The sequence below is a fragment of the Streptomyces sp. NPDC030862 genome, from assembly GCF_055571835.1.
In genome coordinates, this window is record NZ_JBVIEN010000001.1 from 1 (window position 1) to 55830 (window position 55830).

Consider the following 55830-nt stretch of genomic DNA (forward strand, 5'->3'; position numbering starts at 1 on the left):
CCCGCGGCGCGGGTACCACAGCGCTGCGCGCTGTGCAAGCGAACACCCCTGCTTCGCAGGGGTGTTGCGCTCCCGCTCCGCGGGAGCGCTGGCGGGAGCGCAGCGTCCCGCCAGCCCCCGGTGCTGCGCACCGGGGGTGACGCTCCGTTCGCTGCGCTCTCGGAGCTGTGGGGCCTTCGGCCCGCATTCCGGGCTTACGCTTCGCTTCAGCCCGGGCCGGCGGGTCCGCTGCGCTCCCCCGCCTCAACGGTCCTTCCGGCTGCGCCTCCAGAACCGCCTGGGCTCGCTGGTGCGGGACGGGCTGGCTACGAGGGTGGGGGTCGCTCGTTCGTGTCGGGTTCCAGTGTAGCGCGTGCATCAGTTTGATGCAGCATGTACCGTTGGCGGAAATACGGGACACCCCCCAACCACCCTGACCGGGCCAAGGCTCGGTGATAGAAAAGGGAAATCATGTGGAGTGCTCAGGATGTGGCGCGGGATCAGGTTAGGCGCCAGGCAAACGGCCTCGATATGACCGCCATTGCGGAGAAGGTTGCGGAGGCGGCTGTCCGCGAGCATGAGACAGCGGAGCAGTTGAGGCGAGGCGGTCCCTTCTCCGAGTTCGGGACGGACCCGGAACGGCTGGCTGCCCCCTGGGCGGCAAAGCATGTGGAGTGGCAGCGTGTCAGAGGCCTGATGGCTCAGACCGGTTGGGGCGCGTACGAGCCGGAGCAGGACACCCAAGGCTCCAAGTGGGCTCAGGGGCGCAGAGAGCGGCGTGACGGTGCTTTCGCAGCCCGGGCCGCCTTCGAAGCGCGGCGGCGGGAGGAGGCGGATGAGGTGCGGGCGGATTTGTGACTGTCGGCGGCGCCCAGCCGGCTGATCCGGGAGGCGGCCGATCGGGCCGGGCTCATGCCCGGCCAGGTCCTGGCGCAGCTCGCCGAGCGGGTCGTGGTCGCGGTCAGGAAACAAGTTAGGGGAGGATATCTAAATGCCGGGTCTTCAGCTCAAGGAACACCAGGTCGACCAGAAGGCGGCTTTCCGCAAGTGGGTGGGATTTCCTGCAAGGTCATCTGTGCCCCCGCAGGGGGCGCGGGCCACGATCGTGTCAGCGACCGGGTCGGGCAAGACGATCATGGCGGCGGCGTGCGCGCTGGAGTGCTTCCGGGACGGGCGGATCCTCGTGACCGTGCCGACCCTGGACCTGCTCGTGCAGACCGCCCAGGCGTGGCGCCTGGTAGGTCACCGGGCCCCGATGGTCGCGGTGTGCTCCCTGGAAAACGACGCGCTGCTGGGCTCGCTGAGGGTGCGCACCACTACCAACCCGATCCAGCTCGCGCTGTGGGCCGGGTCCGGGCCGGTCGTCGTGTTCGCCACGTACGCCTCCCTGGTGGACCGCGAGGACCCGACGGGTCAGCGGAAGGTTCGCGGGCCGCTGGAGGCCGCTCTGGCGGGCAGAGAGCGGCTCTACGGGCAGCGGATGGCGGGCTTCGACCTCGCCATCCTGGACGAGGCACATGGAACCGCTGGTGATCTTGGTCGGCCGTGGGCGGCGATCCACGACAACACCCGGATCCCGGCCGACTTCCGCCTGTACCTGACCGCGACCCCGCGCATCCTGGCCGCGCCCCGGCCGCAGAAGGGCGCTGACGGCCAGGAGCTGATGCTGGCGTCGATGGGCCAGGACTCCGAGACGTACGGGCCGTGGCTGGCCGAGCTGGGGCTTTCGGAGGCGATCGAGCGGGGCATCCTCGCGGGGTTCGAGATCGACGTGCTGGAGATCCGCGACTCCTCCCCCATCTTCGGGGAGTCTGACGAGGCGCTGCGGGGCCGGCGCATGGCGCTGCTGCAGACGGCGCTGCTGGAGCACGCCGCAAGGTGGAACCTGCGCACCGTGATGACGTTCCACCAGCGGGTGGAGGAGGCGGCCGCCTTCGCTGAGAAGCTGCCGGAGACGGCGGCCGAGCTGTACGTCAACGACGTCTCCGACGAGGATCTGGCGAAGGCCGAGGCCCTGCCGAAGTCGTCGATCGACGCGGAGTTCTACGAGCTGGAGGCCGGCCGCCACGTGCCCCCGGACCGGGTGTGGGCGGCGTGGCTGTGCGGCGACCACCTCGTCTCCGAGCGGCGCGAGGTGCTGCGCCAGTTCGCGAACGGCATCGACGCGAACAACCGGCGCGTGCACCGGGCGTTCCTGGCGAGCGTTCGCGTGCTCGGGGAGGGCGTGGACATCACCGGCGAGCGCGGGGTGGAGGCGATCTGCTTCGCCGACACCCGCGGATCGCAGGTAGAGATCGTGCAGAACATCGGCCGGGCGCTCAGGTTGAACCGCGACGGCTCCACCAAGGTGGCCAGGATCATCGTGCCGGTCTTTCTCCAGCCCGGCGAGGACCCGACCGACATGGTCGCCAGCGCCAGCTTCCGCCCCCTCGTAGCCGTACTCCAGGGCCTGCGCTCGCACGATGAGCGCCTGGTCGAGCAGCTCGCCTCTCGTGCCCTCACGAGCGGCAAGCGCAAGGTCCACGTCCGACGCGATGCGGACGGGCGGATCATCGGGGCCGGCGGTGAGGGCGGCAGCGAGGACCAGGACGACACCGACGCCGCTGCCGAGTCCGCTCTGCTCCACTTCTCCACGCCCCGGGACGCCGCGACCATCGCGGCCTTCCTGCGTACGCGCGTGTACCGGCCGGAGTCGCTGGCGTGGCTGGAGGGCTACCAGGCCCTGCTGCGCTGGCGGAAGGAAAACGAGATCACCGGCCTGCACGCCGTCCCGTACGACACCGAGGTCGAGGTCGGGGCGACGAAGGCGTTTCCGCTTGGGCGATGGGTGCACCAGCAGCGCAAGACACTGCGCGCCGGCGAACTTGACCCCCACCGCAAGGAACTGCTCGACGCGCCCGAGGCCGGGATGGTCTGGGAGCCCGGCGAGGAAGCCTGGGAAGCCAAGCTTGCCGCGCTCCGGTCCTACCGGCGCGCCACCGGCCACCTCGCACCCCGGCAGGACGCGGTCTGGGGCGAGGGCGAGGCCATGGTGCCCGTGGGGCAGCACATGGCGAACCTCCGGCGCAAGGGGGCGAAGAACGGCCTGGGCAAGGATCCGAAGCGGGCGGAGCAGCGTGCGGCGCAGCTGGCCGCGATCGACCCGGACTGGGACTGCCCGTGGCCGCTGGACTGGCAACGCCACTACCGCCACCTCGCCGACCTGGGCGAAGCCGACGGCAGCCTGCCCGACATCCAGCCCGGCGTGCTCATGGACGGCGACGACATCGGCACATGGCTCCAGCAGCAGAAGCAGCCGGCCGTCTGGGCGCGGCTCATGCCCGAGCAGCAGGAGCGGTTGTCCACGCTGGGCATCAAGCCGCTTGAGGCGCCGTCTCCCGCCCCGGCAGCCAGGCGCGCGGCGAAGGGCCCGAGCAAGGCGCAGCAGGCGTTCCAGCGGGGTCTGACCGCGCTCGCGCAGTGGGTGGAGCGGGAAGGCGCGGGCCGGCCGGTGCCGCGCGGCCACAGCGAGGAGATCGCAGTCGACGGGGAGGAGGAGCCGGTGGTCGTGAAGCTGGGGGTGTGGGTCTCGAACACCAAGAGCCGTCGCGACAAACTCACGGCGGAGCAGCTGGGCGCGCTGCGGGAGCTGGGCATGGAATGGGCATCCCACTAACCCGGCGGGGAAAGGCAGCATCCGGTGTGCTGTACGCCGCGGCCCGACGTGTAGCGCCTGGCGGAGCGGATGAGCGCGCGTCGCGACCAGTACGTTGGTCGCGGCGCGCGCTTGGCCATGTGCTAGCCAGCTGTTGGAGCCGCCCTGGGGAGCGAGAGGTTTCAGGCGGTGGTGCGGTTGCCCTGGCGTGCGGCAAGCGCGGCGTCGGCGCTGGGGTAGGCGGGCAGGAAGGTGTCCATCCCGGTGACGCTGAGCAGGCGGCTCAGCCGGTCGGGGATGGCCGACAGGGTCAGCGAGCCGTCGGCTTCCTTGGCGCAGCGCCAGATGCCGACGAGGGCGCCCAGCCCTGAGGAGTCGCAGAAGGTGACGCCCGCCAGGTCGGCGACCAAATGGGGGTGGCCGTTCGTGATGAGCTCGAGGGCGCGGGCCCGCACGGCGGGTGCGGTGGTGATGTCGAATTCACCGGACAGTGCGAGCACGGCCAGGGTGCCGTCGGTGTGCGGGACGTCGATGTGGAGTGCGTCGGTCATGGGCGTCGGTTCTCCTGCCCGACGGAGGCGTCGGCGGTCGGGGCGGCGCTGTGGGCGGTGGTGGTGATACCTGCGGGAGCGGCATCGGGTGGGGGGACGGACAGGGCCAGCAGCGCCACGTCGTCGCGTTCGGTGTCGGGGAGGGTGTCCAGGAGCGCGACGGTGTCGTCGATCAGGGAGCCGGCACTGACCGGCGCCGGTCGGCGGGCGAGGAAGTCCATCAGGCCCGTGTCGGCGAGCATGTGGCCATCGGCGGTGCGGGCCTCGGTCAGCCCGTCGGTGTAGAGCAGCAGGCCCTGGCCGGGCGCCAGGTGCAGGGTGCGTGAGGCGAAGGTGGCTTCGGCGATCGCGCCGACCAGCATGCCGCCCTTGGCGCGGACCGCTTCCACCCGTACACCGCCTTCCTCGGTGGGGCTCAGGTGGTAGGCGGGCGGATGGCCGCCGGTGGCCAGCGTGACTGTGAAACCGCCGTCCCGGTCCGGATCGAGCAGGCCGAAGATGGCAGTGCAGAAGCGGGTACCGACCGCCGCGTCCAGCAGCAGCGCCGTGTTCAAGGCCTTGAGTGCGGCCGTGGGGTCCGCGTCGACGAGGGCTGCGGCCCGCAGCGTGTAGCGGGTCAGTGAGGTGACCGAGGCTGCTTCGGCGCCCTTGCCGCACACGTCGCCCAGGAAGAACGCCCACCGGCCCCCGTCGACGGGGAAGACGTCGTAGAAGTCGCCGCCCACTTCCTGCGGGGAGGCGGTCTTGTAGTGGCAGGCCAGTTCCAGCCCGGGTACCGCGGGCAACGCGGGAGGCACCAGGGTGCGCTGCAGGGTGGAGGCGAACGCGGCGATGGCCGCCTTGTCCCGCTCCGCCCGCTGCCGGGCCTCTTCCTCCGCCTGGCGCTTGTCCTGCTCGACCTTGCGGCGCTCCTGCTCGGCGCGTACCACGCGCAACGCCGACAGCCGCAGCTCCAGCTGGTCACGCACCACCGCCGCCAGGTCCGCGAGCGTGGCCGAATCCGCCTCGCTGATCTCGCGGGGGCGGGTATCGAGGACGTTGACCGTGCCCAGCCGGTACCCGTCGGCGGTGATGATCGGAGCGGCGGCGTAGAACCGCACCCCCATCGGACCGGCGACCAGCGGGTTGGAACAGGCGACGGGGTCCAGCAGGGTGTCGGGGATGACAGTGGTGTCATCCGTCAGGACCGCCGAGGCGCACAGCCCCGGATCCCGGCCGATCTCGGTGACGCCTTCCAGCCCGTGCGTGGCCTTGAACCAGATCCGGTCCTCGTCCACGATCGTCACCGTCGCCACCGGAACCTCGAACAGACGCGCCGCCAGCGCCGCGACCCGGTCGTAGGCGCCGTCCGGAGGGGTGTCGAGAATGTCGTAACGGCGCACCGCCGCCAACCGTGCCGCCTCGGCCGACGCGGCCACAGGCCCGCTCGGTGCTATCGCAGGAGGACTCGCTTGCTCCGGCATAACCCTCGTCTCGCTCATCCCCCCAGGAAGGCGCCGACCAGGCAGTCAGCACCCAGGCACTGTACCCAAGCGCCTCAGCGCACCCGACCCGACGACGAGCTTCGCGGAAACAGCCGCAACTCGGCGCAGTGGTCACCGAAAGGCGAACGTGACGGCCTTCGCGGCCCGGCGGTTCGTCGACCGCAGCCTGCTGGTCGACCTGAGCGCGAACCCGGACAGGGACGCTGCACCACCCCGGCCAGGTCGACCAGGTCTGCCCCGTGAGGACCTGGCGGACCTGGTCGCCGCCGACACTCCGCTCGGGCCCGAGCAGGCCGCCGCCCGCCTTCGGGTTCGCCGTGCCGCCTTCGGCCACATGGTGATGCTCTCCTTTCCGCAGCGGACGCTTTGACGTGCGCCACGGGGATACCTCTGGCCAGGGCAGCGGAGAGGCGGCTGGCGTCAGTACGCCACCACCGGGACGAGTATGAGGACCCTCGAGCGTGCGTCGCCAGGGCAATGTCAGCTGGGGCGGATTTGTCCTCGCCGTGACCGCTTGTAACGCCGCACTCTAGTAGTTGCCCGAAGCGACGCCATCCCGGGCGGGTGACCACCCGCCTACGGCTGCGGGCCGGTCTTCCCCCCGGGGGGCCGGCCCGTTCGTTCGAGGTCAGGTCGTCGTGCAGCGCCCACCCCGCACCGGCCGGTCCCCTCCTGCGTCAGCGGTACCGGCTGAGGGGCTCAGCCACATACGTGCCGTCGGACAACACCGCATCGGTCAGCTCGAACCTCTCCCGGCGGCCGGTGGGAAGGGTGTGCTTGATGACAGTCCTCGCCAGCAGGGTGCTAACCGTCCGGACCGGGTTGCCGTCCGCCGCCATCGTGCCCGGCAGCGTGTACGTACGGGCCTGCGCACCGCCCGGGGCGTCGGGGGCGGACGAAGCAGCGCCCGTACGCGCGGCCGTACGGCTGGCGGCGTGAGCGCGGTGGACGCTGCGACCCTACGGCGACCGCGGCACGGAGCGCGCGACGGGACGGCGCCGTAGCCCCCGTACGCAACGGCGCGCGTACAGCTCCCGGCCGCTGCGGCGGCGGGCAGGGCGGGCAAGCAGTCCCGGAGAAGGCGGCGAACGCACGACAGGCGCGGTACGGCGGCCCGGCGGCGGACTGGTACAAGGCCGGCCCCAGGCGCTGCGGGTGGACTGCGGGGGCAGACAGACCGCGGCCCCGGCACGCGCGGCCGCAGCCGTACGACGTGCACCAGCTCGGCACCGGTACGGAGCGGCCCGGCCGTACGGCGGCGGAGCAACGCCCGAACGGCGCCTGGACGACACACGATGGCAGCGGGGCCGCCGGCGGCGCGATAACCCGGCGCGGAGCGGTATGGCGCAGCGCAGCAGTTCGGCGGCGCCGCGGAGCGGCGAACGGTCGGACCCGCACGGCGACGGCAGCGCGAAACGCTCGGCGGGAAGCAGCGTGGGAACGAGGCGTCGGCGCGGCGTGCGCTGTGGAGGTGGCGGGGCGGAGCGGCCACCGGCCCGAGCGCACGGCGACTTAGAAGGTGTGGGACAACACCGCGAGCGGCGCGGAGCGGACGTCGGCACTCGCGGCGGCGGGCAGCGGAGCGGCGACCGTACGACGGGCGCGGCGGCGCGGCTCCGTATGGAGCGGCAGGCGTACGGCAGGCGCGGGACAACGGCGAGGCGGAGCGGGGAGGCGGAGCGGGGAGGCCCTACGGTCGATGGTATGCGGCGGAGCGCGGGGGGAGCTGAGCGGCGCGGCGGATCCGGGTTCGCTGCGGGCAGAGCGTGGCGACCCCGGCGCGCGCGGCCGCGGCCGGCGCGGCACGGGCCGGCGCGGGTGGCCGGCGCACTTCGTCGCGTTCGATCTGCTGCGGCTGTCGGGAACGGACACGACCACGTGGCCGTACCGGCGGCGCAGGGCGGCGCTGGAGTCCCTGTTCGGCCCACGGCGGCTGTCGGCGCGGCGGGCGCTGTACCCGTCGACCACCGAGGCGGACACGGTGCGGGAGTGGCTGACGTGGGCGTCGGTCGGGATGGAGGGCGTGGTCTTCAAGCGGCTGGACGATCCGTACCGTCCGTCGGTGAGGGGCTGGCAGAAGTACAAGACGCGCGAGACGACCGGGCGGTGGTCGGCGCGGTCTCGGGTCCTGTGGCCGGGCCCCGGACGCTGCTGCTGGGCCGGTACGACCCGGAGGGCGCCTTCAGTACGTCGGCCGCAGCACCACCCTCGCCAAGACGGCCGGTACGACGGTCGCGGGGATACTCCACCGCGCCCGGCGCGGGCATCCGTGGACGGGCTGGTCGTTCTCCACCGGGTGGGCAGCAACCAGACGCTGGCGTCACGCTGGTGGAGCCCGAGCTGGTGGTGGAAGTCGGCGTCGACGTCGCCCGCGACGCCTCCGGCCGCTGGCGGCACGCTGGCACCGGGCGCGCCCCGACCTCTCCCCCGCCGACGCCCCCCGCTGGTCGCCAGCGAACTGACAGCGGCACGGGCGCTGAGTTCGACCGGGTTCGCCGTGGCTTCCGGACGGGTGATTTTCCCCTCGCGTACGCGTGCGCGGTTCTAGCCGTGCGGGTCTAACTAGCCCATTTTCAGCGGTTGCTGACGCTTTTCATGTGTTCTGTCATGTTCTATTCCGCCGTTTCGAGGCGAACGAGCGAGAGGTGATCTCATGCGACGAACCGAGTACGACGCGGGCCAGGCCGCCAAGCGCCTGAAGGTGCCCGCAGCCGCCTTCCGGTGGGCCCGCCACACCGGCCTCACCTCCGCCCCCGACGTGTCGTCGTCCCGGTGGTCCCGGGCCGCTGTGGAGGCGCTGGACGCCGACGCCGTCCGGGCCGCGATGCCCTCCCCGCCGATCTCCGGCGGCGCGGCGGCCGACCGGATCGCCGACGCGCTCGGCACCCCGACGTGATCAGCGAGAAGGCCAACGTGACGGCGTTCGTGGTGCGCCGGTTCGTCGACCGCGGCCTGCTGGTCGACCTGAGCGCGAACCCGGACAGGGACGCTGCACCACCCCGGCCAGGTCGAGGAGGTCTGCCCCGTGAGGACCTGGCGGACCTGGTGGCCGCCGACACTCCGCTCGGGCCCGAGCAGGCCGCCGCCCGGCTCCGGGTGCGACGTGCCGACTTCGACCACATGGTCCGGCTCGGATGGGTCCGCTCCCCGCAGTCGATCGAGGTCCGCTTCGGTACCAGCCGGGCCGGGGCCGTCGACGTCGCGCTTCTACACCATGGCGTCCGTCGACGCGGTCGTCCCCGCCCACCCCGAGGTCGACTGGGAGCAGCTGCGCGCGGTGGAGAAGGGCCGGCGCTCTCCGCGCGCGGCGCTGCGCCCGGAGCCGGCGCCCGTACCGGCGTAAGCCCTCCGGGGTGCTGCTCCCGCCCGCGCCCCGGGCTGCCCGGAAAGGCGGCCCGGGGCGCGGGCTTTCTTGCGAGCCGCTCACGCGTGCCCGGCCGGGTTCCGGGACACCGCGCACCGTGAACCCGTAAGCGCCGTCGCCACCGATGTTCACGGGCACCAGAGCGCCCTCGTCGGTGTACTCGACGAGGCTCTCGTCGCCGACGATCCGGTTCACCGAAACGGCACGAGGGCCGTCCACCCGGTGTTCCGGATGGACGGCCCTCGTTCTCAGCAGCACGCGACCGGGTTCAGTTCAGGGTCTCCAAGACCTCGGCGGGGGCCGGCGCGTGCTCCCGGGCCTCGCCGTCGACGGTCCACGAGCCGTTCCACTCGATCCGCCGGACCCGCCCGTGGCGGTTCTCGTACTCCACGAAGCTGCCGGGCGCGCCCTCCAGGAGCTCCAGCTCCCGGAGCAGCACGTCGGGGGTGGTGAAACCACGGAGGTCGCCTTCGCTTCCTCCGCCGGTGCGCGTGTTGTCGAACTTCATCCGGAGGAACGGCATGGCCCCACGGGTCATGTCCGCCGCGTTCAGCATCCGCTTGAAGCGGAAGAACGCCTCCTCCGGGGTCTCGTTCCCGGAGAACTCGCGGACGTACGCCGGGAAGACCCCGACCACGACCTCGTTGAGCTCCTCGTCCCGACCCACGTAGTAGCCGTGGATGTCGGGCTGGATCGCCACCAGGGCGTCGAAGTCGTACCCCGGGTGGGAGAACCCGGGAACGACCTCGAAGGGCCGGGGGTCCTCCCCGAGCCCGGCACGGTGCTCACGCGCGAACGTGAGCACCGACCGGGCCAGATCCTCGTCGAAGGAGTCTCGGGCGTTCACCTGATGGACGCGCGTCCCCTCCGCGTTCATCGCCAGCGAGAACACGAACCGGGACATGGGCGACCAGCGCCACGCGTGAGAGAGGCCAGGAAACTCCTCTACCCCGGGGATTTCCCGTACGGCCTGCTCCACATCACATGCCACCCTTAGCCTCCTTTTAATTCGAGTAGTTGGGACCCGGCAGGCTCACCCCTCGCCACTACGCCCTGCTCGATCCGGAGGTCACCGCGTGGCAGGACGTGCACCTCCTCGACGCCCATCATGACAGCGGCTATCCCCACGAGCACGGGCCGGCGTCCTTCGAGGAATGGGCGGATCCGGGAGAATTCTCTGTGCTTGCCCAAGGCCAAGTCGTGGTTGACGGACATGGCGTGGATTTGAGGGAGCGCCTCCGTCGTCAACGCCTGAAGGGCGATGCGCTGAGCCTCGCTCCGCACTTCCTTGGGCGCGGTCTCGGACGCAGGGACGCTGTCGGAGAAGAGCTGCAGCTGCATCCCTTCTATGGGCTCCGGACCACCGGAGGGTTCGCAGGCAGCCGTGTGCGTCAGGTCTATAAGCTTGCCGTACACCTGCTCGGCGATCGCATCGGCCGGCTGTTCCGGCGTGCAGACGATGTCGTTGGGGGTGACGGTGGGCAGCGGGCGCTCGCGGATGCGGATCACGATGTGCCCCGATGCCATGAGGGCAGGGACGCCTGCGCCCGGAAGGTGAAGTCCAGGGCGAGCAAGGGGGTCGCCTTGCGTCGCTCGGTCTCTTCGATCGGCTGGCCCAGGACGGTCGCCAGCCGGGCCGTCTCCGGGCCCACGCTGTCGTCCATGCGCTCGCGCTCGATCCGGTCGGCGTCCGGGTGCCGGAGCTGCCCGAAGACCAGCTCCATCTGTTGCTCGGTCGCCGTCTGCCCGGCGGTGAGTCCGAGCGCGGCCAGGCCGCGCCCCATCCACACCCCGGGCGGAAGCCCAGCCTCCTCCAGGGCGCCCTTCAACGACTGGCCGACCGGACGGCGACCGTCCCCGAAGGCGCCCCCCCGGCACGTAGTAGCGCCACGCATTTCGCCTCTGCACCTTCGCAACACTCAGCATCCCGGCAGCGAACACCGACCCTGACCTTCGGAAAAGCGCGATCCCGTGGGACGAGGGTTCACCGGAACTTCACGGCCGCCGGGCGCCGACGGCTGGACCAGGATGCCGGCGACGCGCAGCAGGTCGCCGGGCTGGATGCCGTGCAGCAGCCCGTCGGTGATGCAGGGGCCGGCGCTGGTGCAGGTGACGACCGTGTCGGGGGCGCCCTCATCCAGCGAGTAGATGTCGGCGGGCCGGACGACCAGGTCGAAGGTGGCGGTGCCACGCGGGCCGGGGGGCGGAACTCGTCTGGGCGGTACGCCACGAGGGCGCCCTCGACGAGGGCGACCTGCTCGACCGGCGCACCCGGAGCGGTGTGGTGCCGCACGACCGGGCGGCGGCGCTGGGCGCGGCCCGTGAGGCGCTGCGCCAGGAGGAGGGCGGGCCGGCTGGCTGCGCACGCCCCGTAGGACGGCGGGCGCCGGTCGCGGCGCCGACGGGTCGCAAGCCGGTCGGTCGCGGCGCTGGTGGGTGGCGGCGCTGGCCGTTGCCGCGCCGGTCCTTTGTCGTGCGGGGCAGTACTGTGCGCCGCTCAGTTGCTGCGCCGGGCGAGGTTGTAGAAGAGGATCAGCACGGCCACGGCCATCACCGTCACGTGCAGCCAGGCGGGTGCGGCCGAAGCGTCTTGCGAAGCGGTCACGAGGTGATTCACCAGTGCCTCCGATCCATGTCGTCGTTCGTGTGGTGGTGTTGTCGTGTCACGCTCCGCGCGTACCCGGGGCGGCGGGGCTGACGCGACGGCAGGGACCCCTTCACATCGCAGGAGCACCGTTCCGAGACGAATGTCGGTGCGGCCGCCTAGGCTTCACGACGAATGGCTCGTACGGGCCGCTTCGGGGGGGGAGGGCGGGGCATGTGGTTCGAGCAGGTCTTCACGTACACGTGGCCGCACACGACCGGGTGGCCACACCGGCCGGCGGAGCAGGGGCCGTCGGTGCTGTCGGTCGCATACGAGCCGCCGGAGGGGGACGGGCCCCGGCGCTGGCTGCTCCTCGCCGGGCTGCCCGTCTTCAGTGAACTGCTGGCCTTCGACGACGCGGCACACGCGCGGGAGTTCGCCCGCGCGGTGCTGGATCTGCCGACGGCACCCGTCCGCTACGAGCGCGAGCTCCACCTGATCGACAGCAGCACGCGCACGCTGGTCTCGGGGCCGGCCGAGGAGGAGCGCTTCGCGACGCTGAGCGTCGGGCGCGATCCCGACGACGGGATGCGCGCCTACTTCGCCTACCAGTCGTACGTCGACTTCCCCGGAACCCCGCACATGACGGCCCTCGGCCTGGAGGTCATCTGCGACGACGTCGACGTGGAGCGGGCGCACACCGAGGCCCGGGCCCTGCTGGCGGCGCTGGACGAAGACGGCTGATCGGCCCGGCCGGCCCCGTCACTCGCGAGCGCTCTCGGCCCGTGCCAGGGCGAACACGCCGACCACCACCAGGCCGCCACCGAGCACCTGCGGCACCAGCCACCAATGGCCGCGCAGGTGCTCCTCGTAGAGCAGCACGCCCAGCGCCAGGCTGACGGTCGCGTCGCCGAGGGTGAGGGCCGGCTGCGACGCCACCAGCGGCCCGCCCTGAAGAGCGTGTTCCAGCAGCAGCAGTGCGCAGATCCCGCACACGGCGAAGGCGTAGGTGTGCCAGGTGGTGAAGAAGGCGGTGACGCCCTCGTCGTCAAGGATGTGCATGGACGTCTTCATCAGGGAGGCGGTCAGCGCGTAGCAGACCGCGGTGGCCGCACCGAGGCATCCGGCGCGGGCCATGCCCGGGGGTCTGCGCAGCGCGGTGGCCGTCAGCAGGAGGACGACAGCGGCGCACACCGCCAGGGTGATCACCCACCGGTCCAGGGGCACGTGGGTGCGGTTGCCCTCGGGCGAGGCGGCGAGCATGGCGACGACGAGCCCGGTGACCACGGCGGCCACGGCCGCCCACTGGCGCGGCGGCAGCCGCTGACGGTCCGCCAGGGACCCGAACAGCAGGGCGAGCGGCAGCTCCAGGATGAACAGCGGCTGTACGAGGGCGAGTGGGCCGGTCGCCAGGGCGGCGGCCTGGCCCACGCCGGCGACGATCACGGCCAGGATGCCGGCCAGCCAGAGGGGCTTGCGGAGCAGGTCGATCAGCATGCCCGGGCGGAAGCCTTGCGTCTGGGGGACGGTCAGCGTGGCACGGCGCTGCAGGACGGTGGCGACCGCGTTGGCGGTCGCCGCGCACAGCGCGAAGAGGGTGGGAAGGAGGACGCCCATCCGCCGATCCTCGCCGCGCACACGGTGCGGACGGCGACAGCACGGCCGTGTCCGGCCGGTCGGGTGCCATCGTTACGGCCCGCCGAACGGGGGGGGCGGGGGCGCCCGGCGGGGCGCGGTACGAACCTGAGGGTGCGTCACATAGCGAACGGCTTGTATCCCAGGGCCCGGTCAACCACCTCCGCAGCGGTTGACTCCTGCCCGTCCTTGGGCCAGAAGATCAGATCGGAAACATAGCCAGTCGGGCAGGCCAGAGCTCTGTCGAGCTCGTCCAGGACCCCTGCCATCTCGTCCTCGTCGTACTCAACATCCATGACCTTCTGCACCAGCGTGATTGCCGTCTCGCGGGTCATCGGCAACTGCACCCACCCTTCACGAGCAGCAGCACCTTACTCAACGGCATGATCGGCCGGACAGCTCCTGGGCCGGCTCTCGGCGATGAGCCCGGCGGAGCAGCGCCCGACCGCCGGTCCCCAGGCCATGGGCCCACGGCGGGGTCCGGCGGCCGGGACCCGTGAAGGACCCGCGGGGCGGGGTCCGGTGTCAGGCGTCCTTAAGCTCGTCGACTACGTGGCGGACCACGTCCACCGAAGAGTGCAGTACCTCACGGGAGGCGGCGCGGGCCACGCGCATGCGCTTGGAGCCGTAGTGGACCAGGACGGAGGCGCCCGACGCGTAGACGACGGTGAGCGCGCCCGTGACCTTCTCGGGCGCCCAGACCCGTTCCAGTCCGCGCAGCAGCGTCGAGTGGGCCGACAGCAGGGCCAGCAGCCCGCACGCCCCGCCGGCCGCCAGCGCCACGACGCCGTGGCGCGCCTCCGACAGGCCGAGTGCCGCCTCGTCCCGCGCGGTGTCGATGTCCTCGCGGACCGTGGTGTCCTCCCGGACCATGGTGTGAACGTCCTCGGCCGACTGCCTCATGACGCGCTGGTACCCGGTGCGGGCCCGGGCACACCGCCGTTCGCGCCCGCCGCAGCGGTGCGGGACATCGGGTGCGGCGCACCGGCGCGTGCGAGTACCGGACATCGCCGGGCGGTGCGGCACACCGGGTGCGGTGGCGCACCGGAGCGGTGCGCGCACCACGGTGGCGTCCATCGTCACCCGGCGCACCGAAGTGGAGCCCACCGAGTGGAGCCCACCCGGTGGGCGGTGCCCAGCATCGTCACTACAGCCAGGGGGTGGAGTGCCGCACGCGGGACAGGGCGCGGGCATCGCGGCGCGCTGCCACGTTCCCGATCCAGCTCTGCCGGGAGCGAGGCCGGCGCGACTGCCCGGCGGCCGGCGCCAGGCCCGAGAGACTGGCCCCATGACGACTGCCAGGCTGATCCGGGATTCCGCCGACCCGCTCGCGCAGGCCCTCTGCACCGTTCAGGACCTCGGCGTCAGGGTGCCTCCCACGGACATGGTGATCGCGTACACCGGTCACGGCTGCGTGGTCCGGGTGGCCGACCGCAGCAGCGCTCACCGCGAGGTGGTCGAGCAGTGCTTCCGCGCCGCGTTCCCGGAGGCCGGCTGGGGGGTCGAGGTGCGTTACGGCGGCGGCCCGACGATGCAGCACCCGGCGGGGCTGACCCGGCTGTCGGCCGGGGAGGCCGACCGCTCGACACTCCCGGCTCCAACGGTTCCGGCGGAACCGTCGAATCGCTGACCCGCATGGCCGCGCCCCGCCCAGGAGGATCCGGGCAGGGCGCGAGACCGCCAGGCGGCTCGGGGTCAACTCTTCGTCCGCGAGGTCGGCGGACCGGCCAGCGCCGCGTCGTCGACCGGGACGTTGGGCACCTCCACCGGCGGACGCCTCCGTGCGCACCGACCGGTCTCCATCGTCGCGGGCCTTGACATACAGGGCCGGCCAGCGGGTCTCCGCTCCCGGCGGGCAGGCGGCCACCAGGGCCTCGCTGGTGTCGGCGACGACGCGCAGCGCGTGCTCGCTCCACACCCGGCCCGTCCGGTGCACGTCGCGCCGTACGACCGTCTGGCCCGCCTTGAAGCTGTTCACCGGCTCCTCCTTCGCCGCGGCCGGGTCTTGGCGCGCGGTCTCCAGCCCAGTGCCGCGGGCGCGGCCTGGGCAAGCCCCCGTTGGAGGGAGGCTTGCCCAGGGTCGCGCACGGCTTGCCCGGGTGTGGTGGTCTGCGCCCAACGCTGGTCGGTGAACTTCTCCCCGCACCGCTCGCACACCGGCCGCCGCGCCGCCCGCTCAGCGGCACGGCGCCGCTCGTCCTCCGCGTCTGCGCGGGCGGCCTGGACGCGGTAGAGGGCGTCAGCGTCGGGGTTGTCGAGCGCGTCCGTCAGCGTCTGCTCCCCGGTCCGTCCCAGGCGCCGCCACACCGCCGCATCGGCGCCGTGCTCCTGGAGCTTGTCCAGAGTGGTGACGACGACGGGCACCGCCTGGCCGTAGTCCCGCGCGGTGATCCCCCGGTGATAGGTCTCGTACCGGTGCGGCGCCCAGTAGCGGCGGCCGGCTTCCTCCAGCACGGCGACCGTGTTGGCGACCTTCGCCTCGGTGGTGTCCGCGAACACGAACGCGAGTGGCACCAGGCCCTCCCGGCCGGTGGGCGGGTAGACCCGGCGCCACAGCCGCTTGTCGTGGCCGACGTGCTCGATCGCGTCCGGCCGGGAGCGGACCAGGTCCACGGTGTGCTTCGGCGTCCTTCGGCAGCAGCCGGCCCCACTCCCAGTACCGGAGCAGCTTGGCGACCAGGTCGTGCGCGTCCTCGCTGCGGCGGTCGATCTCCAGCAGCAGCACCGGCACCCCGGCCGCCGGTGCCCGCACCACCAGGTCCGCCCGCTGCACGTACCCGTCGCCAAGCCGGTGCGGAATCTCGGTGGCGAAGCCGAGCCGGTGACCGATCCCGGCACGGTGGAGTTCGGCGGCCGTCGTGGTGACCGCTGCGGAGTGGTCGTCGTAGCTGGTGCCGAGCACCTGGCCGGTGTCCGGGTCGCACTTCTCCTCGCGCAGCGCCGAGATGCGTATGCCTTTCGGCTCCAGCAGCTTCTTCGCCTCACGGTGTCCTCGGGCGGTGCGCACCCACACCTGCCGCTGGTCCTCCCGTACCAACTCGATCCTCACCAGGTGGTGGTCCCCAGGTCCAGGAGGGTGTCCCGAGTGAGCTTGTCGTGCTGGTTGTCCGGACGGGTCAGCTTCCACAACTGGTCGGGCGTTGCCCTCTGGAAGATCCCCAGCGCTTGCAGCAGTTCCCTCCGCCTGGGCTCTGTCGAGTTCTTCCTGTGAGTAGGTCGCCTTGAGGCATGAGGGTTGTCGGACCTGCGGCGCCCCCCTGTCCGCCAGGGCTGACCTGCAAAAACGTCCGGCCCACGGTGACGGTGCGCGGAGGGGGTGATGGAGGGGTCCACGGAGGGGGCCTCTCCGGTCCGGTCAAGGGGCTGCTCGGGCTCGTCTGCGGTGCTCGCCACAGGGCGCTCCTGGAAGGTGAGGCGGGCCTATCCCGCCATTCACCTTCCACAGGTTCGGTTTTCGGCTCTCGTGTGACGCCGGCCTCGGAAAACCCCTCCGTCGTGACCGCATCGTGATCAACTCTGTCCTCCGGCATCGCACCTGGACCGTCTGCCATCGAAGTTGGACGACTGAACCGTTCGCGACATCGAAGTTGGATCGTTGATGGCGCTCCCTGAGACCCCGTCTCTCCCTCAAGAGGTTCCCGGCGTTCCGTGGGTTCCCTATCGCCTTGCTGAGTGGATCAACGGGAGCGAAGATGCCCGGGTTGTCGAAATCAGGGGAGACGCGGTGAGTCTGGGAACGGTGGCAGTAACGGGAGCGGCGGGCACCATCGGTTCCGTGGCGCGGAAGGCGCTGCGGGGCGAGGCGGAGCGGTTGATCCTGCTCGACCGCGTGCCGCTCCGCCCAGAGGCCGAGAACGAGGACGTGCACACCGTGGACCTGCGGGACGTCGCCGCTGTGGAGTCGGCCCTTGCGGGAGCCGACCGGGTGCTGCACCTGGGCGGCGTGCCCGACGAGGCGCCCCTCCCGGATCTGCTCGAGACCAATGTGCTCGGCACGCATCACGTCCTGGAGGCTGCGCGGCGCACAGGAATCGAGCGGGTGGTGCTGGCCAGCAGCAATCGTGTCACCGGCTTCTACCCCGCCGGGCACCTCACGAGTCCCCTGGAGCCGGTACGGCCCGACGGCCTCTACGGGGTGAGCAAAGCCGCCGTCGAAGCGCTGGGACAGCTGTATGCCGACAAGTTCGGCCTGTCCGTCGTCTGCCTGCGCATCGGCAGCTTCGAACATCTGCCCACTGAGCCCCGGCACCTGGCGACCTGGCTGAGCCCGCGCGACGCTGTCGGCTATCTGCGGGCCGCTCTGGTCGCACCGTCCTCCCTCCGCTTCACCACGGCATACGCGGTTTCCAACAACACCCGCCGTTTCTGGGCACTGCCCGACCCGGCGGAACTGGCCTACGCTCCCGTCGACGACGCCGAACTCCATGCCGCAGGCATTCCCGCGGCGGACTCCCCGGCCGACCCGGCCGCGCCCCAGGCCGGCCCCTACGCCCTACCGCAGTTCACCCTCAAGCACCTTCGGCCCTAACGCCCATATCCACCCTCGGAATGCGTACCGGCAGCAGTTCCGCTGTCGGTAGGCAGCGGTCCGACTTCGGTGGCAAGCGGTCGTGGCAAGCGGTCCAGTTTCAGTGTCACAGGACCAACCCGGAGAGGGGAGAGTTCTCCCCCCTCCGGCGGCCGGACTCTGTCCACAGGGCCGTAGATCGAGGGTGGCTTCGAGGTCGCCGCGATCAGCGGGGCGGCCCGGCCGTTGAGGAGCTGTCATGCCCGAGAACACCGTCACCGCGCCGCTCGCCCCGATGGAGCCGGAGGACATCGGACATCGCCGACGCCTTCGCCTACATCCGAGCGTGGCAGGCCGGGGACATCGACACCGCCGGCGCGGTCGCCGACAACACGGGACCGGAGCTTCACCGGCTGCTCCTGGACGTCGCCGCACGCGTCTTTCATCCCGGTCACCACCGGGACGACTGCGACGGGGAGCCGGGCGCGCACTCCTTCCCGGCGGCGGCGCTCGGGCGGCTCCTGCTGGAGATGCTGGGCCACGGCGTGTGCCTGGCCAATGCGCCGGGTGTCGCCGACACCATCGTCCAATTCAGCGAGAACATCCTCACCGAGACGCACGCCGACGTCGCCCACGTCCTGCGCCAGAGGCCGCGGGATGAAGCAGGCGATGGAAGCGCACCCGGTGCACCGGACCACCGCGTAGCCGCGCCTCCAGGACGGCGGTGGTGTGGCCGGCGCGCATCCCAGGCGCACCACCGCACCACCGCACCACCGTGGTGCGTTCCACCGCACCATCGAACCGCACCGCCGGACGCCGGCGGTGTGGCTCCCCGGCATCACCGCGCGCCCGCGGCCGGGCGGGTTCCTCTATCACACACCCCCTTGACCGCGACCTGATCGCAAGCCGAAACCGGCGATGTCAAGGGAAAGCGTCGCGGTAGCAGACCTGGACAAGGGGGTGTAGCGGAGCCGGACAAGGGGGCGTGCGCCTCCGGCCGCACCCGATGGAGGGGGCGGTCGGCGGTGCGGCGCACCGGGTGCGGTGGCGCACCGGTAGTGCGCGCACCACGGTGGCGTCCATCGTCACCCGGCGCACCGAAGTGGAGCCCACCCGGTGGGCGGTGCCCAGCATCGTCACTACAGCCAGGGGGTGGAGTGCCGCACGCGGGACAGGGCGCGGGCATCGCGGCGCGCTGCCGCGTTCCCGATCCAGCTCTGCCGGGAGCGAGGCCGGCGCGACTGCCCGGCGGCGAGGCGACGCTCGGCTTCCTGGGGTCGCGGGGTCCTCACCTGACTCCCCCTGTGCTTCGGCCCGGCGTGTGCTGGGTGCCGGGCTGCTGGGTGTGCGGCAGCGGGGCCGCCGCAGGCTGCGGTCGAGAGCCGCGGGCGAGGAGGGCACGCTCCCGGGCGCCTTCCAGGACTCTGGCGAGGGCGGCTTCAGCGAGCATCCGGCGGGTCTGATTCACCGTGTCGACGTCGGTCGTCTGCTCCGGGCGGCCGGCCGGTCGGCCCGTGCGACCCACGGCCTGGGCCCGTGCCCTGAGCGCGTCGGCGGCGAGGCGGGCCCGCTCGTACGGAGTCGCGGTCCGCTTGCGGGTCAGCAGGCGCAACACGGCCTGGTCCTCGGTATCGCGCGGATAGAGGGCGCACAGGTCGGCGGTCATCCTCCGCCGGCCGGCCGGGCGGGTGTAGTCGTCGACGACCGCCTGCACGATTCTCTCGTCCAGGCCCGCCTGGTGGGGCCAGCCGCGCAGGACGTAGAAGAGGTGGCGGCGGGCTTCGCCGAGCAGGTGGCGGCGCGCGAAGGCGCCGCGCATCACGTACACCACGGCGACGACATCGACGGCCGCCAGCGCGAGGTCGACCACCGGCCGCACCCGCGCCCACACCGCCGCGGCCGCCGCCCACGCCCGCTCGGCGAGCCGGTAGACGGTGCAGGCGCCGAACGCCCGGATCGCCGAGGTGCGCCACCGCTTGCGCAGCTCGGTCAGCGACCACAGCTCCGTGCGCTTCGGCGAGCGCGTCTGGTCGGCGGCCTGGCAGGCCAGCGCGTAGGCGGCCCGCTCCCCCGGCGCATGCCCCTGCCGCTCCTCGTACCGGGCGGTCAGGACGGGCAGCGCGTCCTCGATCCGCTGGCGGCGGGTCGACTGCCAGCCGATCAGCCGCCGGTCGATCCCGGCCGATGCCCATCACGGGCCGGCGGCCGGGCGTCACCTCGCGCGGCCCCCACACCCACCCGAGCCGCGCCGTCACCTCCTCCATGAACAGGAGGGTGTACAGGGTGTCGGCCGCGACGATGTGGGCCATCAGCGAGTCCGCCGACAAGTCGCCCCACCTCCCGTCGTGCGGCCGCCGGGCGCGGACCGACACGACCGCGTGCGCGTGCGCGTGGAGCAGCGGCCTCGATACCGTGGCCCTGGACTCGTAGTGCCCAAAGACCGCGACGATCAGCCCGTCCTTGACCCGGTCGCGGCGCTTGCCGCCGGCCTTCGAGCGGATCTGTGCGACCGACTCCTCCAGCCACGCCAGGGTCTTGTCGCAGGCGACGTCGTCGCACACCTCCAGCACCCGGCGGCGCCGGTCGTCATCAGGGCCCACGCGATGTGCGCCGTCGACGGGAGCCGGAAGACCAGGTCAAAGGCCAGCCAGGGGATGCACTCCTTGGCCTTGCCGGTCTCGGCCGACTGGTTGTGCTCAATGGGCCGGCCCAGCACGGTGTCGACCACCGCGCCTGCTCCGGGCTCTTGCCCTGCGCCAGGAACTCGCGCGCGGCGCAACGCCCGAGCGGCGCCTGGACAACCAGCCCGAACCCACAGCAGAACGCGGCGACCGTTAGGACGGGGCGAAGCGCAGCGGAAGCGGCGAACGCGTCCCGCTCGACCCGGGCCGGCGCGAACGGCGGGCGCGCTGGTGGCCTTCACGAACCCGGTGTTCCTGACGGCCGCCGCCGACTCACCCCTGGTACTCGCTGAGATCGATGGCGTGCACGCGAAGCGGAAGGCCGAACTGCGGATCGGTCGTATCACGCTCCGGGACCATGCCGAGCTTACGCATGACGTTCTCGGAGGCCGTGTTGGAGACGTGGGCAATGGCGACCACCCGGTCGAGGCCGCGGTCCTGAAGCGCGAACTCCAGGACCGCGTGGGCGGCCTCGGAGGCGTACCCCTGCCCCCAGAAGGGGCGCCCGATCCGCCAGCCGATCTCCACCTCATGCCGCAGCTCAGGCAGGAACTCGGGCACGGAGAGCCCGGCGAAACCGATCAGCTCGCCGGAGCCGAGGAGCTCGACGGCGAAGAGCCCGAAGCCCTCGTCGTCCCACTCCTCCTCCCACCGCTCGATGGACGCGGCGGTCTGCTCCAGATCCTGGATCGACCCGTCACCGACCCAGCGCATCACTTCGGGGTCTGCGTTGATCTCGGCCATGGGGACGAGGTCGTCGTCGGTGAAGCGGCGCAGGAGGAGACGGGGCGTGAGGATCTCGGTCATGGCTCCATCGTCGCTCACTCCCCATTCCACGCCCGCACCCGCGGTGTCATCACCCGCTCCGCGTACATGCCCAGGAACCAGGCCAGGTCCGCGGCGTGCATGGCCGGACAGCAGCGGGTTGTTCCTGTTGCCCCACAGCTCGTCGACGGGCACAGCGGCCCCAGGACGGGATAGCCAGCTGCACACACCGACGCCAGGAGCCCTCCGGCTCCCGGCAGACACAGGCCCACACACCAAGCCCGCGCTGGGTGATCTACTGCCCGGCCCTGGCGATCTGCTTGAACACCCTGTCGCCCACCGCAAGCCGTCCAGCACACGGCGGGCGCAGGGCGCGCGGCGGGCGACCGCAGGGCGCGCGGCGGGAGCGGAACAGCGCAGAGGCAGCAGCGCGAAGCGGCCTGGCCCCAGCTCGGCAGCAACATGGGCGGGTGGGCACAAGGACAGCGCGGCGCGCGCAGCGGCCCGACTGGACGACAGAGCGGCGAACGGCGACTTCGGCAGCGCGGTACAGCAGAGCGCGGCAGCGACCGGGCGGCGGAGCGGCAGGCGGCGGGCATACGGCAAGGACAGGCCCGTACGCACGGCGGAGCAGCGGCGTGGGAACGGGACATGACGCGGCGGCCTCGGCGCAGCGCGACCCCGTACCCCCTGGGAAGCCGACGGGCGTACGGCGCAGCGGAGGCCCGGCACGGAGCGGCCGGCCTGGCCAGGCCGGGCCCCGTGAGCAAGTCCTGGTCGACCTCGCCGCCGACGGACGGCGGGCGGGCGGCACGGGTGCATGGAGACGGCGGAGGCCGGATCGGCCCGACCACGCACCGTACAGCAACCGGCCCCGGCGGACAGCGGGCGTCGGCATACGACCATCCCGGCGCGGCAGCCCGGCTCCGGCAGAGCTGCGACAGCGCAGCAGGCGGCCCAGCGGGCGCGGCGCCCAGCCGACACGCAGCCGCCCAGCCGGAGGGACCCCGGCCAGCAGCCCTACGACAAACGCAGCGGAGCACCCCCCCCCCCCCACTTCCGGCCGAGCGGCGAGCGACACCGCATGGCGACCATACGACGGGCAGCGCGGCAGCCCAGCAAGCGCGGCGCCGAACAGCGGCAGGCAGCGGGGCCGGCCGAGCCACCCCCAACCGAGCAAAAACAAGCCGGCCGGCGGCCGGCGGAAACGGCGGCCCAGCTCCAGCACAGCGGCAGGCGGCGGAGCGGCGGCCGTACGACGGGCACCGGCGCGGCGCCGGTACGGAGATGACCCGGCCGTACGGCGGGCGGTGGAGCGGCCCCGGCGCGCGAGCGCGCGGCGGAGGTCCGCACGACGGGTGGCGAAGCGGCGGGCGGTCCTCGACGTCGCAGCCGGCAGTCGGCGGGCCGGCGGCTGACAGACGGCGAGCCAACAGCGGCGCGGCAGCTCGGTGGCGGGCGGGGTCGGGCAACAGCCCAGCAGAGACGGCGACCGCACGGCTGGCGCAGCAGCGGCAGCCCCCTACGGGCGGCACGGCAACCCAGCAAGCGCGGCGCCGACCCGCGAACGGTCCAGGCGAGGCGCAGGGCCACTCAGAGCTCAACCTGGCCAGCCGGTGCCGGCCGGAACAGAACTCAGGCCGACACCGCGCCTGACCGACCACATGATGAGCGGCACCCCGGCGGGACGACGACCGCACCACGACACGTCGTACTCGCCAAGCCGGGCGTCGACTCGACTCCCACACAGCGGCGGCGGCAGCGACGGCGACGGCACGGCGGCTCCGTGATCGGGGCGGTCTGTGTTCAGAGAACAGCACCGGCGTGCCGCTCCTTGTCGCTGGGGTATTCGTCAGCGGTGATCTCGGCTGACTTCCTCTTCGCCCTGTTCGGGGCCGGCGCGCTCACGGCGGCGGTGGTTCCGCGCCTGGTCGCCGGGCGCCCTGTGTCCATGCCGCTGGTGTTCCTGCTGTGCGGGTTGGCGTTCCAGCTCCTGCCCGTGCCTCTGCCTCAGATCGATCCGGTCCGGGACCGGCTGTGGGTCGAGCACCTGACGGAGGTATGCGTCATCGTCTCGCTCATGGGCGCCGGCCTGGCCCTGAACCGTCCCTTCGGCCACGGCAGGTGGCGTACTTCCGGACGACTGCTGGGCGTGACCATGCCGTTGACGATCGCGGCGACGGCCGTGCTCGCGTGGTGGCTGCTGGGCTGGCCGGTGGCCGCAGCACTGCTGCTGGCCGCCGTACTCGCTCCCACCGACCCCGTACTCGCCTCCGAGGTGCGAGTCGGTGCGCCCACCGAATCCGAGCACGACGAGGACGAGGTGCGCTTCGCGCTCACCAGTGAAGCCGGCCTCAACGATGGCCTCGCCTTCCCTGTGGTCATGGCGGCGATCGCCCTGGCCGGCGCGGGAAGCAGCGTGCCGGGCGGCCGGATCGGTCATTGGCTCCTCGTCGACGTGGGTTACCGGTGCGTGGTCGGCGTGCTCGCCGGCCTCGCCGTCGGCAAACTTCTTGGCTGGCTCTTCTTCCGCACCTCCCAATCGGCGGTGCGCCTGTCCGAGCACCGGGAGGGTTTCGTCGCCCTGGGCGCCACCTTCTTCGCGTACGGGCTCACCGAGCTGGCCCACGGCTACGGGTTTCTCGCGGTCTTCGTCACCGCCTGCCGCATCCGCGCCGCCGAGCGCGCACACGGCTACCACACAGTGCTGCACGACTTCGTCGAGCAGATCGAGCGACTACTCACCGCCGCGCTGCTCTTCCTCCTCGGCGCGTTCATCGCACAGGGCGCGCTGGCGCCCCTGACCTGGCAAGGGGCAGTGGTCTGTCTTCTGCTGCTGCTCGCCGTGCGCCCCCTCACCGGCTGGCTGGCCCAGCTGGGCACGGCGGCCGGCCCCCGCGAACGCGCCGTCACCGCGTTCTTCGGCATCCGCGGCATCGGCTCGCTGTTCTACCTCGCGTACGCGCTCGGAACCGAGGGCTTCCGGGTACCGGCCGAAGACCTGTGGGCCCTGGTCACCTTCACCGTCCTGGTCTCCGTCACCCTGCACGGCGTGACCGCCACACCCGTCATCTCCCGCCTGGACCACCTGCGACGCCTCCAGGCCCGCCGCAAGTCGCACGTCCGGCACGGACCGGACGAAGACGACGTGGCGAAGGAACGGCTGTGAAACACACCCCGCCCACACCGCGCGCCGGCCACCGCGCTGCACCTTTCAGCGCGAAGGCAGCAGGGAACGCAGCCGCCGCCCCGGAGATCCTGGCCAGCGGGCACGACACGCCACCAGCGGACGGCGGGCGCTTCGCGGGCCAGTCCTGCCGCCGGCCAGCAGCCGGCGGGCCAGGCGCGGGCAGCAGCCGGGAGCGGCGACGGGGGCCAGGCGCTCCAGCAGCCGCCGGACGTGGTCGACCTCTTCCTGGGTGGTGAAGTAGGGGGCGTCGGCGTGGCCGTGGCAGCCGGTGAGGAGTGCCCGGAAGACGCCGCGCAGTTCGGCGAGGTCGCGGCGGCAGGCGCCGAGCAGATCGAGGAAGTCTTCGACGGGCCAGGAGGCGAGGACGCCGGTGCGGGTGAGGTAGCCGTCACGTGCTGTGGGACGAGAGATCGCGATGCGCCCGCGCCTTCGGCCGGGCAGTACTAGATGTAGCAGCGGCGACGTCTACCTCTACGAGAACATCGTCGACTTCTCCGGGCTCCATCATCTACATCCGCGACGAGCCGCAGGAGCACCCGGGATCGGCCCGACAGCCCGTGCGCAGCCCCAGCCGCATCAGCTGGCGCGCCGTGGGCCCCGTCGAATGCGGTTTCAGCCCTCCGGGCGGGACGTACGCTCTTGAGACCACCAACCGAAGCCCCATCACAGGGCGGGGCCTGGCTGGTAGGTGCTCAACAAGTTCATATGGAGGCGAGCGTGAAGAAGCTCATCGTGGCACTGGTCATGTGCATCCAGATCACGTCCGGCGCCACTCAGGCCGCTCTGGCGGGCCCGCTCCCCGCGGCTGAGGTCTGCATCGGCTGCATCACGGTCAACATCAACTTCTAGGTGCGGCACGCCATGAGGTGGCCGGTCCCTCGCGCACCGCCTCCTGACATGCGGGTCTCTGCGCGACCGGGCGCCCTCACAGGGGCGCCCGGTCGGTCGGGCCAGCGCACGCCGGGTGCTCTGCGTCCGGGTTGCCAGCGAGTACCCAGTCCGGCTCACGCCGCGGGGTGATGCCCCAGCCGCTGTCCTGCACTCCCCATCCGATGTCTCGTCCCATGGTTCCCCTCCTGGTGGTGCTGCGGCGCTGGTGTGCGCGGTGATCGCGACCGTACTGGGCGGCTCCGAGGGCGGTCAGGTCCTTCATCGAGGTTCGTCAGCTGGCCTTGAGGTGGGCGCCGGCGGGTCCGGCGAGCCGGTGGCCGTACTTGGCGTTGATGCGGTCCAGGACCGGCTCCAGGCGCAGCCGGTTCTCGCGGGCCGGGTCGAGGGCGAGCTGGGTGCCGGGTCCCTCGTCGGCGGGGCGGAGGTCTTCGGCGGTGAGGGTGAGGCGGCGGATCCGGGCGCGCTGGAACGCCATGGCGTCCAGGAGCCGGAACGTCGCGGTGCGCAGGTCGTCGGTGTGCGCCGAGGGCGCCGGGAGCGTGAGGGTGCGCTCGGCGGTGGCGCCGCCGGCGAGCCGGACGGCGAGAGTGATGCGGCGGGCGGTCTGGTCGCGGCCGCGGATCCGTTCGGCGAGGGTGACGACCAGGTCGGAGCGCGGCGCGGACGCGGACGGGGTCGAGGGTGTCGGTGTCGAAGGCGTGCGCGGCGCTGGTGGACTCCGGCATGCGGGCCGCGGTCACGGTCCTCGGGCCGATGCCTCTCGCACGGTCGCGCAGTACGCGGCCGGCCTTCCCGCCGAGGATCCGGCACACCACGGTCTCGTCCATCGCCGCGAGCGCGCCGACGGTGTGCAGGCCGTACCGCATCAGGGCGGCGGCCTGGGCCGGGCCGATGCCGTAGAGGGCATCGACCGGCAGCGGGGCGAGGAACGCAGTGACGGCCCGGTTGTCGGGCAGACAGAGGACGCCCGAGCGGCCGACGCGCGCGGAAGCGGTCGCCGAGGTCGCCCAGGTGTCGGAGACGCCGACGTGGATGTCGACCCCGAGGCGGGTGAGGGCCTGGACCCGGGCGCGCGGCGACCGTACGGCGACGCGACGGATCGGCGATCGAGCCGCTCGGACGGCACACGGCCCGAACGCGCGGCCGCACTGAGCGGCCCGAACGCACGGCGCAGCGCCGCGAACAGATCCAGGTCAACAGCAGGCGTCAGGCGTACAGCGCCCCCAGCCACGCAGCGGCGCAGCCCGCGCGGCGACCACACGACGACCCCGTACGGCGGCGCGGCAGCGCGGTGGCGGCCCAGCGGCGGGCGCAGCCGCGGCCGTACGGCGCGGAGCGGCACAGCGCGCGCGGCACGACGGACGGCGGCGTGCAGCGGCCCGGCCACGGCGACCCGGCGAACGGCAGGCGCACGGGCGGCGACCCGTACGACGGGCACGGTACGGCGGAGCGCATGTGGGGTGGCGCGGCGGAGAGCCGGGCGGCGGCCGGCCTGGCCGGACCCGGCACGGGTGGCGGCCGGACGGAGTCGCGGAAGGAGGCGCCCACAGCACGGACGGCGCAGCCCGGCGCCGCAGTACGGCGGAGCGCGGAGCGGCAGCAGCACAGCCGAGCGCGGACGGCGGACCGTACAACGGGCGGCGGAGTGGCCCCGGCCTGGCAGCACGAAACCCATGGGAAGCGGCGAACGCGTACAACTCGTCCCGAAAGCGTGACGCTTCCGCGAACGCCTCGCCCACAGCGGCTTCAGACAGCAGACTCACCCTCACGGCCTTCATCCTGGTCACGTGTCACGTGCACCTTGGTCGGAGCACATGATCAGACGGAGGCCGCCTCGGCGTCCGGCACATGACCATGCGGGCGAAGCAGTACGAGAAACTGTTCCAGGCGTGAGGCCGCTCAGTCGGGCAGCGCGACGGTGAGGTCCACCTCGACCAGCTGCCCTGCAAAGCCCAGCTGCGCAACACCCAAAAGCGTGCTGGCCGACGTGAAGGCCGGACCGAGGGGGGAAGCGGTAAGCCGGTGCCAGGCGAGGCCCAGGTCCTCCCTGTCATCGCTCCGCACGTAGATCACCGAACGCACCACGTGCTGCGGCTGAGCATCCACCGCCGCCAGGGCAGCGAGTGCGTTCACGACAACCTGATCGACTTGCACGTCAAGGGCTCCCGCGCCGACGAGAGAGCCGTCCTGGTCGAGGGGACACTGCCCCGCCAGATAAGCCGTTCGGCCGGTCTCCACCACGGTGATGTGGTGGTAGCCAGGCGTCTCATGCAACTGATCGGGGTTGATACGGCTGATCTTCGCTGTCATGCCGCGAGTCTGACCAGTCTCCCCCAGACACACCACTGAAATTTGCCCCCGCCGCGCGTCCGACACGGCGCGAGGTTGAAGAACAAGCTGAGCGCGCCCCGGAGCCCGCCGCGGCGGTGAACAACGGCGAAGCCGGAACGGGACTGGCGCTCGGCCGTACAGCGGAGCGGCGGCACGGGGAGCGGCACTGGCGCAGCGGCCCGAACGCAGCCGCCGTACGGCGATCCTGCCCCCGTGCGAATCGGCAGGCGCTGTACGGCCGCGCGGCGACGATGCGACCACACCGGCGTGACTTCGGCGCGACGCCACCCGGCACACCGTCTGGCCGGCGCTGGGCAACTCCAGCCAGACCCGCGGACCATACGCCGTGGGAGCCCGGCGAGTCCGGGCCGGATCCCGCAGCCCGGCCGCGCGCAACGCCCAGCACCGCGGCCTGACCGGGTCCGCCCGCCTCCGTCTACCGGGCCTGCCACCAGTGGAGAAGGAGGAGGAACACCCCGCTGCTGACCGCCTTGACGGTCATACGGGTCCCCTCGGCGGCGGGCGGGCCGGTCGGGCAAGCAGCCCAGGAAGAGGCGGCGACCGCACGGCGACCGGCCGGCGACGGGACGGATCGCCGCATTGCCCGAACGCGCGGCCGCGCTGACCTGCCCGGCCGCACGGCGCGGCCGGGCGAACAGGTCCAGGCCAACAGCAGGCGTCAGGCGTACAACGCCCCCGGCCACGCAGCGGCGCCGCCCGCGCGGCGACCACACGACGACCCCGTACGACGGAGCGGCAGCGCGGTGGCGGCCCAGCGGCGGGCACAGCCACGGCCGTACGGCGCAGTACGGCAGCCGGCAGTCGGCGAGCGCGGCGCATCGCCTAGGCGCGGCGGCGACGGCACGCAGCAGTGGATGGCCGAGCGGCGATCACATCGAAACGGCACCGACTCCTACCAACTCGCCAGCACCCGAGCACGCGCCGAGCAGCAGGTCGTCGGCTGACCTCGCGTCACCGGGGCAGGGCCTCGATCCGTCTCGTCACAGGCGTGGGGCAGGATGGCGTCATGCCACAGCAGATCTTGCCCCCGTCGGAATCCTGGAGCCGGATCGACGCCTGGCTGGCGACCCACGCGGCGTCCGATTTCGCCCTGCTCAGCCCGCCTGCGACACGGAAGGACATCGAGCGGGCCGAGCGTCTGCTCGGCATCCCGCTGCCTGGTGACCTTGCTGAGTCTCTGCGGTGCCATAACGGGGTGAGCGCCTGGGCGACCTTCCTGCCGGAGCAGTCACCGCTCGCGGTGAGCGGCATCATGGACCACTGGCAGACCTGCATGGATGCCGCGGCGGAGAACGACGGCCTGACCCGTCGCCCCTGGGACGACGAGCCGTGGTGGCACCCTCTCTGGGTTCCCTGGGCCGAGAGCGCTGATGGCGGGGCGCAGGTGATCGACCAACGTCCTGGCCCGAACGCGGGCCGCATCGGCTGGGCAGGCCACAGCAGCGGCGGCGACTTCACCGATTCCTGGCCTGATCTTGCGAGCCTTCTCCACGCAGTCGCCCATGTGCTTCACGAAGGTGGTGACGTGCGCGGACTGCACCCCTTCCTCACCACCCGAGGTGAGCTTTGGTGGGACGAAGAGAACTGCGAGGAACTCAACGGCCAACCACTGAGGGCAGCACCCATCGGCCTGCTCTGACAACCAGCCACACAGACCTGCCGCACAGCCGGCACGAACCACGCGACCGCTCTTACGTCTCGCGAACGCATCTGCCTCGTCGTCGTTCTCGAGATCCACCGACAAGTACTCTCCGCTGTCACCTACGCAGCCAGCCGGCGGCGTACAGCCGACACGGAGACGGTGACCGGGAAGCGTAGCTTCACGGCGGCACGGCGACGGCGGCGCCGCGGGCACAGCGGCACGGCCGGGGCGGCGCGCCGCAAGTACGGAGCGGCAGCCCCACGAAGGCGCCGGACGATGGCAAGACGGCCCGACCGTCGGCCCGTCTGGCTTCGTCCATGAGAACGGACAGCGCTTCGACACTGGTTCGGGAGGTATGAGGCTCCCGAGGCCGGCACGGAATGTTCACGAGTTTCGACAGCGCCCGTGCCTTTCCTCGGGCCAACTGAGGAACGGTGTCGCCACTCCTCCGGATCGTTCGCCGCAGCGAGCATCTTGCCGATCACCCGGGGCAGCATGGTCCGAAAGAGACGGCCTAGAGTGGCGGAATGCCCCTGTCTGACGATCGGACCGCCCTGGACCTGCTCGATGCGCACCTGGAGGCGCTCTGGGACGGAACGGACCTCCCGCTCCCGCAGGCTCCGGTCCTTCATGCAGCTGAGGAAGGCAGCGAGCTCGTCCGCTGGGCCCTCGACCAGCTCCGGCGCATCCCCCGCGAGCCGAAGGACGCCTTTGTCCGCCAGGTCGGCGGGCTGGTGGCAGAGTTCCGCTCCCGCCGCTGTCCCTGGAACGCGGCGGCGCTGCGACTGCTCGACGACGTGTACACCTTCGCGGCCACCGGCCCTCGGCGGCACGAGGACTGGGCGCACGACGTGCGCGCCGTGCTGCACCGGTCGGTCCCTGACCCCCGAGGCTGGGTCCGACTGGACTGGGACCGCACCAACGACGCCCGCCACACGGTGCCTGCATACCCCTTCGACCCCCCGGACGCATCAAAGCTCCCCGGCCGCCTGTACCCCCTGGAGGCGGAGGCGGCGGTCGCCGCGCTCGCCATCATGGCCGAGGAATGGCAGTCGGAACCTGCCCCCGTCCGCTCCCGCCCGGACCAGGACGCCGTGCTGGCAGACGCCCGAACCCTGCTCGACCGGTACGGGCCCACCGCGCGCTACTGGACCAACGCGACGGCCGCAGCCTCTGACCCGGCCCCGGATTTCCTCGCAGCGGGCCTCCAGGGCACTGAATCCCATAGCTTCCTCACCTCCGAGTACCTCAACGGCCTTTATCTCTTCGAGGACCTGGGCCTGATCGCGGTGACCGACGACGAGGTGGGCGTCTTCTGGTCGTTCGGGGCGTACTGACGACCCTCGGGGAAGACCATCTGGCGACCGTCACCACCGCCTTGGCGGCCCGCCACCGGGCGCGCGCCCGCGGCCGGGCGGGCTCCTCTATCACACACCCCCTTGACCGCGACCTGATCACCAGCCGAATCGGCCCGTGTCAGGACATGTCAGGGGGATAAGAAGTCAAGAGGGACCGCGAGTCTTGATCGCTACCGAGGCCGCTGATTGGCTGGCCGACATGAACGATCTCGGACCCGTTGCGTGGCCGCCTGCACCGATCAAGACCGAGAGGCTCGTACTGCGTGAGCCCGAGGTCAGGGACCGTGCGGCGTTCATCGAGCTGCACGCCTCGCCGGAGGTGCACACCTACCTCGGCGGCCCCCGGCCGCGTGACGAGCTTGAGGGCGAGATGCCCGAGGTGCCCGGGCGGCGGTCCGGGAGTTTCGTCGTCGATCTCCACGGGGTGATGATCGGCCAGATCCTGCTCAGGAGAGTAACGGAGCACGTTTGCCCTTCTGCCGTGGGGAAAGTTGATCTCGGCTACCTGTTCCTGCCGCAGGCGTGGGGATTCGGGTATGCCGCCGAAGCGTGCGCGGCGGCTCTGGACTGGCTCGAAGACGTCCTTCCGGGTGAGCCAGTGGTGCTCGCCACTCAGACCGCCAACGCCCGCTCGATGCGCCTTGCGGCAAAGCTGGGGTTCACCGAAGCGGAACGGTTCCGGGCCTGGGACGCCGATCAGTGGCTCGGCTTGCGGGCCCCGGTCACACCGCCCAGTTGAGTGCGCGCTTCGACAGGGTGGGGCATGCACAACGCCGTTGTTCTCGTTGCCCAGAGGCGGGTTTGCGGGTCATGCAGGCGCTGGAAGGAGTGGCGCGAAGGCGCGCTGTTCGTCGAACGGCTGCCGGGTTTGGAGACAGTGGTGGAGCTGGCCGAGGAAACGGTTGAGCAGGTGGCGTTGGGCAGCGTTGTGCCAGTCCACTGGTGTGGCTTCCTCCGTACAGTGGATCCGCACCACCAGGTACATGCCGCCGGCTTGCCGCTGCAGCCGATGCTGCCGAATGAAAAGTGGCTGCACCGCTGGCATCAGTGCAGGTCAAAAAGCGTCGTCCCTGCACGCGCGGGGGTAGTCCCGAGCTGCGCAACAGCTGGCTGGGGACGGTCCAGTCGTTTCCGCACGCCGCAGGGGTAGTCCGCCTGGCTCTCACAGTGGGAGGAGGAGCGCGTCGTCGTCCTCGCGCCCGCAGGGGTAGTCCGAACGCGACAATTCTGTTGGCGGCGCTGAGGCCGTCGTTCCCCGCGTCTGCGGGAGTAGTCCGGACGCGCTCGTGATGGACGCGGTGCTGCTGATGTCGTCCCCGCGCCCGCAGGGGGAGTCCTACAACGCAAGTTCGGGCTTTTCCGCGTAGTGGTCGTCCCCGCATGCGCGGGGGTATGCCGCCTGGCTCACCGGGTTCCAGCTCCCCACCTAGGCGCGGATCTGAACCCGCGGGAGGCCATCTGGCCGCTGGTCAAACGCGACCTCGGCAACCTCACCACAGCCGACCTGGGCCAGATCGCCAGGGCCTTGAAGCGCAGACTCAAGCAGATCCGGTACTGCCCGGATTTCGTCGACAACTGCCTTGCGGGCACCGGCCTCATCACGGACGACTGACCGGCGCTGCAGATTCGTCAGCCGCCGTAGTACCGGTCGTAGGAGGCGGAGCGCTCCTCCACTGAGAAGCCCTCGTCGAATTCACCGTCCGCCTCGAGCTCGCGCAGTCGATCCAGCCCCGCAGCAGCAGCAGCAGCAGCAGCAGCAGGTGCACGGTTGCCCAAGAGGTAGGCCTTCGTCGCGTCGAGCCCGTGCCCAAGCAGGAATTCGATGTCGATCGAGCACGCTGCGTCGAAGCTGGCTTGCTTCGCACTCCAGACCAGGAGCACGTCGTCGAGGTCGCCGCTGTTGAACAGCTGAAAGCAGCAGAGCCGCATCAGCTCGGTGTCGCCCTCGCCCTGGGCGCGTCGCTCACGCGCCGTGTGCTCTCTGAGGAGTGCACGCGACCTCGTCGAGATCCGCGCCGACGGGAGCGGCTCGGCGAGCGTGCGGAGGCCGTACGGCGGGGAACAGAGGCGGCGCCCGTACGGCGGACGTGAACGGCACGCGAACCCGACGCGGCGCGCAACGGTGGCGGACAGACGACGAAGCACAGCAGACACGTGACAAGGCACCGCACGGCCCCCAGCACGGCCGGCCCGGGGCCCCGACGCGGGCAGAACCCCGGTGGCCCGGCACCGCGACGTCCTGGCCGCCGAACGCCAAGAACACGCCCGCATCCGAAACGAGAAAGGCATTCGCTGAGAAGGCCGCCCCCTCGCCACCGCGGCCTGAACGACCAGGCGAACCTATGCGGTCACAGCACGAGCGAGGGACAGCGCGCCCGGCAAGCGCCGCTACGTGTTCGACCAGCCCCGCTCGCAGAGCACGAGCCGGTAGCCGTCCGGGTCCTCGATCGTGACGCCCCACCGGTTCCAGTACGGGTTCGGCGACGGCACCCGCTTGCCGCCGTGCTCCTCCAGACGGGTGACCAGGTCATCGGGCACCGGGCCGTCGACGTAGATCACTAGCAGGTCCTCCTCGGTGGGCCGAGGCTCGACGGGCCGGGCGGGCTCGTGGACCAGCTCCACATGCCAGTCGGCGTCCGGCCAGCCCACCATCAGCAGGTCGTGCCCACCAGGCTCCGGCCCGCCCTCGGCCCGCCACACCACACCGAGTCCCAGCCCCCGCACCCAGAACCGCTCGGCCACCGCCAGGTCCCGGGAAGGCCGGGCGATGCGGATGTGACTATGACCGTTGACGGGCATCGTGACCTCTTCCTGAGCTCCAATTCCTGCTCAACACCCTAGATATCAGGCACTCGCGCGACCATCGGCCGATCGCCCTGGACCGCAGGTCCTAGTCCGGTGACCGCAATCCTGCCGCGTGCCGCAAGCCGGTGCCCTTCAGCCCCGCGGAAGGCGAGCGCTGCGCCGGCACAGCGGGCGCCACCGCAGGCCAACGGCGGCCGTGGGCACGCAGGACGGTCAGCCGGGCTACGTTGAACAGTTCCTAGCGCACCGCGCGAGTGGTGGGCCGGGCCCGGAAGGTGATCTTGCGGACGTCTTCGCGCGGTCCGAGTTCGTGCAGGCAGGTGTTGACGGCGAGGGTCGTGCCGAAGCCGGCGCCGCCGTGGATGCACATCATGGCGCAGGCGGCGACGGTGTCGGTGATGTTCTCCCGGGCGGTGAGCGGGGCGCGGGTGGTGACCACGGAGGCGTCCGGGAGGTCGACGTACTGGTAGGTGGCCGCGGTCACGAGGCGTCTCTGTCTTCGTCGGTGCTGAGAGATGCGGCCCGCCCGCCGGGACCGTCAGGGGCGGCAGCGCCATCATGGTCGGACGGGTCCGGGGCGGGCCGGCCTGGCGTTGGGCCTGGCGTGGTCAGCGCAGCCAGGGACGCCGGGGCGCGCCAGTCGGCCGGGGGCGCGGGGGGCGGGATGACGTCCGGCAGCGCCAGCTTCGAGGCGTCGGTGTGCTCTACGGCGGCCAGTTCATGCCCGGCTTGAGCGGTGGTCAGCGCGCCGAGCCGCTGCGGGGGCCAATGCGGGCACGCGGCGCAGCGCCCGTTCGCTGCCCGCATCCGCGAGCACAGGTGCCGCTTCCGGTGTCCGGGTGGTCCCACAGCCCGCGCAGAAACGCCAGCGCCGGCCCTGGAAGGCGCTGTGCCTCGTCCAGTACCAGCACACGAGGGTGTCGTAGCGCGTTCACCAGCATCAGGTCGGCCTGCCCCGTCCCGCGCGGCAGACGCCTGCCCAGCTCCTGGGCGGCCGTGAGCACCCGGCGGAGTACGGGCACCGTCGGATGCACACCGACGTGGACCCGGACCCGGGGCGGGCGCGGCAGCTGGGACAGGGCGTACTGCAGCGCGACGGTCTTGCCCTGACCGGCGTCGCCGTACAGACACACCACCGCCCCCATCGTGGCCGCGTGCGCGACCGTCCGCAGCACCGACCGCACAGCGGACGTGTGCACCACCTGCGCGCCCGGCATCAGGACCGGGACCTGCGCCAGATGCTTCTGCTCGCGCAGAAAGACCCGCCCGCCGGTGCCTTGGCCTGCTACGACGTTCAAGCCCAACTCGCCGAGCGGATCCGGCCTGCGCGGCGTCGACCACCACCTACCCGAGAGATCGCAGCCGGGTCGGCTGAATCGACGTGCCGCATGTCAGGATGCGGTCGAAACTACCGACATTTTCGGGAAACGACGTGTCCGAACGCGAAAGAGTCGGCCGTCCGGCGTCGTCGCCATCCGCCAAATCGCGCCGTTCTGGCCTGCCATGGTGCAGTCGCTTGATGGCATGACGTGCGCCTTTTCGGGGCGAGCCTTTCGAAATGTTTCGGCGTATGCAGCGATACATGCGAGAGGGGTTGACGTCGTTCCCCGGTTCCCTACCATTCAGATGGACCGGTAAATCGAACCATGTTCGATATCTCGCACGCACGGGAGCTGTTCCGCCACGCAGTAGGGCATCCCCGAGACACATCCTCCGCACCCCGAGCCCGAGGAGTCCGTCAGCGAATGTCATGCCCTCGTCAAGTATTCTCTCGTCGTCATGCGCTGGCGGCCGTCACCGGCCTCGCCGCCGGGGAGTACGTGAATCCGGTGATCTGGCAGGACTTCGCGGACATCGACGTCATCCGCGTCGGAGACACCTACTACGCCTCGGCCTCGACCATGCACTACTCGCCGGGCGCGCCCGTCCTGCGCTCGTACGACCTGGTGCACTGGGAGATCGCCGGCCATTCGGTGCCGGTCCTGAACTTCGGTGCCAAGAACGACCTGAACGGGTGCCGCGGCTATGTCAGAGGGATCTGGGCGTCGACGCTGGCCTACCGGCCGAGCAACAGGACGTTCTACTGGCTGGGCCAAATCGACTTCGCCCGGACGTACATCTACACCGCGACGGCCGCCGAGGGACCGTGGAACCGGCTGACGACCATCAGTACGCCCTATGACGACGCGGGGCTGCTCGTCGACAGCGACGACACCCTGTACGTGGCGTACGGCAACACCGCGATCAGTGTGGCCCAGCTCTCCCCCGACGGCCGCGCCCAGGTCCGCACCCAGCAGGTGTTCACGACCCCGTCGAGCGTCGGCACCCTTGAGGGAGCGCGCTTCTACAAGATCAACGGGCAGTGCTACATCTACCTCACCCGCCCTGCGAACGGGCAGTACATCCTTAAATCGTCGGGCGGCCCCTTCGGTCCGTACACGATGCGGCAGGTGCTCCTCGACCTGCGCGGGCCGATACCCGGCGAAGGCGTCCCGCACCAGAGTGGTCTTGTGCAGACGCGGAACGGTGCCTGGTACTACCTGGCATTCGTCGACGCCTACCCCGGCGGCCGGGTGCCGGCGCTGGCACCGGTCACGTGGACCTGGGACGGGTGGCCGGTCGGCCAACTGGTGAACGGCTCGTGGGGTGCCTCCTACCCCAGCCCGGTGGTGCCGCCGCCGCCCCGTCAGATCACCCCCACGACCGGCGTCGACACCTTCGACGGCAGGACCCTCAAACCGAGATCGGAGTGGAACCACAACCCGGACGACACCAAGTGGTCGGTCGACAACGGTCTGACCCGGCGCACCGCCACGGTCACCAACGACCTGTACTGGGCCCGTAACACCCTCACGCACCGCATCCAGGGACCCACCTCCACCGCCACGGTCCAGCTCGACCACTCCGCGATGCGGGACGGCGACCGGGCCGGACTCGCGCTGCTGCGTGACTCCTCCGCGTGGATCGGCCTCAAGCGCGAGGGCGGCGCCACTCGGGTGGTGAGGGTCGGCGGGCTGGCCATGGGCAGCAACTGGAACACCACCGGCAACGGTTACGAACTCGCGAGCGCGCCCGTCTCGGGCAGCCGCGTATGACTGCGCGCGAGCGCGGACATACGCCCCGGCGCGGCACGTCCGGGCGCCTTCTCCTACAGGACCGACGGCGTGACGTACACCCGGCTCGGCCCCGACTTCTCGATGGGCAACGACTGGCGGTTCTTCATGGGCTACCGGTTCGCCCTCTTCAACCATGCCACCCGCGCGCTTGGCAGTTCGGTCCGCGTCACGCGGTTCGAGCTGTCCACGCCCTGAACCGCGCCGACACCGTTCACACCTCCGCCCCGGGGCGCCAAGGCGGCCCGAAGGCGCCGGGCGCCGACCGGTCTTCGGGCAGGTCGCACTGCCGTGGTGCTCGCCGATCGCCGCGCACCCGCACTCCACCGACAGTCCGGACAGCCTCCGACGAGGCCGGCCGGAACCGCTCACCCAAGGATGGGAAAGTCACCATGTACAGAGGACGTTTCAGCCGCAGGCATCCCACCGCGGTGCTCGCTGCCGTGTTCGCGGCCCTGGCGGCGGTGGCGGCCATGCTCGTCGCCACCCCGGCTCAGGCGGCCGCCGCCAGTGGCACCTTGCGCGGTGTGGGTTCGAACCGGTGTCTCGATGTGCCGGGCGCCAGCCAGACCAACGGCACGTACCTGCAGATCCACGACTGCTGGGGCGGGGCCAATCAGCAGTGGACGGCGACGGACACCCACCAGCTGACCGTGTACGGCGACAAGTGCCTCGACGTCCCGGGCCACGCCACCGCGTCTGGTACCCGGGTGCAGATATGGGCCTGTTCCGGCGGCGCGAACCAGCAGTGGCGGGTGAACTCCGACGGCACGGTCATCGGCGTGCAGTCCGGACTCTGCCTGGAGACCACGGGCGCCGGTACGGCCAACGGCACGGCGGTGCAGATCGGGACGTGCAACGGTGGCAGCAACCAGAAGTGGACCGGCCTGCCCGCAACCCCGCCGACGGACGGCGCGTGTCCTCTTCCGTCGACGTACCGGTGGACGTCGACGGGTGTGCTGGCGCAGCCGGCGAACGGGTGGGCCGCGGTGAAGGACTTCACCACCGTGACGCACAACGGCAAGCACCTGGTCTACGCATCGAACGTGTCGGGCTCGTCGTACGGCTCGATGATGTTCAGCCCCTTCACGAACTGGTCGGACATGGCGTCGGCCGGCCAGACCGGGATGAGCCAGGCCGCCGTGGCGCCCACGCTGTTCTACTTCGCACCCAAGAACATCTGGGTGCTGGCGTACCAGTGGGGCGCGTGGCCGTTCATCTACCGCACGTCGAGCGACCCCACCAACCCCAACGGCTGGTCCGCTCCGCAGCCGCTGTTCACCGGGAGCATCTCCGGCTCCGACACCGGCCCGATCGACCAGACCCTGATCGCCGACGGCCAGAACATGTACCTCTTCTTCGCCGGGGACAACGGCAAGATCTACCGGGCGAGCATGCCGATCGGGAACTTCCCGGGCAACTTCGGCTCCTCGTACACGACGATCATGAGTGACACGAAGGCCAACCTGTTCGAGGGCGTACAGGTCTACAAGGTCAAAGGCCAGAACCAGTACCTGATGATCGTCGAGGCGATGGGCGCGAACGGGCGCTACTTCCGCTCCTTCACGGCCTCCAGCCTGAGCGGCTCGTGGACCCCGCAGGCCGCCAGCGAGAGCAACCCCTTCGCGGGCAAGGCCAACAGCGGTGCCACCTGGACCAACGACATCAGTCACGGTGACCTGGTCCGTGACAACCCCGACCAGACCATGACCATCGACCCCTGCAACCTGCGGTTCCTCTACCAGGGCAAGTCCCCGCAGGCGGGCGGGCCCTACGACCAGCTGCCGTGGCGGCCGGGCGTCCTCACCCTGCGGCGCTGATCTGCCGCGAGCCGCACTCACCGTCTTGAGGGACCCCGGCCGCGCGGCGGCGCGTGCCGGGGTACGGCGACCGGGCCCAGCGGACAGCGGCACGCAGCGGCCGGGCCGTACTGCGACCCCGGCCAGCGGCCGTATCGGCGGCGGGCGGACCTTGACGGCGCAGCGGGCGCGGAGCCGCGACGGACGGTGTCCATGCCGCGGCGGACGGGCCCGCGAGCGAGCGCGCACAACGGCGCGGTGGCGGCGTAACGGCGCGGGCTGGCACCGCGACCATCCGTTACCTGCGCCGTTGATGGGGATCAGTTTGGACCGCGTGCCCGGCTCACGTGGTCAGTCGTGCGGTGCGTCAACCGGGTGAGGCACGGCGACGGGGCCAGACGCCTGCTGCTGAGGACTTGGGCGCCGATGCGGCCGCGCAGGAGGGGCAAGGGGATGTGCGGGTGGAGAGGGCGGGGCGTGAGTTGGGCTCGTAGCGGTGTTTCCGGTGGCGGGTGAGCCGGGGGAGGGAGGCGTTGGTGAAACCGGTGAGGGGGGCGGCCGGCGTGGGCGAGGTCGGTGTCGAGGTCGTGCAGGACACGTCGCAGTCGATGGCCGCGGTGAGGCGTGCTGCTCCAGCACACGGCGGGCCCGACGAGGGCCGCTGGCCGGCTGCCGGCTGTCGGCTGTCGGCTGTCGGCTGTCGGCCGTCGGCCGTCGGCCGTCGGCCGTCGGCCGTCGGCTGTCGGCTGTCGGGAACGATAAGGCCGCACGCACACCGGCCGGTTCGCGGGGTGTCGTCACCATGCCACCGGCAGGCGGAGAGGAAAGCGGCGGAGGGTGTCTGTGTCCCACCGCACCTCCTCGGCGTCGACAATCAGGCGCAGGGCCGAAAACCGGCTGAGCAGGCCTGTGGCCGCGCTCTCCGGCTGGGCCCGGGCCATAGGTGCGGCCAGGCAATAGTGGCCGCCCCAGCCGAACGTCATGTGCGGGCGGGCCGGCCGGTCGAAGTCGAGGTCGATGTCGAGGTCGTACGGGGTGGGGAAGACAGCCGGGTCACGGTTGGCGGCCAGGTAGGAGACAGCAGATAGGCGAGATTGCTGATCTGGCAGGTGGTGGTGTCGTTGCCGCTGAGGATGAGGGTGACGGCCAGCACCGCCAAGTCGTCGTCGCTCAGCGGTTCCTCACCCTGCGGCACCGGGGCGGCGGCCATCGCGCTGAGCAGATCTTCACCCGGCGAGCGACGTCGGGGCGGGACCAGGTCAGCGAAGTAGGCGCGTAGGCGGGCCTTGGCGCCGGCGGTGTCCTGCCGGGCTCCGGGTGCGGTGGTCAGCAGCCGCATCGTGCACGCGCGCAGCTCTTCCCGGTCGGCCTCGGGGACGGCGAGCAGCTCGCAGACCGTCAGATGGGGCAGCGGGACCGACAGGTGAGTCACCAGATCCGCCGGCGGCCCCGCTTGGGCCATCGCGCCCAGCAGCCCGGCCACGACCCGGTCCGCCACCAGCCGCATGCCCTCCACCCGCTCCCGGGTGAACGCCTGGGCCACCACGCGCCGCAGCCGGGTGCTGCGCGGCGGGTCCGTCACATTGACCGACTCCGGCGACACGATGGGCTCCGGCGTCATCCTCGGATGGTCGCGGCCGACGATGGCGGCCCGGCTGAACCGCGGGTCGCAGGTCACCTGGCGCACCGCGGCAAAGCTGGTCACCAGCCCCCCCCCCCCCCCGCATCGCCGTACGGCAACCGGATCCGGCTGACCGGTCCACGCACCATTAACGCAGCCAGCGCAGGATCGAAGTGCAGTGCCCTGCTGAAGTCAATGGGACAGGACACTGTCTGGCCGGGGGCCGGCATCGGGCGACTCCGTAGGTGCGGGTGGACGGCGGCTGGGTCACGCACCCGTCCTTCGCATACCTATCCATCCCTCCCCGTACACGAATCCCCCCGATCGAGCTGACATACCGACGTCGCACGGGCCCGTACGCCCCGCCTGCGAAGCCCCGGGCGCCGAACCTGCCCGGGGCGGGGCCCGCGGCGCCTGCAGATCAAGCCCCAGCGCAGGACAGCGTGCACGCTCACCACCGCCACTACCAGGCTCACCTACGCCGCCACCAGTCGACAGCCACAGCCCAAACTGATCAACCCAGATCAGAACACCCGCCTTTGGTCGGACATACCACTCCGCTCCAGCAGCAGCCGTCCGCGATCGGGGTGCGGTGGTCGTGACGATGAGCGGGACCGGTAGGAGGGTGCTGCCCAGAAGCTGCCCCCTCGGCAACGCAGGTCGGAAAGCACGGCATTCCCGAGCCGTCTGGCTTCGTTCACCTCTACGAACGGCTCGGGAATGTCGACGAGAGACGACGGCACCTGTCCGCTCCCGATGAGGCTGGCCAACTCTCGCGGAGCCAACGAACGGAGGTCGTATCGTCGAACGGCGGAAGCCATCCGGTTGATCCTGGTCCCGCTGAAGGCAGCCTTCGGCCTCGTGCTCAGCGTCATGGCGGCTCTCGGCGTCGCGCTCGTCGGGCTCCTCCAGTGAAGCTGGCCGACCGGCCTGACGGGCGTCGAGGAGGCCGGACTGGTCATGTTGATGGCTGCCAGGCAAGCCGTCCTGGTGGCTGCCGGAGCCGGTGCACCGGGCCCTGCCCGCCATCGGCCTTCGCGGAAGAGGGCCTACGTATCCCGGCCGACGGCGACCACCGTGAGGACCCACACAACGACCGGTGGCTGGTACGCGCCTGACGTACCGTCTCCGGCACCGCCCCCAGCCGGTGAGGGCCCCGCGACAACGGGGCACGCTCACCGGCTGCGGTGCGTCGCGTCGGGCTCAGCCGCCCTGGAGACGCAGCCGGAACGCGGGGCAGACGTCCGGGTCGTCCGTCGCGTAGAGATACGTGCGTCCGTCGCCCTCGGCGATCGACAGCGAGTCGAGGGTGTCCCCGTCCAGGAAGCGCTCCGGTGCGGTGAAGGAGAGGGACAGGTGCGCGAACTCGGTGGCCGAGGTGCCACCCTGCACCACGGACCAGGTACCGGACCCGTCGAAGGACTCGCCGAGTTCGTCCCGGTACCAGTCACCGGTCGGCCAGTCGTGCACGGCGACCGTGCCGCTGCCCGGCTCGCTCTGCGACGCCTTCAAGGTGAGCGTCACGCCCTTCGCGTCGCCCTCGCCCCGGTAGGTGCCGGCGAGTTCCCCGGAGGTCGCGCCGGCCGCCTGCTTGCCCATGCAGCCCTCGACAGCGGTGGACGCCGACGAACAGCCCGGCAGGCAGGTCAGCAGAGCCAGCACGGCGGCGGCCACCGGCAGACGTGCTCGGGACATCGACTCACTTCTCCTTCACCGGAATGCGCTCGGTCCAGACGATCTTCTGGTCCACGGACGAGAAGACGCCCTCCTCGCGGTTGAACTTCTCCAGCCAGTCGTAGTAGCCGATGTAGCGCAAGAACGACGTGTGGTTCAGGTGGTACGAGCCGGTGCACGCCTCGCCCAGATGGTCCTCGTCGCGGGCGACGATCGCCGGCAGGTCCGTGGTGATGAGCTTCTTGAACGCCCCCACCTTGCCGCTCTCCGAGATCGAGTACGCCACGCTGTCTTGCGGCTGGCCGGTGGACCGCTGCTCCTCCAGCGTGTCCAGCCGCAGCTGCTCCATGCTCTCGCTGGACCGGATCAGCTCGGTCGCCTCATCGCCGTGCCCACTGCCGGTGGGCGAGCCGGACCGCCCGCGCCGACTCCAGGCCCTCCAGCGCTCCCGTCCGCCGGAGGGCGGCGGCTGGAGGCCGGGAGGGTCCGAGCGCAACTGCGGCCGGACCAGCGGGTCGGCGGTGCTGCCTGGGGGCGCGGTGGTGTAGTGGCCCTCCCAGTCTGGGAGGACCTTGTGCCGCTCGATCTCGTCCGGGGGCAGCGGAAGCTTCGTCCCGTCCGGCTCCGCAAACCGGCTCGTCCCCTGTGGCCTTGCCGTCGCCGCCTGCGGCTTTGCCCCCTCGCTCATGTGTGATCCCCCCTTCGGTGTCACCCCTCAGAAAATCATGGCGAGGGGCAGATGATCACATCAGGATGAAGGCTCGGCAGCGCCGGTTGAGGAATGTCGTGCGGCAGCTTCCAGCGCGGTTGCGGCCGGAACGAGGCCACCGCCTTCCGCACCGTCCGCCACGTCACACCGTCCTTGCGTTTGAGCCCGCGCGTCGAACATGCCGTCGCGATGGTCACGCCGTCGCCGCATGCAGCCCGGCCACGGCTCCGTAGGCCCATCCGGCACGGTTACCAGACGGATGTCTTGCCTGCTCCGGAATGCAACTACTTCATTCCGTCACGTGACATTTCATGCTTTTCGTCGTTCGCAGGAGAGATGCCGTGCGAGCGGAAGGACGTGTGGTGAGCACAAGTACGAAGAGGGGCTCCGATGTGCCGATGGCGCCCGGACGCGGCCGGCTCCTCGGGCACTCCCGCTCCCTGCGGTTCATGACGGACCTGGGAGCAATCGCAGCTCGGCTCAGTAGTGCGGGGCCGGTCGTCAAGACCAAGGCCGGGCCGTTCGGCTTCTTCCTGATCAACGACGCGTCACTGATCCGGCAGGCCGCTCGCGACGAGGACACCTTCATGTTCTGGGGTGTGGACCCCAGCCTGCGGGAGGTCGTGAGAGACGGACTGAGCAGCACCGAGGGAATGGTCCACCGCGACAGGTGTGCCATGGTGAGACCGGCGCTCGCCACACCTCGGCTGGCGGGCCTTGGCCCGTCCGTGCAATGCGTGACCCACCGTCTGCTCTCCACGCTTCCCGTAGACCGTCCTGTCGACATGGGCTACGAGATGACGCGTCTCGCCTTCGGCCTCGCCATCGGCTGCGTTATGAGCAGTGACATCTCACCGGCAGCCTTGTCCGCGCTGGCGGCCGCGCACCCTACGCTGTCGTCGGGATCGGCCTGGCGGTTCGTGCTGTCACCGTGGCCCTGGGTGCCCATGCCGAGGCAGCGCTCCTTTCGCCGTGCCGTACTGGCGTTGGATGAGGCCGCCCAAGAGGTGGTTACGCGTCATCGACCGGCCGAAGACGGGGGTGACCTCGTATCCCTGCTGAAGCAGCCACGGCGCGGGCCCTCGGACCTGGGGACGCACGACGCCAGCACGCTGTTGTTCGCGGGAGGGGGAGCGTCCTCCCCCACACTCGCGTGGGCCTGCTACGAACTGGGCCGCCATCCGCACCATCAGCGGGCCCTGCAGGAGGAGGCCGACGCGGTACTCGGCTCGGACGGGCTCACGACCGGTGTCGGTGCGGAGCCGCTGCCCCGGGCTGCGGCTTTCGTCAAGGAAGTCATGCGGCTGTACGGTCCACCGGTCCTCGTGCGCCGGACGCGCCGCGAGACGTGGTTGGGGGGATTCCGGCTACCCGCGGGTGCCACGGTGCTCCTCCACCTGGGGGCACTGCGTCGCGACCCCGCCCACTTCCCGCGGCCCGATGTCTTCGATCCCCTGCGCTGGGTGCCCGGGGCTCAGCCCCCGGTATCTTCCGCCGACTTCCTGCCCTATGGGGTCGGACCGCGTTACTGCCTGGGCGCCGCGGTGGCCGACGTCATGGTCCCTGTTGCACTGGCCACCCTGGTCTCCTCGCGGACACTGCGCTTGGCCCGCCCCGGCCGGACGGTGCACGCCGGTTTCGGGCTCGGCGCCATGCCGCGCGGTTTGACCATGACGGCCGCACGTCGCGAGCCACACCGCAGCGTTCCCCCTGCGGCGCCGGACCTGCACCCCCGCGTGGGTGCTCCTTCCGCCGCACCTCACCGAGAGCAGACGACTCCATGACCGGCGCTCTCTTGCAGCCCGGCGAGACACCGACGAACCTGCCGGTGGGTGCGGACTGCGTCCGGCAGCGCATCGACCGCACGACCAAGCGCGTCAATCACCACATCGACGCTCTGTGCCCCGGCGCGGCGGCAGACGCGTGTGCCGTGTGGCTGCCGCCAGGTCAGGCGACCGAGTTCCCCGGCGCGAGCGCGCCGGTTGTGGCCCGAAGGCTGCACCGCGCGCTGACCGCGCCGGTCCGCCATCTGGCCGATGCCGGAGGCCAGCGGTGGCGCCCGGTGCTGGTCTGGGAGGCCATCGACCTGCTGGGCGGTGACAGCGAACACTGCGGGCCGTTGATCGCGGCCATGGAGTTGCTGCACACCGGATCCCTCATCGTCGACGATGTCCAAGACGCCTCACCGCTGCGCCGCGGACGACCGGCGGTGCACACCGTGTTCGGAGTGCCGACGGCGGTGAACGCAGGTACGGCCGCCTACTTCCTCTGGGACCGGGCCGTCCAGCTGACCTTCCCCGATGACGCCGCCCGTTCCGGGCATGTGCGGGCTCTGGTCCTGGCCGCCCTGCGGGCAGCGCACGCAGGACAGGCGCTGGACCTGGAGGGTCACCGCGAGGAGATGGACCAGGCTGTGGCCGGCGGCGACCGGCACACCGCTCTGGACCTGGTCCGCCTGACCCATCGGCTGAAGTCCGGAGCTCCGGTCGCAGCGGCTTTGGAGACGGCCGGAGTCGTCACCGGGGCCGAGCAGGAACTGCGCAGAGCACTCGGGGCTTTCGGCTCAGCGGTGGGCACGGCCTACCAGATCGCTGACGATGTCGCCGACCTGCGAGGTGTCATGCGGGCCGGAGTGGCGACGAAACAGGCCGCCGAGGACCTACGCAGCGGCAAAGTCACCATGCCGTTGGCACACGCCGTGGGCCGTCTGCCCCAAGACCGCCTGAACCGACTCTGGCAGCAGATGCGGGAGGGCTCGGGCAGCGCCACGGCAGTGGTCGAGACCCGCCGGGAACTGACCGCGTGCGGAGCAGTGCAAGCATGCGTGGACGAAGCCGACCAGCTGGTGAGCAACGCCTGGACCCAGTTGGAACCCCTGCTGCCACCCACAGATCACAGTCGCTGGCTGTACGAGCTGGCACTGTTGATCGTCCGGCGCGTCCAGGTCGCCTGAGGAGGAGAAACTTGACCTCGGCCCTCCTGGACGTCAGAGACCTCCACCACAGCTACGGCACACGCCGAGTGCTGTCTGGCATCGACTTGTCCCTGCGGCCGGGCACGCTGGCCGGCATCGTGGGGGAGAACGGCGCCGGCAAATCGACGCTCCTGAAAATCCTCGCCGAAGAGCTACGGCCGCAGCGCGGACAGGTCCACTTCGGTGGCCGGTTCGGCTACTGCCCGCAGCACCTCGTCCTGAACAACGCCCTCACCGTCCGCCAGCACGTGGAGTACTTCCGGGCTGCGTACGGCCTGGGCACCACCGACCACGCCGAGAAGATCATGGACATCCTCAGACTGTCCGACTACCGCGGCGAACGGGTCGGTGTGCTCAGCGGCGGCACGAAGCAGAAACTCAACCTGACGCTGGCCCTGATGCACGACCCCTGTCTGCTTCTCCTGGACGAGCCCTACCAGGGCTTCGACTGGGACACGTACCAGCGGTTCTGGGACCTGGCCGGCGATCTCCGCCGACGTGGACGGTCCGTGCTGATCGTCTCCCACCTGGCCTACGACGCCGAACGGCTGGACGAACTCTGGCACCTCGACGGCGGAGTGCTGCACCCGAGGACTTCGACCCCGCTATGACCCATACGTCTCTCTACGTCACCGCCACCCGGTTCGCTTTGGTCGAGCACCTGCGCAACCGGCTCGCCGTAACCCTGATCGCCGCTTTCATCCCGACGTGGATCACGCTGGCCTACTCCGTCATGGAGGAACAGCCGATCCCCTTCCGGCTGCAGGAGACCGGTCAGGTTCTGCACCCCCACGGCAACGCGTTCACGTCGATCGTCGGGGCGGTGAACTCCATCACCCTGATCGTCGGGTTCATGATGTTCGCCGCGACCTTCAACAGCGGTGCCTTCGACCGGCGCCTGTCCATGGCCGGTTATCGGCGCACGCACCTACTCCTGGCCAAGCTCACCTCCCTTACCCTCATCTCCGCGACCGTCGCCGTCTACGCCACCGCCGTCACCTACGCCTTCTGGTCCCCTCGCCAGCCCGTCCTCTTCGCCACCGCCCTGTTCTGCGCGTCCTTGACCTACGGCGCTTTCGGGATCGTCTTCGGCTCCCTTCTACGCCGGGAGGTCGATGGCATGTTCGCCATCGTCATGACCAGCGGCATCGACGCAGGCCTGCAGAATCCCGTCACCACCGCGAGCGCCGCGGGCAGCGATCTGGTGTCGTTTCTGCCCTCCTATGGTTCGTTGCAGACCGGCGCCGCGGCCGGTTTCTCGACTGCCTCCGTCCCCGGCTGCCTTGCCGTCCAGCTGGGATGGTTCGCCGGTGCCGCCGCCGTCGGCCTGATCGTCTTTCACCGGTCCACGCGCAGACTGGTACTTCCCTCACGACCGGGGTTCTTCCATCGCCGACTGCCGGGCACCCGTCACACCACCCAGTCGGCAACGGTCACGCCACACGAAGCGGCCGCCGTGCCCGCACCGGACTGACGGGGCGCGATGGGAAGGGCAACTTGCGGAACGAGCCTCTCTCAGCCGCAGCCACGCCGCAGCCTGTGGAAGGCCATGCCGAACATCGTGTGGGTCAGCGGCTGCCGCAACTGGTACGCCGGCCCTGCCGGTATCCCTGAGACCTGGCCCTGGCCCTGGCCGACACCCCCGCATGCTGCGCCACATCAACGATGCCGACTTTCACTTCGCCACACCCTCAACCGGCCACACACCGCCTCGGTTCTCGGACCCTGGCCGAAGGGCTCCACGCAGTGAAAGGGGACCGACCCATGCAGCAGCAGACCGACGCTCCTGTCGTGGCGGTCACCGGAGCCGCCAGCGGCATCGGACAGGCCATCGCCGCCCACCTGCACACCACCGGATACCGACTGGTCCTCAGCGACATCGACCTGCCCCGCCTTCAGCAGACCCGCTCCGCCCTCTCCAGCACCCACGCGGCCATGCGGGCCGACGTGAGCCATCCCGCCGACCTGGCGGCCTGCGTCGAGGAAGCCCTGGAACGGTTCGGCCGCCTCGACGTGTGGATTAACAACGCCGGCCTGATGCCCCGCGGGATTCTCGCCGAACAGGACGGTGAGCAGCTGGCGAGGACCTGGCAGACCAACCTGGGCGGCACCGTCCACGGCTGCCGTGCCGCGCTGCAGCACATGCTGCCCCACCGCCACGGGCAGATCATCAACATCGCCAGTCTGTGCGCAGTCAAACCGCTCGCCGGCCTCGCCCTCTACAGCGCCACCAAGGCCGCCGTTGTCGCCTTCTCCGAAGGCCTGCGCCGGGAGATCCGCGGCAGCGGAGTCCACGTCACTTGTGTCCTGCCGTACATGGTCACCACCAACGCCACCCAGGGCATGCGCCCCCGTGTCGTGCCGCCGCTGCGTCCCGACCAGGTCGCCCAGGCCGTGGCCCAGGCCATCCGGCGGCCGCGTTCCCGCATCTACGTGCCCGGCCCGTTGGGCAGGATCCTGGCCTGCGCAGCCTGGCTTCCTGAGGGCGTACGCGACACCGTGGACGACCTCATCCGCATGGACGAACTCGCTCTGCCATCCGTCCAGAGATCCAGGCAGCGCGTCGGCCGCCGACCCAGTTCGGAGGCACGGCATCCGGACCGGCCGGCCGAGTAGCCCATAGCGGTATGCGCCCGGTCGCCATCGCGTCGAACGCCTCCATGCGCACCGAGCGGTCGCCGCCGGTCCGGCACGAAGCGGCACGGCAGTTCCGGGGAGCGGCGCCGGTACCGGAGCGGCGAAACGGCAGGCGTCCAGCGGGCGGCCGCGGACGGCGACCTCGTCGCCGAAGCGAGGTTGCTGACCGGGGACCTGTGGACGGTCAACACCTTGATAGATCCGGCAGCCCCGGGGCCGGTGATCACCGGCGTCCTGGTCTTCGACCAGACATGGTCCGGTGGCCAGGGCCGCTGACTGGACCATCCGCATGGCGATGGCCAAGCAGGACGAGAGGACCGCGCTCTGGGAGCTGGCGAGGTCTTCCACATCCGACCGCTGCGGTGGACCACCCCAACTTCCCGCGCCAGGCGCTGCGTGGTTTCGTGGACGAGCCGAGTCCGGGGGTGCGCTTCCTCGCTTTGAAGGACCCTGATCTGCCCGTTTCGGAACTGCGGCGGCTTGCGACTTCCGAGGAGCCGTTCCCGCGCGCGGGCGTGGCCAAGCACCCCAACGTCGCTGCCGAGCTGCTGGACGAGCTGCTGGCGGACCCGGAACCCGAGGTCGCCGACGAGGCGGCGGCCAATTCCGTACTTCCACGGAGCCGGATGGACCGCATCCTCGCCGAGGCCGGCCTCTGACAGCCGCCCGGGACGCCTCGGATATGACCTTACGGCGAGGTGCCAGTCGGTTCGGTTGCTGCTCCAGCAGACGCACACGCAGCTGATGCTCTGCTCACGCAACCCGCGGTTTCCGAGAACGATCCGGGTCTCGCAACCTCTGGAACATTGCTGAGAACTGACAGCAGACGGTTGCCCCGGAACTTGGGTTACGTCAAGCCAACGTTGATCGTAGGCTCCCGGCGAAGGGCAGGTGCGGTGGACATCACGGTGCAGTGGATCAAGACGTCTTGGACGAAGCAGTCCCGGGGCGGTGAGGCCGCTGCCCGCAGGAACGCGGCGCCGGTCGGCTTCTCGTTGCCTGAGGTGCCCTCCGAGTTTGCTCACTTCGTCCAGATATCCGAGCGTGACAGCTTCGAGCCACGTTCGAGGCAGAAGCACCTTCTCGAGGTCGATGTCAGCCTGCGGGACGAAGGCGATCGGCTCCGAGTATTCGCTCGTGTGGAGCCACTCTTCGGGTTGCCACCTCGGCCGCGCAGGCCACCGGCAGTTCGACTGCTTCCCGGGCAGTGGGTCCGCTGGCAGTTGAACTACCGGTTCTCCAGCGCCCTGGGAATCCGCGGTTGGTCGTACTGGCTCGACACGTTCAACATCGCTTACGGACCCGTCGACCGGGATGTCTTCCTGTCGGAGCCGACCGTGATCGTCGATGAATGCGGTCCGGTTCGCTAGAGCATGCGGATCGCGCTCAGACGCCGGTTCGTTCCGCTTGGGCCCGGGTGGTGCGAGGCGGTAGACACCCCACGGTGCCAAGCGGTCAAGCCGGGGTCGTGAGAGGCCGGTGTAGCCTGCTGGCTGTTCGAATTCAGGCAGGGGGTGGGGATGTGATGGACGTGGCGCGGGTCATGGAGTCGTTGGCAGAACAGGGTGTGACGGTGTTGTTCAAGGTCGACGCCGAGCGCATGCGCGATGCGACGAAGCCTTGGACCTTCGTCGCGAGCGGGGCTCCGCTTCGGGATGATCTCCTGGTTCGCACGGACGCCATCTCTCTGGAGGCGTGCCTGGAGGTCTGCCTTCCGCGGCTGCATGAGCTTGGTTTGGTGATTCCCGATTGACGGCGCGGTCCAGGGCGGGCAACGAACCGTGATCGAGCTTCCCGAAGGGTCATGGTGGGACTGGGGCATTGTCGCCTGGGACCCCGGGCGGTTGCGTCTGGGCGCCGGGCACGACATCTCGTATGCCCACGGCCTGGAGCTGGTGTTCAGCGACCCCGTCTTTGTCACGTGCCCGGCTGCCTTCCAGGATCCTGTGTTTCGTGCGCCGACGCCTGACGAGGTCCGGCTCATTGCCCGGCAGGTCGGCGAGGCACCTCCCGTACTTGTTGCCTTCGAGGCCGATGCGGGCGGGCCGCGTCTCGCTTCCGGCCTGGTCGCGGCCGGGCAGCTCGACATCGTCCAGGGAACCGTCTTCCGGTACTGGCGCGAGAACCTCGCAGTCGGGGAACGTCTGGCTCCATGGGTGAAACCTCCGGTTTGATCGGTCCTTGGCCTATGCAGCCGCCGCACCAAGGGCTTCGCCCGACGGTGGGAAAGCGGCGAGTTCGTCGAAACAGCCGGCGGTTCTTGAGGCAGCGGTCGAGCTGGCCGAGCAGCTGGTTGAAGAACGGCTTGTACAGATCCCAGGCGCTCTCAAAACTCCGCGACATCACTCTCCCGTGGAGGGGTGCTCTCCACGCTGAGCTACAGGCGCTCCGTAACTCGCAAACAAAGCCAGGCGGCTTCTCGCAGCTATGCACCGCTTCCCCAAGAGCACTCCATGAGGCAGTCCGCCTGCAGCGGAACACACGCTGGCTGGCGCAGCCCGCTCGCGGCTGCACCGAACAAGCAGGACAGCGACTTCGCCGAGCAGCGGGCAGTGGGACCGGCGAGAACCCGCCAGAGCAGATGGCTGCTCTGGACGTCCGAGGTGGACAGGCCGACCCCACAAGCGGCGCGGCGGCCGCGGCGCGGTGACCGGGCTGTCGGGCTGTCGGGCTGTCGGGCTGTCGGGCTGTCGGGCTGTCGGGCTGTCGGGCTGTCGGGCTAAAGCATGGGCGCAGGTGAGGGCCTGCTTGCTCTCCCACGCCCGCTGGGCCTCGGCGGCGAGGACCCAGGTGGCGCGCGCCGGTGGGCCCCGAAGAGGCGGCGGGCGGACGGGCCGGCGACGGGCGGGTCCGAAGGATGATCATGTGGATCATGCCGGTGTGACCGTCGGTTACCCTCCCCTGAGTCTTGACGTGATCCAGCGAAGCGGGGGTTCGGCGATGGGGTTTCGGCAGGGTACGGGCCAGGAGCAGGGGCCGCGAGGGAGCGACCCGGAGGCCACCGAGGTCATCGCCCGCTTCACGCATCCCCCGGCAACCCAGGTGTCCGCCGCCCTGCCCGACGAGGTGACGTCGACCAGGCCCCTGCCCCGGATCGACGGCCCGCACCCGGCCGTCTCCAGCCACGCCCAGCCTCGTCGGACTCCCGCCCGCGCGGCGGCGGCCGGTGCCGTGCTGCTGGCTTGTGCGGGCGTCGGTCTGGCGGTCGGCGGACTCCTCTCCGACCGGGATGGAGCCGAGTCGGCAACGGCGGCAGACGAGGAGAACGTGAGAGCCGCACCGAGTGGAGCGCCGGCAGCAGACGGGGTCGGCACGCAAGGTGGCAGCTACCACGTCACCATCCGAACCTCCGACGCGGACGGCGCGGGTACGGACTGCGACGTGCAGGGCCGCTTGACGGACGCGGAGGGCCGCACCTCGCCGTGGACGGTGCTCGACACCCCTGACCACAACGACTTCGAGGCGGGCGGCACGGACACGTACACCATCGCGGTACCGACGGACTTCGGCCGACCGGTGAAGTTCCAGTTGTGGAAGGCGAAGGGTGACGACTGGGCGCCGTACGCCCGTGTCCGCATCACCGGCCCGGACGGCTTCGAGGGCCTCTGGGGCGGTGAGGCGGAGACGAAGCGCTACTGGCTCACCGACGACACTGGTACGCAGGTGGAGGACGACGAACAGGAAAGCGTCTCGTACGGGCCGTACAGTCCCGAGTGGGCAGTGGCTGTCGCCGACGACTGACGATCGCCCGCCCCGACCAACACGTTGTGCCATGGCCGCCCTCCAAGTGTCAGGCGGTGCCCGACACGCATCCGGACCGCGCACGTCACGCCGCCGAAGGAGCCCGTCGACCAGGTCCTCGCCGAAGCGGAGGATCGCGGACACCCGCCACCACGCGCGCAGCTGCTCCAGCGGGCGCGGGTCTACGCGGACGTACGCCGCCACGCGGACCCGGCGGACCAGCCGCTCCGCCCGGAAGATGTGCCTCCCCTCCCGTCGGCTACCGCCTGAGAAGGACACTTCATGCGGCTAGGACGTCAAGGAGCCCCCTGTCGGCGGGAGAGACGAGCACGTTCCTGGGAGCGCGCGCTTAGAGGTCCAGCGCCCCAGTGATCAACGCGCCGTACGACGTGGTGACCCACTCGGCGACGTCCTGGACCTCAGGGCTGGAAGAAGCACGTGCTGCCACGACCACGCGGGCGACCAACGGCCATGCCTCCACATGCACAAGCAGTTCCGCCCAACGGGAGTAGTAGTCATCGTCCTCGTCGCTGAGCCGGTCAAGATCAGCTATGAGCAGTGCCTCGAGGCCGGGAGTGCAGTCCTCGCGCGGGATGTTCCCGATGGCTTCGCGCGCTTGACGCGCCCAGCTAGGGGACATTGCAAGGTCAACAAGCTGCGGGAGCAGCGCGGGGTCGCCGTCCAGCTCGCGCAGGTATGCGAGTGCCGCCGCTCGCTGCCAGTTGTCGGCCAGCAGAGCAGTTGCGAGTATCGCGGTGCTGTTTCGGGCGTGCTGGAAAAACTGTGACTGGCAGCGAACCAGCTCATTGTGCGCCTCGACGGAAGCCCGCCAGAGCTCCGCGTCCAAAAGAGGTTCTCGTGAAGTCACCTGATCATCATGAGCCCCGCCTGGCAAACATCCAATCGAAATTGACGTCACCGCAGCGGCCGCGGGTCCCATCCTGCTGTGGGACTCGTGTCGGCGACGATCGCGCCCTCCCTCACAAGTCCCAGCCGGGACGTCCGGCCGGGCATGCCCACCACCCCAGCGCGACCCGGCGGTGGTGGGCAAGCCGCCGTCCGGGGAGGGCTTGGGCAGTGGCCTGTTCCGTCTGGCGGCGCGCGAGGCATTCGGCTTCGGCCCGAGCCCCTCGCCGCGTCCGCGCATGGCTCGCACCGGCCGTCGCTCTCGCTGCCCCAGGACCGGTGCCCTGGCACCTGCACCTGCACCCAGCGGTCGTTGGTGAACTTCACCCCGCAGCTGGTGCACACGGGCCGCTGCCCCTTACCCATGACCTTCGCCGGCCCCGGGAGCGACCGGCAGAGCCCAGCCGACTCAGCCCCGCTCGCCTCGGGCGGGGGTTTCGGAACATCCGGGTGCACTTGCCCTGTCCGGCCCGTGCGCCGAAACCGTCACAGCCGCCAAGGCCCAGAGAGCCTGTCTGTTGCGACCCCGGCGGTCAGATCGCGGTGGGTGTGTAGGGCGCTGCTGCGACCTGCGCCATAGTCCGGAGTTTCACGAAGTAGGAGGCGCAGTATTCCTCGTTGATCAGAGGAACGATCTTGTCGAGGTCGGCGATACAGCCCCAAAGGCAGGCGATACCACTGTCGTCGAGTCCGCCCTTCAGCTCCCTCTGTACGAGGCCGGCGACGTCGGCGTCCAGGAGGACCAGGTCCACGCCGTCGAAGTCCACGCCGCGGAAGCCGTCGGGGAACGGGGCGCGCAGGTGGTCCTCCCATAGTCGTGCGAGGCCGCCGTCGGGCTGTGCTCCGCCCGCGTCGGCGGCTGTCGGCTCTGCTGCGGACGCTGGGCGAAGGAGCAGGGAGACGGCATCGAAGACGGCACGCACCATGGCGACCGCCCTCAGCGGGCCGAGGGCGGCACTTGACTCGGCGCCCTGCGTGAGCTTGTCGCGCAGCAGTCGGCTGCGGTCGAGTTCGGCAGCGAGTCCGGCCGTGATGAGCCCTGCGTCGGTGGCCCGCCCGATGAGGAGGTGGAGCGGTTCGTTCGTGCCCAGACGCTCGGCGAGGACATGCTCCAGGGCGAACAGGGAATGCGTGACGGCGACGGTGGCGAACTCGTACCGGTAGTAGGAGTGCCGGATGAGCTCGCGGGAGGTCTCCATCGCGCTCATGACGTACATCGACGCGTCGCCGGGCAGAACCAGGTCGGCAACCAGGGCGTGCATGTCCGCATAGTCGAGAACGAGGTCGCGGGAGCGCGGGTCCCGTACCGGCAGGTGGAGCGGGTCAGGCTGCGGTGGCAGGGTGTTCACCTGTGCAGTCTTGTCGCCCGAAAGCTGTCGGTGCCATCGGATTTACTCAGGGGCGGTTGCAGGGCTATTTGCGCACGTTGCCGCGGGCCCGTCTCGCCTTAAGAACAGGGCCGCGCGTCGGCCCGCGGAACTTTTCTCCAAGACGGGACTCCCCCGGTCCGTCAGGGTGGGCGCATGCACAGCGACGAAGTGGATGCCGAGGCCGCAGCCGAGGCCGTGGCCGTGAACCGTGGTGCCGACGGCGACGATGGAGTCGGCAGTGGCTGGGAAGTAGCACGGCCCGTCGGCGCGCCTGCCGTTGCCGGTGTCCGGATGGCCGGATTCCGCGATCGCCTCGGCCGGGCGCTGGACCTGCGGGTGCTGCCCCAGCCTGTCGCGGTCGTTGTCATCGGTCTGGGGGGCGACGCCTTCACGGTCAACGGTGGCGCCGGGCAGTGCGCCTCGACGAGGCCGAACCCTCACCCCAGCCTGGTCGCGTCGCTGTCTCCCGGTCCCGCACAGATCCGCGGCCGGGACGTCGAGTGCATCGAGATGTGCCTGACGCCCGGCGCGGCTTACGCGCTGCTGGGTGTGGCGCCGCATGAACTTCAGGGGGCGGTCGTCGGCCTGGAGGACCTGTGGGGACGGCAGGAACGGCAGCTCCGCGAACGGCTGGCCGCCGCCACCGCGTGGCAGGAACGTTTCGCGCTGGTCAGCGAGTTCCTCGCCCGCCGGGCCGCCCGGGGCCCGTCCATCGCACCCGAGGTAGCCGGTGCGTGGGACACGATCGTGGCGCACGGGGGCCGGATACGGGTCGATGACCTCGCCGCGTCCTGCGGGTGGAGCCGCAAGCGGCTGTGGTCCCGGTTCCGTGCCCAGATCGGCCTCACCCCCAAGCGCGCCGCCATGCTCGTCCGCTTCGACCGCGCCGCCCGGGCCCTGCGCGCGGGCGAGAGCGCCGCGGACGTCGCTCTGGCACACGGATACGCCGACCAGTCCCACCTTCACCGCGACGTCGTCGCCTTCGCCGGGTGTACGCCCCGTGCTCTGACCGGCGTCTGACCTGCACCCCCGGACATCACAGCCACCGATCCAGACGAGGAAGGAAGTCATCCGTGAGCAGCATGGACACAGCGGCTACCCGAGAGGCCGTGGCCGATCGAGGTCTGATCGTGCAGCTTGCCTTCGGCAGCATGGCCTCGCAGACCGTGCGCGCCGCAGTGCGGCTCGGTGTTTTCGACCTGATCGGCGACGGCCGGCGGCCGGCCGGCGAAGTGGCCGCCGATGCGGGAGCCGAGCACCAGCCCATGACCAGGTTGTTGCGCGCCCTCGCCGGTCTGGGCCTGATGAAGGAACACGAACAGGACGCGTTCTCGGTGACTTCCGCCGGTGCCCTCCTCGCTTCCGGTCGTCCCGACTCGCTCGCCTCGTTCGTCCGCATGTTCACCGACCCGGCGATCGTGCGGGCTTGGGACCGCCTGGACATCAGCGTCCGTACCGGCGAGATCGCGTTCGACGCCGTCTTCGGCACCGACTTCTTCAGCCATCTCGGCCGACATCCCGAACTGTCCGCCGACTTCAACGCGGCGATGAGCCAGGCCTCCGAGGAGACGGCCGCCGTGCTGCCGCACGCCTACGACTTCGGCCGCTTCACCTCGATCACGGACGTCGGCGGCGGCGACGGAAGCGTCCTGGCCGGCGTACTCGCCGCGCATCCGGCGCTCACCGGTGTCCTCCACGACACCGAGGACGGCCTGGCCCAGGCGCCCAAGACGCTGGCCCGGCACGGGGTGGCTGACCGCTGCTCCCTGGCCGCCGGCGACTTCTTCGATTCCGTTCCCGGCGGCTCCGACCTGTACCTGGTCAAGAGCGTCCTGCACGACTGGTCGGACGATCAGGCGGTCAC

At 70.9% G+C, this 55830-nt stretch carries 55 protein-coding genes and 6 pseudogenes (1 of these 61 only partly in view); 34 read left to right on the forward strand and 27 right to left on the reverse strand.

Translation table 11 applies throughout. From position 1 onward, the window contains the following. Positions 1 to 970 precede the first annotated feature (970 nt). Positions 971 to 3634 (forward strand): helicase associated domain-containing protein, encoded by a 2664-nt coding sequence (locus ACZ42X_RS00005; RefSeq protein ID WP_468282201.1) that lies wholly within the window; start codon positions 971 to 973, stop codon positions 3632 to 3634. 161 nt (positions 3635 to 3795) lie between these two features. On the opposite strand, the gene ACZ42X_RS00010 is transcribed toward ACZ42X_RS00005, so the two are convergent. Next, positions 3796 to 4164 (reverse strand): STAS domain-containing protein, encoded by a 369-nt coding sequence (locus ACZ42X_RS00010; protein WP_468282204.1) that lies wholly within the window; start codon positions 4162 to 4164, stop codon positions 3796 to 3798. Further along, positions 4161 to 5546 carry a PP2C family protein-serine/threonine phosphatase gene (locus ACZ42X_RS00015; protein WP_468282207.1) on the reverse strand — a complete coding sequence of 462 codons (1386 nt, stop codon included), beginning with the start codon at positions 5544 to 5546 and terminating at the stop codon, positions 4161 to 4163. The genes ACZ42X_RS00010 and ACZ42X_RS00015 overlap by 4 nt, the downstream gene beginning before the upstream one ends. A 229-nt stretch (positions 5547 to 5775) precedes the next feature. Between ACZ42X_RS00015 and ACZ42X_RS00020 the strand changes: the two genes are divergently transcribed. The 5 genes from ACZ42X_RS00020 (at position 5776) to ACZ42X_RS00040 (ending at position 8991) form a co-directional block, all read left to right on the forward strand. Continuing rightward, on the forward strand, positions 5776 to 6018 hold the full coding sequence (locus ACZ42X_RS00020; RefSeq protein ID WP_468282210.1) for a hypothetical protein: 243 nt from the start codon (positions 5776 to 5778) through the stop codon (positions 6016 to 6018). A 410-nt stretch (positions 6019 to 6428) separates the two neighbouring features. After that, complete coding sequence (locus ACZ42X_RS00025) at positions 6429 to 6587, forward strand: hypothetical protein (RefSeq protein WP_468282213.1); 159 nt, start codon at positions 6429 to 6431, stop codon at positions 6585 to 6587. A gap of 760 nt (positions 6588 to 7347) precedes the next feature. Then, complete coding sequence (locus ACZ42X_RS00030) at positions 7348 to 8196, forward strand: ATP-dependent DNA ligase (RefSeq protein ID WP_468282216.1); 849 nt, start codon at positions 7348 to 7350, stop codon at positions 8194 to 8196. A gap of 105 nt (positions 8197 to 8301) precedes the next feature. Then, the gene (locus ACZ42X_RS00035) at positions 8302 to 8544 is read left to right on the forward strand and encodes a hypothetical protein (protein WP_468282219.1); all 243 of its coding nucleotides are present in this window, start codon (positions 8302 to 8304) and stop codon (positions 8542 to 8544) included. A gap of 318 nt (positions 8545 to 8862) precedes the next feature. Further along, positions 8863 to 8991: a hypothetical protein gene (locus tag ACZ42X_RS00040; protein ID WP_468282222.1), complete on the forward strand. Its 129-nt coding sequence runs from the start codon at positions 8863 to 8865 to the stop codon at positions 8989 to 8991. Positions 8992 to 9280: 289 nt separating this feature from the next. On the opposite strand, the gene ACZ42X_RS00045 is transcribed toward ACZ42X_RS00040, so the two are convergent. The 3 genes from ACZ42X_RS00045 to ACZ42X_RS00055 all read right to left on the reverse strand — a co-directional run bounded on the left by ACZ42X_RS00045 (position 9281) and on the right by ACZ42X_RS00055 (position 10907). Beyond that, positions 9281 to 9916, reverse strand: coding sequence for a hypothetical protein (locus ACZ42X_RS00045; RefSeq protein WP_468282225.1), 636 nt, complete (start codon positions 9914 to 9916; stop codon positions 9281 to 9283). Positions 9917 to 10005: 89 nt separating this feature from the next. Next, positions 10006 to 10521 carry a hypothetical protein gene (locus tag ACZ42X_RS00050; protein WP_468282228.1) on the reverse strand — a complete coding sequence of 172 codons (516 nt, stop codon included), beginning with the start codon at positions 10519 to 10521 and terminating at the stop codon, positions 10006 to 10008. Then, a complete protein-coding gene (locus tag ACZ42X_RS00055) occupies positions 10518 to 10907 on the reverse strand; it encodes a relaxase domain-containing protein (RefSeq protein ID WP_468282231.1) in 390 nt (129 codons plus the stop codon). The genes ACZ42X_RS00050 and ACZ42X_RS00055 overlap by 4 nt, the downstream gene beginning before the upstream one ends. Positions 10908 to 11200: 293 nt before the next feature. Between ACZ42X_RS00055 and ACZ42X_RS00060 the strand changes: the two are divergent. Together ACZ42X_RS00060 and ACZ42X_RS00065 are read left to right on the forward strand one after the other, a co-directional pair. Next, a pseudogene (locus ACZ42X_RS00060) lies at positions 11201 to 11359 on the forward strand (glycerol-3-phosphate dehydrogenase); the annotation flags it as partial. 471 nt (positions 11360 to 11830) lie between these two features. Continuing rightward, positions 11831 to 12340: a hypothetical protein gene (locus ACZ42X_RS00065; RefSeq protein ID WP_468282234.1), complete on the forward strand. Its 510-nt coding sequence runs from the start codon at positions 11831 to 11833 to the stop codon at positions 12338 to 12340. 18 nt (positions 12341 to 12358) lie between these two features. On the opposite strand, the gene ACZ42X_RS00070 is transcribed toward ACZ42X_RS00065, so the two are convergent. From ACZ42X_RS00070 to ACZ42X_RS00080, 3 genes are all read right to left on the reverse strand, one after another. Next, on the reverse strand, positions 12359 to 13213 hold the full coding sequence (locus ACZ42X_RS00070) for a DMT family transporter (protein WP_468282237.1): 855 nt from the start codon (positions 13211 to 13213) through the stop codon (positions 12359 to 12361). A 137-nt stretch (positions 13214 to 13350) separates the two neighbouring features. After that, positions 13351 to 13566, reverse strand: a complete 216-nt coding sequence (locus ACZ42X_RS00075; protein WP_468282241.1) for an e9imm peptide — start codon at positions 13564 to 13566, stop codon at positions 13351 to 13353. Between the two features lie 190 nt (positions 13567 to 13756). Then, complete coding sequence (locus ACZ42X_RS00080; protein ID WP_468282244.1) at positions 13757 to 14134, reverse strand: phage holin family protein; 378 nt, start codon at positions 14132 to 14134, stop codon at positions 13757 to 13759. 385 nt (positions 14135 to 14519) lie between these two features. Here ACZ42X_RS00080 and ACZ42X_RS00085 point away from each other — a divergent pair, with 385 nt between their 5' ends. Then, entirely contained in the window at positions 14520 to 14861 is a 342-nt protein-coding gene (locus tag ACZ42X_RS00085; protein ID WP_468284134.1) for a hypothetical protein, read from the forward strand. Positions 14862 to 15205: 344 nt separating this feature from the next. On the opposite strand, the gene ACZ42X_RS00090 is transcribed toward ACZ42X_RS00085, so the two are convergent. Beyond that, complete coding sequence (locus ACZ42X_RS00090; protein ID WP_468282247.1) at positions 15206 to 15844, reverse strand: hypothetical protein; 639 nt, start codon at positions 15842 to 15844, stop codon at positions 15206 to 15208. Between the two features lie 70 nt (positions 15845 to 15914). Between ACZ42X_RS00090 and ACZ42X_RS00095 the strand changes: the two genes are divergently transcribed. Next, positions 15915 to 16442 carry a hypothetical protein gene (locus ACZ42X_RS00095; protein WP_468282250.1) on the forward strand — a complete coding sequence of 176 codons (528 nt, stop codon included), beginning with the start codon at positions 15915 to 15917 and terminating at the stop codon, positions 16440 to 16442. A 528-nt stretch (positions 16443 to 16970) separates the two neighbouring features. Next, positions 16971 to 17759 (forward strand): NAD-dependent epimerase/dehydratase family protein, encoded by a 789-nt coding sequence (locus ACZ42X_RS00100; RefSeq protein WP_468282253.1) that lies wholly within the window; start codon positions 16971 to 16973, stop codon positions 17757 to 17759. A 1267-nt stretch (positions 17760 to 19026) separates the two neighbouring features. On the opposite strand, the gene ACZ42X_RS00105 is transcribed toward ACZ42X_RS00100, so the two are convergent. Continuing rightward, entirely contained in the window at positions 19027 to 19608 is a 582-nt protein-coding gene (locus ACZ42X_RS00105; RefSeq protein WP_468284136.1) for a hypothetical protein, read from the reverse strand. A gap of 64 nt (positions 19609 to 19672) precedes the next feature. Between ACZ42X_RS00105 and ACZ42X_RS00110 the strand changes: the two genes are divergently transcribed. Next, on the forward strand, positions 19673 to 19795 hold the full coding sequence (locus ACZ42X_RS00110; RefSeq protein WP_468284138.1) for a hypothetical protein: 123 nt from the start codon (positions 19673 to 19675) through the stop codon (positions 19793 to 19795). Here the strand turns inward: ACZ42X_RS00110 and ACZ42X_RS00115 are convergent. From ACZ42X_RS00115 to ACZ42X_RS00125, 3 genes and pseudogenes are all read right to left on the reverse strand, one after another. Further along, positions 19756 to 19914, reverse strand: a pseudogene (locus ACZ42X_RS00115) (MobF family relaxase); the annotation flags it as partial. The gene ACZ42X_RS00110 and the pseudogene ACZ42X_RS00115 overlap by 40 nt on opposite strands. Positions 19915 to 19990: 76 nt before the next feature. Further along, a pseudogene (locus tag ACZ42X_RS00120) lies at positions 19991 to 20338 on the reverse strand (relaxase domain-containing protein); the annotation flags it as partial. Positions 20339 to 20692: 354 nt separating this feature from the next. Beyond that, a complete protein-coding gene (locus ACZ42X_RS00125; RefSeq protein WP_468282256.1) occupies positions 20693 to 21226 on the reverse strand; it encodes a GNAT family N-acetyltransferase in 534 nt (177 codons plus the stop codon). A gap of 1816 nt (positions 21227 to 23042) precedes the next feature. Between ACZ42X_RS00125 and ACZ42X_RS00130 the strand changes: the two genes are divergently transcribed. The 3 genes from ACZ42X_RS00130 to ACZ42X_RS00140 all read left to right on the forward strand — a co-directional run bounded on the left by ACZ42X_RS00130 (position 23043) and on the right by ACZ42X_RS00140 (position 25223). Next, positions 23043 to 24353, forward strand: coding sequence for a cation:proton antiporter (locus ACZ42X_RS00130; RefSeq protein WP_468282258.1), 1311 nt, complete (start codon positions 23043 to 23045; stop codon positions 24351 to 24353). A gap of 231 nt (positions 24354 to 24584) precedes the next feature. Further along, positions 24585 to 24821, forward strand: a complete 237-nt coding sequence (locus tag ACZ42X_RS00135) for a hypothetical protein (protein WP_468282260.1) — start codon at positions 24585 to 24587, stop codon at positions 24819 to 24821. A gap of 270 nt (positions 24822 to 25091) precedes the next feature. Then, the gene (locus ACZ42X_RS00140) at positions 25092 to 25223 is read left to right on the forward strand and encodes a hypothetical protein (protein WP_468282263.1); all 132 of its coding nucleotides are present in this window, start codon (positions 25092 to 25094) and stop codon (positions 25221 to 25223) included. A gap of 313 nt (positions 25224 to 25536) precedes the next feature. Here the strand turns inward: ACZ42X_RS00140 and ACZ42X_RS00145 are convergent, their stop codons facing one another. Next, positions 25537 to 25911: a DinB/UmuC family translesion DNA polymerase gene (locus ACZ42X_RS00145; protein WP_468284059.1), complete on the reverse strand. Its 375-nt coding sequence runs from the start codon at positions 25909 to 25911 to the stop codon at positions 25537 to 25539. A gap of 35 nt (positions 25912 to 25946) precedes the next feature. Here ACZ42X_RS00145 and ACZ42X_RS00150 point away from each other — a divergent pair, with 35 nt between their 5' ends. Then, on the forward strand, positions 25947 to 26165 hold the full coding sequence (locus ACZ42X_RS00150) for a hypothetical protein (protein WP_468282266.1): 219 nt from the start codon (positions 25947 to 25949) through the stop codon (positions 26163 to 26165). Between the two features lie 306 nt (positions 26166 to 26471). On the opposite strand, the gene ACZ42X_RS00155 is transcribed toward ACZ42X_RS00150, so the two are convergent. Both ACZ42X_RS00155 and ACZ42X_RS00160 read right to left on the reverse strand, forming a co-directional pair. After that, positions 26472 to 26813 (reverse strand): hypothetical protein, encoded by a 342-nt coding sequence (locus tag ACZ42X_RS00155; protein WP_468282269.1) that lies wholly within the window; start codon positions 26811 to 26813, stop codon positions 26472 to 26474. A gap of 351 nt (positions 26814 to 27164) precedes the next feature. Beyond that, complete coding sequence (locus tag ACZ42X_RS00160) at positions 27165 to 27575, reverse strand: Rid family hydrolase (protein ID WP_468282272.1); 411 nt, start codon at positions 27573 to 27575, stop codon at positions 27165 to 27167. 1048 nt (positions 27576 to 28623) lie between these two features. On the opposite strand from ACZ42X_RS00160, the gene ACZ42X_RS00165 reads away from it, so the two are divergent. The 3 genes from ACZ42X_RS00165 to ACZ42X_RS00175 all read left to right on the forward strand — a co-directional run bounded on the left by ACZ42X_RS00165 (position 28624) and on the right by ACZ42X_RS00175 (position 31356). Next, complete coding sequence (locus tag ACZ42X_RS00165; RefSeq protein ID WP_468282275.1) at positions 28624 to 29256, forward strand: SMI1/KNR4 family protein; 633 nt, start codon at positions 28624 to 28626, stop codon at positions 29254 to 29256. Between the two features lie 530 nt (positions 29257 to 29786). Further along, positions 29787 to 30596: a hypothetical protein gene (locus tag ACZ42X_RS00170; protein ID WP_468282278.1), complete on the forward strand. Its 810-nt coding sequence runs from the start codon at positions 29787 to 29789 to the stop codon at positions 30594 to 30596. Positions 30597 to 30816: 220 nt separating this feature from the next. After that, complete coding sequence (locus ACZ42X_RS00175) at positions 30817 to 31356, forward strand: GNAT family N-acetyltransferase (protein WP_468284061.1); 540 nt, start codon at positions 30817 to 30819, stop codon at positions 31354 to 31356. Between the two features lie 69 nt (positions 31357 to 31425). Here the strand turns inward: ACZ42X_RS00175 and ACZ42X_RS00180 are convergent. Both ACZ42X_RS00180 and ACZ42X_RS00185 read right to left on the reverse strand, forming a co-directional pair. Beyond that, positions 31426 to 31554 (reverse strand): annotated as a pseudogene (locus tag ACZ42X_RS00180) (IS110 family transposase); the annotation flags it as partial. 692 nt (positions 31555 to 32246) lie between these two features. Further along, on the reverse strand, positions 32247 to 32771 hold the full coding sequence (locus ACZ42X_RS00185) for a hypothetical protein (RefSeq protein ID WP_468282281.1): 525 nt from the start codon (positions 32769 to 32771) through the stop codon (positions 32247 to 32249). 55 nt (positions 32772 to 32826) lie between these two features. On the opposite strand from ACZ42X_RS00185, the pseudogene ACZ42X_RS00190 reads away from it, so the two are divergent. After that, positions 32827 to 32913, forward strand: a pseudogene (locus tag ACZ42X_RS00190) (integrase); the annotation flags it as partial. 92 nt (positions 32914 to 33005) lie between these two features. Here the strand turns inward: ACZ42X_RS00190 and ACZ42X_RS00195 are convergent. The 3 genes from ACZ42X_RS00195 to ACZ42X_RS00205 all read right to left on the reverse strand — a co-directional run bounded on the left by ACZ42X_RS00195 (position 33006) and on the right by ACZ42X_RS00205 (position 34720). Further along, positions 33006 to 33416: a VOC family protein gene (locus ACZ42X_RS00195; protein WP_468282284.1), complete on the reverse strand. Its 411-nt coding sequence runs from the start codon at positions 33414 to 33416 to the stop codon at positions 33006 to 33008. 244 nt (positions 33417 to 33660) lie between these two features. Continuing rightward, positions 33661 to 33906, reverse strand: a complete 246-nt coding sequence (locus ACZ42X_RS00200; RefSeq protein WP_468282287.1) for a hypothetical protein — start codon at positions 33904 to 33906, stop codon at positions 33661 to 33663. 256 nt (positions 33907 to 34162) lie between these two features. Further along, on the reverse strand, positions 34163 to 34720 hold the full coding sequence (locus tag ACZ42X_RS00205) for an AAA family ATPase (protein ID WP_468282290.1): 558 nt from the start codon (positions 34718 to 34720) through the stop codon (positions 34163 to 34165). A gap of 447 nt (positions 34721 to 35167) precedes the next feature. Between ACZ42X_RS00205 and ACZ42X_RS00210 the strand changes: the two are divergent. Beyond that, positions 35168 to 36733, forward strand: a pseudogene (locus ACZ42X_RS00210) (glycoside hydrolase family 43 protein). Between the two features lie 194 nt (positions 36734 to 36927). After that, positions 36928 to 38355 (forward strand): non-reducing end alpha-L-arabinofuranosidase family hydrolase, encoded by a 1428-nt coding sequence (locus ACZ42X_RS00215; RefSeq protein ID WP_468282292.1) that lies wholly within the window; start codon positions 36928 to 36930, stop codon positions 38353 to 38355. 958 nt (positions 38356 to 39313) lie between these two features. Here ACZ42X_RS00215 and ACZ42X_RS00220 read toward each other — a convergent pair. From ACZ42X_RS00220 to ACZ42X_RS00235, 4 genes are all read right to left on the reverse strand, one after another. Continuing rightward, on the reverse strand, positions 39314 to 40039 hold the full coding sequence (locus tag ACZ42X_RS00220; RefSeq protein ID WP_468282295.1) for a cytochrome P450 family protein: 726 nt from the start codon (positions 40037 to 40039) through the stop codon (positions 39314 to 39316). A 1119-nt stretch (positions 40040 to 41158) separates the two neighbouring features. Next, a complete protein-coding gene (locus ACZ42X_RS00225) occupies positions 41159 to 41650 on the reverse strand; it encodes a hypothetical protein (RefSeq protein ID WP_468282298.1) in 492 nt (163 codons plus the stop codon). Positions 41651 to 41654: 4 nt separating this feature from the next. Next, entirely contained in the window at positions 41655 to 42317 is a 663-nt protein-coding gene (locus tag ACZ42X_RS00230; protein ID WP_468282301.1) for a hypothetical protein, read from the reverse strand. 35 nt (positions 42318 to 42352) lie between these two features. Then, the gene (locus ACZ42X_RS00235; protein WP_468282304.1) at positions 42353 to 42535 is read right to left on the reverse strand and encodes a hypothetical protein; all 183 of its coding nucleotides are present in this window, start codon (positions 42533 to 42535) and stop codon (positions 42353 to 42355) included. A gap of 252 nt (positions 42536 to 42787) precedes the next feature. Here ACZ42X_RS00235 and ACZ42X_RS00240 point away from each other — a divergent pair, with 252 nt between their 5' ends. From ACZ42X_RS00240 to ACZ42X_RS00285, 10 genes are all read left to right on the forward strand, one after another. Then, positions 42788 to 44122: a cytochrome P450 gene (locus ACZ42X_RS00240; protein ID WP_468282307.1), complete on the forward strand. Its 1335-nt coding sequence runs from the start codon at positions 42788 to 42790 to the stop codon at positions 44120 to 44122. Beyond that, the gene (locus ACZ42X_RS00245) at positions 44119 to 45291 is read left to right on the forward strand and encodes a polyprenyl synthetase family protein (protein ID WP_468282310.1); all 1173 of its coding nucleotides are present in this window, start codon (positions 44119 to 44121) and stop codon (positions 45289 to 45291) included. Before ACZ42X_RS00240 ends, ACZ42X_RS00245 begins: the two co-directional genes overlap by 4 nt. Before the next feature lie 26 nt (positions 45292 to 45317). Further along, positions 45318 to 45923, forward strand: coding sequence for an ABC transporter ATP-binding protein (locus ACZ42X_RS00250; RefSeq protein ID WP_468284063.1), 606 nt, complete (start codon positions 45318 to 45320; stop codon positions 45921 to 45923). Beyond that, the gene (locus ACZ42X_RS00255) at positions 45920 to 46786 is read left to right on the forward strand and encodes an ABC transporter permease (RefSeq protein WP_468282313.1); all 867 of its coding nucleotides are present in this window, start codon (positions 45920 to 45922) and stop codon (positions 46784 to 46786) included. The genes ACZ42X_RS00250 and ACZ42X_RS00255 overlap by 4 nt, the downstream gene beginning before the upstream one ends. A gap of 290 nt (positions 46787 to 47076) precedes the next feature. After that, positions 47077 to 47928 (forward strand): SDR family NAD(P)-dependent oxidoreductase, encoded by an 852-nt coding sequence (locus ACZ42X_RS00260; RefSeq protein WP_468282316.1) that lies wholly within the window; start codon positions 47077 to 47079, stop codon positions 47926 to 47928. Positions 47929 to 48311: 383 nt separating this feature from the next. After that, positions 48312 to 48608, forward strand: coding sequence for a hypothetical protein (locus ACZ42X_RS00265; protein WP_468282319.1), 297 nt, complete (start codon positions 48312 to 48314; stop codon positions 48606 to 48608). A gap of 237 nt (positions 48609 to 48845) precedes the next feature. After that, on the forward strand, positions 48846 to 49319 hold the full coding sequence (locus tag ACZ42X_RS00270) for a hypothetical protein (RefSeq protein ID WP_468282322.1): 474 nt from the start codon (positions 48846 to 48848) through the stop codon (positions 49317 to 49319). Positions 49320 to 49474: 155 nt separating this feature from the next. Next, positions 49475 to 49702, forward strand: coding sequence for a hypothetical protein (locus tag ACZ42X_RS00275; RefSeq protein WP_468282325.1), 228 nt, complete (start codon positions 49475 to 49477; stop codon positions 49700 to 49702). 28 nt (positions 49703 to 49730) lie between these two features. Further along, positions 49731 to 50123, forward strand: a complete 393-nt coding sequence (locus tag ACZ42X_RS00280) for a hypothetical protein (RefSeq protein WP_468282328.1) — start codon at positions 49731 to 49733, stop codon at positions 50121 to 50123. A 766-nt stretch (positions 50124 to 50889) separates the two neighbouring features. After that, positions 50890 to 51690 (forward strand): PLAT/LH2 domain-containing protein, encoded by an 801-nt coding sequence (locus ACZ42X_RS00285; protein WP_468282331.1) that lies wholly within the window; start codon positions 50890 to 50892, stop codon positions 51688 to 51690. Positions 51691 to 52039: 349 nt separating this feature from the next. Here ACZ42X_RS00285 and ACZ42X_RS00290 read toward each other — a convergent pair whose 3' ends face one another. Both ACZ42X_RS00290 and ACZ42X_RS00295 read right to left on the reverse strand, forming a co-directional pair. Next, the gene (locus tag ACZ42X_RS00290; RefSeq protein ID WP_468282334.1) at positions 52040 to 52558 is read right to left on the reverse strand and encodes a hypothetical protein; all 519 of its coding nucleotides are present in this window, start codon (positions 52556 to 52558) and stop codon (positions 52040 to 52042) included. A 571-nt stretch (positions 52559 to 53129) separates the two neighbouring features. Further along, entirely contained in the window at positions 53130 to 53945 is an 816-nt protein-coding gene (locus ACZ42X_RS00295; RefSeq protein WP_468282337.1) for a hypothetical protein, read from the reverse strand. Between the two features lie 174 nt (positions 53946 to 54119). Here ACZ42X_RS00295 and ACZ42X_RS00300 point away from each other — a divergent pair, with 174 nt between their 5' ends. Together ACZ42X_RS00300 and ACZ42X_RS00305 are read left to right on the forward strand one after the other, a co-directional pair. Continuing rightward, entirely contained in the window at positions 54120 to 54986 is an 867-nt protein-coding gene (locus ACZ42X_RS00300; RefSeq protein WP_468282340.1) for a helix-turn-helix domain-containing protein, read from the forward strand. 62 nt (positions 54987 to 55048) lie between these two features. Further along, positions 55049 to 55830, forward strand: partial view of a methyltransferase gene (locus ACZ42X_RS00305; protein WP_468284065.1) — the 5' portion only. It continues 280 nt past the right edge of the window; the window shows 782 of its 1062 coding nt (coding positions 1–782); it begins with the start codon at positions 55049 to 55051; its stop codon lies off the right edge, out of view.

Bases quoted from the DNA above. Each gene is read 5' to 3' on its own strand.
- ACZ42X_RS00005 (WP_468282201.1), top strand. From the start codon at position 971: ATGCCGGGTCTTCAGCTCAAGGAACACCAGGTCGACCAGAAGGCGGCT.
- ACZ42X_RS00010 (WP_468282204.1), bottom strand. From the start codon at position 4,164: ATGACCGACGCACTCCACATCGACGTCCCGCACACCGACGGCACCCTG.
- ACZ42X_RS00025 (WP_468282213.1), top strand. From the start codon at position 6,429: ATGACAGTCCTCGCCAGCAGGGTGCTAACCGTCCGGACCGGGTTGCCG.
- ACZ42X_RS00030 (WP_468282216.1), top strand. From the start codon at position 7,348: ATGGTATGCGGCGGAGCGCGGGGGGAGCTGAGCGGCGCGGCGGATCCG.
- ACZ42X_RS00035 (WP_468282219.1), top strand. From the start codon at position 8,302: ATGCGACGAACCGAGTACGACGCGGGCCAGGCCGCCAAGCGCCTGAAG.
- ACZ42X_RS00040 (WP_468282222.1), top strand. From the start codon at position 8,863: ATGGCGTCCGTCGACGCGGTCGTCCCCGCCCACCCCGAGGTCGACTGG.
- ACZ42X_RS00045 (WP_468282225.1), bottom strand. From the start codon at position 9,916: ATGTCCCGGTTCGTGTTCTCGCTGGCGATGAACGCGGAGGGGACGCGC.
- ACZ42X_RS00055 (WP_468282231.1), bottom strand. From the start codon at position 10,907: ATGCGTGGCGCTACTACGTGCCGGGGGGGCGCCTTCGGGGACGGTCGC.
- ACZ42X_RS00065 (WP_468282234.1), top strand. From the start codon at position 11,831: ATGTGGTTCGAGCAGGTCTTCACGTACACGTGGCCGCACACGACCGGG.
- ACZ42X_RS00070 (WP_468282237.1), bottom strand. From the start codon at position 13,213: ATGGGCGTCCTCCTTCCCACCCTCTTCGCGCTGTGCGCGGCGACCGCC.
- ACZ42X_RS00075 (WP_468282241.1), bottom strand. From the start codon at position 13,566: ATGACCCGCGAGACGGCAATCACGCTGGTGCAGAAGGTCATGGATGTT.
- ACZ42X_RS00080 (WP_468282244.1), bottom strand. From the start codon at position 14,134: ATGAGGCAGTCGGCCGAGGACGTTCACACCATGGTCCGGGAGGACACC.
- ACZ42X_RS00085 (WP_468284134.1), top strand. From the start codon at position 14,520: ATGACGACTGCCAGGCTGATCCGGGATTCCGCCGACCCGCTCGCGCAG.
- ACZ42X_RS00125 (WP_468282256.1), bottom strand. From the start codon at position 21,226: ATGACCGAGATCCTCACGCCCCGTCTCCTCCTGCGCCGCTTCACCGAC.
- ACZ42X_RS00160 (WP_468282272.1), bottom strand. From the start codon at position 27,575: ATGACAGCGAAGATCAGCCGTATCAACCCCGATCAGTTGCATGAGACG.
- ACZ42X_RS00165 (WP_468282275.1), top strand. From the start codon at position 28,624: ATGCCACAGCAGATCTTGCCCCCGTCGGAATCCTGGAGCCGGATCGAC.
- ACZ42X_RS00170 (WP_468282278.1), top strand. From the start codon at position 29,787: ATGCCCCTGTCTGACGATCGGACCGCCCTGGACCTGCTCGATGCGCAC.
- ACZ42X_RS00175 (WP_468284061.1), top strand. From the start codon at position 30,817: ATGAACGATCTCGGACCCGTTGCGTGGCCGCCTGCACCGATCAAGACC.
- ACZ42X_RS00195 (WP_468282284.1), bottom strand. From the start codon at position 33,416: ATGCCCGTCAACGGTCATAGTCACATCCGCATCGCCCGGCCTTCCCGG.
- ACZ42X_RS00215 (WP_468282292.1), top strand. From the start codon at position 36,928: ATGTACAGAGGACGTTTCAGCCGCAGGCATCCCACCGCGGTGCTCGCT.
- ACZ42X_RS00225 (WP_468282298.1), bottom strand. From the start codon at position 41,650: ATGTCCCGAGCACGTCTGCCGGTGGCCGCCGCCGTGCTGGCTCTGCTG.
- ACZ42X_RS00230 (WP_468282301.1), bottom strand. From the start codon at position 42,317: ATGAGCGAGGGGGCAAAGCCGCAGGCGGCGACGGCAAGGCCACAGGGG.
- ACZ42X_RS00240 (WP_468282307.1), top strand. From the start codon at position 42,788: ATGACGGACCTGGGAGCAATCGCAGCTCGGCTCAGTAGTGCGGGGCCG.
- ACZ42X_RS00245 (WP_468282310.1), top strand. From the start codon at position 44,119: ATGACCGGCGCTCTCTTGCAGCCCGGCGAGACACCGACGAACCTGCCG.
- ACZ42X_RS00255 (WP_468282313.1), top strand. From the start codon at position 45,920: ATGACCCATACGTCTCTCTACGTCACCGCCACCCGGTTCGCTTTGGTC.
- ACZ42X_RS00260 (WP_468282316.1), top strand. From the start codon at position 47,077: ATGCAGCAGCAGACCGACGCTCCTGTCGTGGCGGTCACCGGAGCCGCC.
- ACZ42X_RS00275 (WP_468282325.1), top strand. From the start codon at position 49,475: ATGGACGTGGCGCGGGTCATGGAGTCGTTGGCAGAACAGGGTGTGACG.
- ACZ42X_RS00285 (WP_468282331.1), top strand. From the start codon at position 50,890: ATGGGGTTTCGGCAGGGTACGGGCCAGGAGCAGGGGCCGCGAGGGAGC.
- ACZ42X_RS00300 (WP_468282340.1), top strand. From the start codon at position 54,120: ATGCACAGCGACGAAGTGGATGCCGAGGCCGCAGCCGAGGCCGTGGCC.